37 protein-coding genes (1 of these 37 running past the window's edge) are annotated in these 57,671 nt (G+C 43.8%); 17 read left to right on the top strand and 20 right to left on the bottom strand.

The features are described 5' to 3' along the window. Nucleotides 1–153: 153 nt before the first annotated feature. Complete coding sequence (locus DWX33_RS15915) at nt 154–1,812, top strand: AMP-binding protein (RefSeq protein ID WP_005855687.1); 1,659 nt, start codon at nt 154–156, stop codon at nt 1,810–1,812. A gap of 50 nt (nt 1,813–1,862) precedes the next feature. Here the strand turns inward: DWX33_RS15915 and DWX33_RS15920 are convergent, their stop codons facing one another. Further along, the gene (locus DWX33_RS15920; RefSeq protein WP_005855686.1) at nt 1,863–2,372 is read right to left on the bottom strand and encodes an RNA polymerase sigma factor; all 510 of its coding nucleotides are present in this window, start codon (nt 2,370–2,372) and stop codon (nt 1,863–1,865) included. Nucleotides 2,373–2,637: 265 nt separating this feature from the next. Here DWX33_RS15920 and DWX33_RS15925 point away from each other — a divergent pair, with 265 nt between their 5' ends. Further along, nucleotides 2,638–4,017 (top strand): nodulation protein NfeD, encoded by a 1,380-nt coding sequence (locus DWX33_RS15925; protein WP_122380660.1) that lies wholly within the window; start codon nt 2,638–2,640, stop codon nt 4,015–4,017. Between the two features lie 6 nt (nt 4,018–4,023). Here the strand turns inward: DWX33_RS15925 and DWX33_RS15930 are convergent, their stop codons facing one another. After that, nucleotides 4,024–4,659, bottom strand: coding sequence for a helix-turn-helix domain-containing protein (locus DWX33_RS15930; RefSeq protein WP_005865390.1), 636 nt, complete (start codon nt 4,657–4,659; stop codon nt 4,024–4,026). 70 nt (nt 4,660–4,729) lie between these two features. Here DWX33_RS15930 and DWX33_RS15935 point away from each other — a divergent pair, with 70 nt between their 5' ends. Both DWX33_RS15935 and kdsB read left to right on the top strand, forming a co-directional pair. After that, nucleotides 4,730–7,000, top strand: coding sequence for a cation:proton antiporter (locus DWX33_RS15935; RefSeq protein WP_122380661.1), 2,271 nt, complete (start codon nt 4,730–4,732; stop codon nt 6,998–7,000). Between the two features lie 17 nt (nt 7,001–7,017). Continuing rightward, nucleotides 7,018–7,770: a 3-deoxy-manno-octulosonate cytidylyltransferase gene (gene kdsB, locus DWX33_RS15940; protein ID WP_005865386.1), complete on the top strand. Its 753-nt coding sequence runs from the start codon at nt 7,018–7,020 to the stop codon at nt 7,768–7,770. Between the two features lie 16 nt (nt 7,771–7,786). On the opposite strand, the gene DWX33_RS15945 is transcribed toward kdsB, so the two are convergent. The 3 genes from DWX33_RS15945 to DWX33_RS15955 form a co-directional block, all read right to left on the bottom strand. Then, nucleotides 7,787–9,511: a DUF6057 family protein gene (locus DWX33_RS15945; protein WP_122380662.1), complete on the bottom strand. Its 1,725-nt coding sequence runs from the start codon at nt 9,509–9,511 to the stop codon at nt 7,787–7,789. 249 nt (nt 9,512–9,760) lie between these two features. Then, entirely contained in the window at nt 9,761–11,662 is a 1,902-nt protein-coding gene (yidC, locus tag DWX33_RS15950) for a membrane protein insertase YidC (RefSeq protein WP_122380663.1), read from the bottom strand. A gap of 10 nt (nt 11,663–11,672) precedes the next feature. Continuing rightward, complete coding sequence (locus tag DWX33_RS15955; RefSeq protein ID WP_005865380.1) at nt 11,673–13,280, bottom strand: CTP synthase; 1,608 nt, start codon at nt 13,278–13,280, stop codon at nt 11,673–11,675. Between the two features lie 417 nt (nt 13,281–13,697). Between DWX33_RS15955 and DWX33_RS15960 the strand changes: the two genes are divergently transcribed. The 9 genes from DWX33_RS15960 (at nt 13,698) to galE (ending at nt 21,896) form a co-directional block, all read left to right on the top strand. Then, on the top strand, nt 13,698–15,242 hold the full coding sequence (locus DWX33_RS15960; RefSeq protein ID WP_121962406.1) for a DUF3078 domain-containing protein: 1,545 nt from the start codon (nt 13,698–13,700) through the stop codon (nt 15,240–15,242). 101 nt (nt 15,243–15,343) lie between these two features. Beyond that, complete coding sequence (locus DWX33_RS15965) at nt 15,344–15,760, top strand: SoxR reducing system RseC family protein (protein WP_008780945.1); 417 nt, start codon at nt 15,344–15,346, stop codon at nt 15,758–15,760. A 9-nt stretch (nt 15,761–15,769) separates the two neighbouring features. Beyond that, nucleotides 15,770–16,702, top strand: coding sequence for a Fe-S cluster domain-containing protein (locus tag DWX33_RS15970; protein ID WP_122379115.1), 933 nt, complete (start codon nt 15,770–15,772; stop codon nt 16,700–16,702). A gap of 11 nt (nt 16,703–16,713) precedes the next feature. Continuing rightward, nucleotides 16,714–18,045 (top strand): electron transport complex subunit RsxC, encoded by a 1,332-nt coding sequence (rsxC, locus tag DWX33_RS15975; protein WP_005865372.1) that lies wholly within the window; start codon nt 16,714–16,716, stop codon nt 18,043–18,045. 12 nt (nt 18,046–18,057) lie between these two features. Continuing rightward, nucleotides 18,058–19,026: an RnfABCDGE type electron transport complex subunit D gene (locus DWX33_RS15980; protein WP_005855664.1), complete on the top strand. Its 969-nt coding sequence runs from the start codon at nt 18,058–18,060 to the stop codon at nt 19,024–19,026. 2 nt (nt 19,027–19,028) lie between these two features. Further along, nucleotides 19,029–19,643: an RnfABCDGE type electron transport complex subunit G gene (locus tag DWX33_RS15985; protein ID WP_122380664.1), complete on the top strand. Its 615-nt coding sequence runs from the start codon at nt 19,029–19,031 to the stop codon at nt 19,641–19,643. A 17-nt stretch (nt 19,644–19,660) separates the two neighbouring features. Further along, nucleotides 19,661–20,245, top strand: a complete 585-nt coding sequence (locus DWX33_RS15990; RefSeq protein WP_008771709.1) for an RnfABCDGE type electron transport complex subunit E — start codon at nt 19,661–19,663, stop codon at nt 20,243–20,245. A gap of 12 nt (nt 20,246–20,257) precedes the next feature. Continuing rightward, entirely contained in the window at nt 20,258–20,830 is a 573-nt protein-coding gene (gene rsxA / locus DWX33_RS15995) for an electron transport complex subunit RsxA (RefSeq protein WP_005855659.1), read from the top strand. 25 nt (nt 20,831–20,855) lie between these two features. Beyond that, nucleotides 20,856–21,896 carry a UDP-glucose 4-epimerase GalE gene (galE, locus tag DWX33_RS16000; RefSeq protein ID WP_005855657.1) on the top strand — a complete coding sequence of 347 codons (1,041 nt, stop codon included), beginning with the start codon at nt 20,856–20,858 and terminating at the stop codon, nt 21,894–21,896. Nucleotides 21,897–21,966: 70 nt separating this feature from the next. On the opposite strand, the gene DWX33_RS16005 is transcribed toward galE, so the two are convergent. The 8 genes from DWX33_RS16005 to DWX33_RS16040 all read right to left on the bottom strand — a co-directional run bounded on the left by DWX33_RS16005 (nt 21,967) and on the right by DWX33_RS16040 (nt 35,144). After that, entirely contained in the window at nt 21,967–24,348 is a 2,382-nt protein-coding gene (locus DWX33_RS16005) for a hybrid sensor histidine kinase/response regulator (protein ID WP_122380665.1), read from the bottom strand. A 38-nt stretch (nt 24,349–24,386) separates the two neighbouring features. Beyond that, the gene (locus DWX33_RS16010; protein ID WP_057329219.1) at nt 24,387–25,019 is read right to left on the bottom strand and encodes an HAD family phosphatase; all 633 of its coding nucleotides are present in this window, start codon (nt 25,017–25,019) and stop codon (nt 24,387–24,389) included. Nucleotides 25,020–25,141: 122 nt separating this feature from the next. After that, nucleotides 25,142–26,389, bottom strand: a complete 1,248-nt coding sequence (locus DWX33_RS16015) for a DUF1015 domain-containing protein (protein ID WP_122380666.1) — start codon at nt 26,387–26,389, stop codon at nt 25,142–25,144. 72 nt (nt 26,390–26,461) lie between these two features. Further along, nucleotides 26,462–27,385, bottom strand: coding sequence for an NAD(P)-dependent oxidoreductase (locus DWX33_RS16020; RefSeq protein WP_005855649.1), 924 nt, complete (start codon nt 27,383–27,385; stop codon nt 26,462–26,464). 17 nt (nt 27,386–27,402) lie between these two features. Next, a complete protein-coding gene (gene serC / locus DWX33_RS16025) occupies nt 27,403–28,470 on the bottom strand; it encodes a 3-phosphoserine/phosphohydroxythreonine transaminase (RefSeq protein ID WP_005855647.1) in 1,068 nt (355 codons plus the stop codon). Nucleotides 28,471–28,602: 132 nt separating this feature from the next. Next, complete coding sequence (locus DWX33_RS16030) at nt 28,603–29,874, bottom strand: replication-associated recombination protein A (RefSeq protein ID WP_005865358.1); 1,272 nt, start codon at nt 29,872–29,874, stop codon at nt 28,603–28,605. A 481-nt stretch (nt 29,875–30,355) separates the two neighbouring features. Beyond that, entirely contained in the window at nt 30,356–31,924 is a 1,569-nt protein-coding gene (locus tag DWX33_RS16035; protein WP_008771706.1) for a SusD/RagB family nutrient-binding outer membrane lipoprotein, read from the bottom strand. Between the two features lie 22 nt (nt 31,925–31,946). Continuing rightward, the gene (locus DWX33_RS16040) at nt 31,947–35,144 is read right to left on the bottom strand and encodes a SusC/RagA family TonB-linked outer membrane protein (protein WP_122380667.1); all 3,198 of its coding nucleotides are present in this window, start codon (nt 35,142–35,144) and stop codon (nt 31,947–31,949) included. Nucleotides 35,145–35,836: 692 nt separating this feature from the next. Between DWX33_RS16040 and DWX33_RS16050 the strand changes: the two genes are divergently transcribed. Beyond that, nucleotides 35,837–39,001, top strand: coding sequence for a SusC/RagA family TonB-linked outer membrane protein (locus tag DWX33_RS16050; RefSeq protein WP_036610801.1), 3,165 nt, complete (start codon nt 35,837–35,839; stop codon nt 38,999–39,001). Nucleotides 39,002–39,031: 30 nt separating this feature from the next. After that, complete coding sequence (locus tag DWX33_RS16055; RefSeq protein WP_036610799.1) at nt 39,032–40,495, top strand: SusD/RagB family nutrient-binding outer membrane lipoprotein; 1,464 nt, start codon at nt 39,032–39,034, stop codon at nt 40,493–40,495. Between the two features lie 69 nt (nt 40,496–40,564). Here DWX33_RS16055 and DWX33_RS16060 read toward each other — a convergent pair whose 3' ends face one another. The 4 genes from DWX33_RS16060 to DWX33_RS16075 form a co-directional block, all read right to left on the bottom strand. Further along, nucleotides 40,565–41,743, bottom strand: a complete 1,179-nt coding sequence (locus tag DWX33_RS16060) for a site-specific integrase (protein WP_122380668.1) — start codon at nt 41,741–41,743, stop codon at nt 40,565–40,567. Between the two features lie 188 nt (nt 41,744–41,931). After that, entirely contained in the window at nt 41,932–42,432 is a 501-nt protein-coding gene (locus DWX33_RS16065; protein ID WP_008771702.1) for a lipid-binding protein, read from the bottom strand. A gap of 43 nt (nt 42,433–42,475) precedes the next feature. Beyond that, on the bottom strand, nt 42,476–43,948 hold the full coding sequence (locus DWX33_RS16070; protein ID WP_122380669.1) for a SusD/RagB family nutrient-binding outer membrane lipoprotein: 1,473 nt from the start codon (nt 43,946–43,948) through the stop codon (nt 42,476–42,478). A 27-nt stretch (nt 43,949–43,975) separates the two neighbouring features. Continuing rightward, on the bottom strand, nt 43,976–47,149 hold the full coding sequence (locus DWX33_RS16075) for a SusC/RagA family TonB-linked outer membrane protein (protein WP_008778503.1): 3,174 nt from the start codon (nt 47,147–47,149) through the stop codon (nt 43,976–43,978). Nucleotides 47,150–47,548: 399 nt separating this feature from the next. Here DWX33_RS16075 and DWX33_RS16080 point away from each other — a divergent pair, with 399 nt between their 5' ends. Beyond that, on the top strand, nt 47,549–50,491 hold the full coding sequence (locus DWX33_RS16080; RefSeq protein ID WP_122380670.1) for a SusC/RagA family TonB-linked outer membrane protein: 2,943 nt from the start codon (nt 47,549–47,551) through the stop codon (nt 50,489–50,491). A gap of 13 nt (nt 50,492–50,504) precedes the next feature. Further along, entirely contained in the window at nt 50,505–52,049 is a 1,545-nt protein-coding gene (locus tag DWX33_RS16085; RefSeq protein ID WP_005865336.1) for a SusD/RagB family nutrient-binding outer membrane lipoprotein, read from the top strand. A gap of 95 nt (nt 52,050–52,144) precedes the next feature. Here DWX33_RS16085 and DWX33_RS16090 read toward each other — a convergent pair whose 3' ends face one another. The 3 genes from DWX33_RS16090 to DWX33_RS16100 all read right to left on the bottom strand — a co-directional run. Then, nucleotides 52,145–53,617 carry an ATP-binding cassette domain-containing protein gene (locus DWX33_RS16090; RefSeq protein WP_122144500.1) on the bottom strand — a complete coding sequence of 491 codons (1,473 nt, stop codon included), beginning with the start codon at nt 53,615–53,617 and terminating at the stop codon, nt 52,145–52,147. Nucleotides 53,618–53,753: 136 nt separating this feature from the next. After that, entirely contained in the window at nt 53,754–55,241 is a 1,488-nt protein-coding gene (locus tag DWX33_RS16095) for a SusD/RagB family nutrient-binding outer membrane lipoprotein (RefSeq protein ID WP_057327194.1), read from the bottom strand. A gap of 25 nt (nt 55,242–55,266) precedes the next feature. After that, nucleotides 55,267–57,671 carry the 3' portion of a SusC/RagA family TonB-linked outer membrane protein gene (locus tag DWX33_RS16100; RefSeq protein ID WP_005865330.1) on the bottom strand. It continues 841 nt past the right edge of the window, so 2,405 of the gene's 3,246 nt are visible here — the last part of the coding sequence; the start codon falls outside the window, past its right edge; its stop codon occupies nt 55,267–55,269.

Here is a 57,671-nt window from a genome sequence, read left to right on the forward strand (position 1 = left end):
ACTATTTCCTAACGTGAACTTGATTTATAGAGGAAAGGTAAAGAATATTTCAGTTTCCGGCAGACTGAAACTCATAATTTACAGAAAAGGCACTATCTTTGGCTTTTGACAACTTTCCACCCTGTCATATGGTTATTTGATAAATAAATTAGTATGGAGAATCGTTTTTTAGGACTCATAGAGAATAGCATCAAGGAGCATTGGGATCTCCCGGCGTTCTCCGATTATAATGGACATACCTTCCATTATAAAGATGTAGCTCGTCGAATCGAGAAATTTCATATTATCCTAGAGCATGCCGGCATTAAAAAGGGGGATAAGGTGGCTTTAGTTGGACGGAACTCCTCCAACTGGGCGATCTGTTTCTTCGGGATCTTGGCTTATGGAGCCGTAGCCGTGCCTATCCTACATGAATTCAAACCGGATAATATACATCATATCGTAAATCATTCCGAGGCAAAGGCAGTCCTTGCCGCTTCCAGCAACTGGGAGAATATGAATGAACGCATGATGCCCGACGTGAAACTGTTCATGATGCTGGATAACTTCTCGATCATTCACAGTAAAAGCAAAGAAGTCCGGGTAGTAAGAGACCGGATCAATGAATATTTCGGTAAAAAGTACCCTCGTTCATTCACGTCGAACGATGTTCGGTATCACGTGGAAAAGCCGGAAGAATTAGCGGTACTTAATTATACTTCCGGAACCACCAGTTTCTCGAAAGGGGTTATGATCCCCTATCGGAGCTTATGGAGTAATACGCAATTCGCTTACGACAATTTACCGTTCATCCATCCGGGAGATAATATCGTATGTATGCTTCCGATGGCCCATATGTACGGATTGGCATTCGAGGTATTGAATTCCGTGAATAAAGGCTGCCATGTACACTTCCTCACACGTACCCCCAGCCCGAAAATCATAGCGGAAGCTTTTACGACAATCAAGCCGGCGCTGATCCTAGCCGTACCTCTGATTATCGAGAAAATCATCAAAAACAAGGTATTCCCCGAACTGGAGAAGCCTTTGATTAAATTGCTCTTGAAAGTCCCCTATATAGACCAGAAAGTGCTGGATACCATTTCCGCCAAGTTAACGGCGTCTTTCGGAGGGAACTTCGGGGAGATCGTTATCGGAGGAGCCGCTATCAATAAAGAAGTGGAGACGTTCCTTCATTCCATCCATTTCCGATATACCGTAGGCTACGGGATGACCGAATGTGGCCCGCTAGTCTCCTATGCGCAATGGGATGAGTTTAAGCCCGGTTCCGTAGGACGTATCGTCGACCGTATGGAAGTCCGCATCGATTCAGAGGACCCGGAAAACAAGGTGGGAGAAATATTGGTGAAGGGTATGAACGTGATGCTCGGTTATTACAAGAATCCGGAGGCTACAAAAGCCGTTATGATGCCTGACGGATGGATGCGTACCGGCGATCTGGGAACCCTCGATAAAGATGGATTTTTATATATCCGCGGCCGTAGTAAAACCATGATTCTAGGCCCCAGCGGACAAAATATCTATCCGGAAGAGATCGAGGATCGCTTGAATAATATGCTATATGTAGCAGAATCGCTCATCATCTCCCAAGGAGGTAAACTAGTCGCCCTCATCTATCCCGATTGGGAGCAAGTAGATAAGGCAGGTATACAACATTCCGAAATCGAGAAGTTGATGCAGACCAACATTGACCAAGTAAACGAGGAGATGCCGAATTACAGTAAAATCACCTGTTTCAAGCTGTATCAAGAAGAATTCGAGAAAACACCCAAAAGAAGTATCAAGAGATATTTATACCAACCGGCCGAATAAAAAGAAAGCCGTCTTTTGTTAAAGACGGCTTCTTTTATATAAAGTAAATTTTATCCTTGACGAAAATCTTTTAAAACTTTTTGTAATTCTTGTCGAGCGAAAAATATACGGCTCTTAACCGTCCCCAGAGGAACATCCAGTTTATCAGCGATCTCATTGTATTTATAGCCACTCAAAAACATAGAGAATGGAACCTTCAACTCATTGTTCAAACCGTTGATCGCTTTCGTGATCTCTTGAATTTGATAAGCGCCATCCGGAGAGTCAAAACCTGAATCGTTCACGACATCCAAGTTATATAAGTCGACACCTTGATCTACGACAGTTTGCGTGCGAACGATCTTGTGATAATTGTTAATGAAAATGTTACGCATCACAGTCAAGACCCAGCCCTTAAAATTGATATTGTCTACAAATTTTTCTTGATTGTCTAAAACCTTCAGCGTTGTGTCCTGCATCAGATCTTGGGCATCATCCCTATTCGCTGTAAGCATAAGCGCAAAATTCATCATGTTTTCTTGCATGCTCAATAATTTTTTCTGAAATTGCAACGCATTCATATTGTTACTAGTTAAATAAAGTTTAATACTGTATAAGTATTATCCCTCAAACATTGAAGGATGCAACAAATATATAAATTAAAAATGGAGATATACAGTTCTTTGATAAATATTAATATTAAAAATCGTAACTTAATATTTTTGTTGTAAATCTTACTGAAAATGAGTATTATTTACAAGTTGCACAAGTTACAAAAATCAACATTTACAACAAGCCAGTTACAATTTTCAACCAAATATTAAAAACGAATATAATACAAACAAGATGAAACGTTTATTAACAATATTAACAGCTATAGTATTAATACTTGCAATCTCTCTTCAATCGGAGGCTAAAGAGAAGTCCTTAATATATACGATTGATATAAAAAAAGAGATCGATAACACCACGTGGATTTATCTCCATAACGGATTATCAGAGGCCAAGCAATTGAGCGCCGATGCCATCTTATTGCATATGAACACATACGGCGGATTACTGGAATCTGCCGATTCTATGCGAACGGCTATTTTATATAGTCCCATACCGGTATATGTATTTATCGATAATAACGCAGCTTCAGCAGGTGCTTTAATTTCCATAGCATGCAAGAAAATCTATATGCGGAAAGGGGCGAATATAGGAGCGGCAACGGTTGTCAATCAAACGGGTGCGGCTCTACCTGATAAATATCAATCTTATATGCGTTCCATGATCCGTTCGACGGCTGAGGCGCAAGGGAAAGATACGCTTATACAAAACGGCGACACGATCTATAAATGGAAAAGAGATCCTTTAATCGCCGAAGCGATGGTCGATGACAGAGTGATCGTCCCCAACCTCATCGATAGTGGTAAAGTATTGACACTTACCTCTCAAGAAGCACTCAAATGGGGTTATTGCGATGGCATCGCCGAGAGTCCGGATCAAGTAATCACAGAATATATCAGATGTAAGGACTATGAGATTAAAAGTTATGAACCCTCATGGTTCGATAATGTAAAAGGTTTCTTTATGAGTCCGGTAATACAGGGCTTATTAATCATTATTATCATCGGTGGTATTTATTTCGAGATGCAAACCCCGGGGCTTGGTTTTCCATCCGCTGCCGCGATAGTAGCGGCTATCCTTTACTTCGCTCCTCTCTACATGGACGGGTTGGCTGAAAACTGGGAAATCCTGTTATTCATTCTCGGCGTTATATTAATAATGTTGGAGATATTCGTGATCCCGGGCTTTGGCATAGCGGGGATAAGTGGAATTATTCTCGTGGTCGGCGGACTTACAATGAGCTTACTGAACAATACTGTTTTTGATTTTCAAAACGTATCTGGAATGGATACGGGCAGAGCCGCTTTAACGGTTCTATTAGGTCTGGGTATCGGATTCACGCTAGTGATATGGTTATCCAACAAAATAGGACATAAAGGACCGCTAAAGAAAATGGCATTAAACGCTGATTTGGAAAAAGCGGTATCCAGCCCCAATTTGACACAACTGATCGGAAAAGAGGGCACGGCCGCTACCGTTTTACGTCCTTCGGGTAAGGTATCTATCGAGGGAGAGTTGTATGACGGCGTATCGGAGTCTGGCTTCATCGAGAAAGGGACTCCTATCAAAGTCGTCAGATTCGAGAGCGCGCAAGTCTATGTAATCAACCTATAAACGAGTCTATGCGATCCGTTTATAGGCAATACATTTATCGATCACGACATATTCCATCGCTCCCATAGCCATCAAATCACTTAGGATGTTACGGGCCGCATAATAATTGATATGGGCGATATGGCAAAACTGCTTTATGCTGATATACGGATGCTCGTCGAGCCAAGAAAACAGGATCTCGACGGGCTTACTTATTTTCAGCAATGTACCTTCTTTGGTTTTCTGCTTCTTCCATGCTTGCATGAGGACTTCGTTCGCTAATATATTCTCGTCCGCAACCCGGATATAGGCCTTGTATTTATCGTCTTTATCCGGTGCCGTATGCGGTTTCTCATCGCTTGGGGCGATATAGACCTCCAATACGGTCTTCCCGTTGACATCCCAGCGCTTAGCTGTAAACGGCACCTCGGGATGCGTATACATTTTAGAAGCAGCCTCGATCATATAATATTCCTCCTCACTTCTCACACCGGAAATAGCGCCGTTATCCTTCACTCCAATCAGCAGACGCCCGCCATCTGTATTCGCGAACGCACTCAACGTCCGGGCGATCTTCTTGCTGTCGCTCACCTCAAACTTAAAATCAAGTTGTTGATGTTCCCCTTGCTCTATAAGCGCTTCAATCGGATGTTTCTTCTTCATTTTGGCTTCTGTTTTGAGACACAAAATTAAAATAAATACCTAACTTTGGCAATCGAAAAAACAATAAACGATGTCTCAGATACCTGCGCTAATATCAGATCTTGCGGTCATACTCATATCCGCCGGGTTGGTTACCCTGTTATTCAAAAAGTTAAAGCAACCGGTCGTATTGGGGTATATCGTAGCCGGAATACTCGCCGGACCTTCCATCGAGCAAATACCGACAGTTACAGATGTGGAAAGTATCCGTATCTGGGCTGATATAGGCGTTATCTTCCTGTTATTCGCTTTGGGGCTCGATTTCAGTTTCAAGAAGTTGATGAAGGTGGGAGGAACCGCCGTCATTGGAGCCATAACCGTTGTTATAGGTATGATGACAGCGGGATATATCACGGGCTTATCACTGGGTTGGGGACATATGAACAGTCTTTTCCTCGGAGGTATGTTATCGATGTCTTCCACGACAATTATCTTCAAGGCATTCGACGACATGGGATTGCGTAACCAACGATTCGCCGGTGTCGTATTCGGTATCTTGGTGGTAGAGGATCTATTCGCCGTATTATTAATGGTATTACTTTCTACCGTAGCGGTAAGTAAACACGTGGAAGGCATGGAGATGCTGGATAGCGTAGTCAAATTAGGCATTTTCCTTTTATTCTGTTTCGTCGTCGGGATCTATTTGATCCCCTCTTTTCTGAAAAAGGCAAAAAGCTTCCTAAATGAGGAGACTCTGTTGATCGTGAGCATCGGGCTATGCCTTGGTATGGTTATGATCGCCACAAAAGCCGGATTCTCATCGGCTCTCGGAGCTTTTGTCATGGGTTCGATTTTGGCCGAGACCATTGACGCTGAACGGATCGAGCATTTGGTAAAACCCGTAAAAGACTTATTTGGAGCGATTTTCTTCGTGTCTGTAGGCATGTTAATCGATCCTCAGATGCTCTGGGAGTATAAAATCCCGATTTTCATTATCACGCTCGTAGTCATGGCCGGACAGATTTGTTTCGCCAGCTTCGGAGTATTACTGTCCGGACAACCGATAAAAATAGCCATCCAGTCTGGTTTCTCGTTAGCGCAGATCGGAGAATTCGCCTTCATCATCGCAGGTTTGGGACTATCATTAAACGTGACGGATCAATATCTGTATCCGATCGTTGTCGCCGTATCCGTGATCACGACATTCTTCACACCTTATATGATCCGGCTAGCGGAACCTGCCTACAAATGGGCGAAGCGGATCATACCGGAGAATTGGAAACAGTTCTTGGAGCGATATTCATCCGGTTCCAATACGATCCGTCAAAAAAGCGCATGGAATAAGTTACTAAAAGCCTTGATCCGCATCGTCGGTACTTATACCGCCGTCTGCCTAGTACTTATCTTTTTATGGCTACAAATCGTGACTCCGTTCATCTGCAAACATTTGCCCGGCATCCAAGGAAATCTAATCTCCTTGATCTTAATCCTAGCTCTGATCTCCCCGATGTTGCGGGCGATCATGATGAAAAAGAATCATTCCGTGGAGTTCCAGCAATTATGGAACGATAATAAATATAACCGGGGTCCCCTAGTCTCACTCGTGATCCTCAGAATCCTGCTCTGTATCGGTCTCGTCATGCTTCCTGTCGCACGGTTATTGAATGCTGCGCTAGGAATTATGCTAGCGGTCGCTTCCGCCGTTATCGTATTAATGATATTCTCCAAACGGCTAAAGAGGCAGTCGATCCTGATGGAACGGCATTTTTTCAGTAACCTTGTAGCGAGGGAAGTGGAACAAGAGCGAAAAGCCCCGATCAACCAGCGTTTCGCGAACCACTTATTAGAACGAGATCTCCATTTAGCGGATTTCGAGGTGAAGCAGAATTCCCCCAGTATGGGAAAAAGCCTGAAAGAATTAAACTTCAGGCAAAAGTGCAACGTAAATATCGTAACGATTATCCGGGGAGAGAAGCGAATCAACATACCAGGAGGAGACGAGCGGCTCTACCCGTTCGATAAACTGGTAGTAGTTGGCGCCGATGATGATCTGGAGCACTTTAGGAAATATCTGGAGGAACGCTACAAGAAATCATACGCCGAGCAATCGAACACAAGAAAGGAAGAGATGAACATGGAGCAAATCATTATCTCGGAAGGTTCCCGATTGATTGGCCGCTCCATCATAGAGTCCGGTATCCGTGATAAAGCCGCTTGTTTGGTAATCGGTATCGAACGTGGAAGTAGCTCGATCAAGAATCCGCCTCCCAGTACGGTTTTCGAGGAAGGAGATATCGTATGGATCGTAGGCGAACGGGATAAGTTGATCCAGTTAAGCGAAGGAAAAGTAGTAACCAGTTAACAAAACGATATAGAATGATGAAGTTTATAGGAATTATTCCGGCGAGATACGCCTCTACCCGTTTTCCGGGGAAGCCATTAGCGGATATGAACGGAAAGCCCATGATACAACGTGTATATGAGCAAGTAAAGGATGTCTTAGACTCCGTTTGCGTAGCTACCGACGATATCCGGATAGAGAATGCGGTTAAAGCCTTCGGTGGCCAAGTCGTCATGACCTCCGATCAACATCGTAGCGGTACGGATCGTTGCTACGAGGCTTATCAGAAAATAGGCGAAGGGTATGATGTGATTGTCAATATCCAAGGTGACGAGCCTTTTATCCATCCCGAGCAAATCCAGACGATCAAAACCTGCTTCGCCGACGCAAACACGCAAATAGCGACATTGGTAAAGCCTTTCCGTTCGGACGATGATTTCGAGAGTACCCTATTCAATCCCAATTCCCCGAAAGTCGTACTCAACAAAAACAACGAGGCTATGTATTTCAGTCGATCTATTATTCCTTATATCCGGGGCAAGAAATATACGGAATGGTTGCCGAGTCATACCTTTTACAAACATATCGGGTTATATGCCTATCGTGCGCAAGTGCTGAAAGAAATCACCCAATTACCTCAATCCGCTTTAGAACTGGCGGAAAGCCTTGAGCAATTACGCTGGTTGGAAAACGGATATAAAATCAAGGTCGGCATCACAGAGCAAGAAACGATCGGTATAGATACACCGGAGGACATGGAGAAAGCCTTAGCCTTCCTTGCGAACCGCTGATCACTTACACTATTATTCAATGAATATAGTCAGAGTAGTACCAATAGGTGGAGGAATAACGTTCTCGTAATTCCTCCTTTGCTTTTCTACCCGATTTACAATGGATGTAATCTTGGTAATCCTCGATAACATCTTGAGGTATCTGATAACCGTCCACCTCCTCGTCCGAGCTTTTAGATAAGACTTGTACCAAAGCCTCCTCGTACAAACGGGGTACAACCTCAAATTTTCCTTTATAATAAGTATCGAACGTATTCTTAAAACTATTCAAATTCTCGTTCAGTAAATAATAGCACAACAAATAATCCAATGCCTGTTTATTTTCCGGATATTCCGCCACCAAACTTGACAGTACGCCCGGATAATCGGATATGGACATTAGTATGTCGTGCTCTCGCTCCCAATCACTTTTCCTCGGCAAACGTTTCTCCATCGACAAGGTCTCCTCACCCTTCAACTGTTCCTCCTTCGACCTTGCCCATGAGTGATAAAATAACGTCGCGTCCAATAGGTTCAGGTATTTTCTAGCCTCCTCAATATCCCCTCGCCGCATATCAATCTCCACCAGCCGCTTGATCTGCCGTACGCTTCTTTGTTTAGGGCTGAACAAGATTCCTTCGATCGCCCGGTGACGGGCCATATCCATATCTCCCAATTGATAATACACCTCATTACTGAAAAACACGGGAAGTATAGAAGACCTCAAATCGATCGGTAAGAACAAGGCGTCCGCCCCTCGTTGATAATGATCCATCAAATTCTGGGGCAACTCGTTCTTCTTGGAGAAAGCGATATTCCTATAATAACTTACCAAGATATCGGGAGAATCAAATCCGGCAGACAAATCCAAGACTCGCTCCCAATCACCCCTATAGATCGCTTGGTCTACTGCCAGAACCTTTTCCCGCTTCCGGTTCGTACCCGCTATAACAAATGAAAAGAATCCAAATACGACTAAAAAGGTAATAAGCAAGCTATGCCGGTTCAGACGTATCCTACGTATACTTTTAATCTCCAAAGCGAATATCTCTAGAATCAACGCTAAAGCGGGGAAATATACGCTCAAGCCATCCACATGGGAATATTTATAGGCCTCCTCAATGCTCAATCCATAAAAATGACGCATGAACAACGGATATAAATAACTCGATAACAAAAGAGAAAGCCAGAACCACCACCGTTTCCTATTCTTGGCTCCCTCATAGAATATCACCATCAAGGAGAAGACAAACAGCCGGCTACCGACCATGCTATAAATTATGGGAAGAAGTATAAAAGCCACCCAAACGGACGTTCTCTTATTCTTAATCCGGATGTATCCCAAGAAGAGCCATAGCACGAAAATCAACGTAAGCGTAGACGCTATACTATACGACAACCGGCAAATCAATCCCCACTCTAACGCTACCGGAAACAACGCATATATGGAGACCATATTACCATTTCCGAACTTGCGTAAAACCCGCATAGAGTAATACCATAAGAGCAACAACACGCACGTCACGATTAACGGACCTATCACAGTCAAATGGAAGAACTGTATCAAGAAATTCCCCACATAACAGCTCAACCAGGCCGGCTCATCCCAGAACGAGATAAAATAATCGGTGGTATACAAAAAAATCCTCATCTGCTCTTTGAAGAACAAATGGTTTGGGTAAATCCATTGAAAGAAAGCAAAGCATACTACGAAGAATATTCCCGCTATTACCCATTGAAGCGATCGTTCATTTTTTGTCATTGACAAAATCTCTTATTTATAACCTCCCTATTTCCTCAATATAGAAAAAATCAATTTCCTCATCAATCTTTTGAATACAAAACAATGCAAACAAACAAAAAGTTTTGAATAAATACAAATAAACAAATAGAATCATGATCAAGACGTCTTGTTTTTCAAGTAGAGAAGCCAAGATATACAAAAAAAATCCCTTTATCTACCAATAAGCAGATAAAGGGACCTTTTTCAAGGACAACAATTACTATTATCCTATCGTTTTTTCTTAGCCTCTTGTTGTTTACGCAACGTCTCCTGCTGTGCTCGTTGAGCCTCTTCCAGACGTTTCATGAAACCGGATTTCTTCATCGGTTTCCGTTTGTTTGCCTCCAACTTAGCTAACAATTTATCCTCATTGATCGTATAGCGGAAGATCAATGTCTGCACGATTGTGATCAACGTAGAGATGAAATAGTAATACGTCAAACCGGAAGCATACTGGTTGAAGAACACCAAGAACATCAACGGCATCATGTACATCATGGCCTTCATGCCCGGCATCTGTTGCTGCCCGGTATTCGTCATCTCCATATTATACTTGGTATAAAAAATATTCGTGATCGTCATCAACAAACAGAACAAACTGATGTGATTTCCGAAATACGGAGTGATGATCGGAATATATTTATTCCAGCTAAAGATAGCGTCGTAAGTAGACAAGTCGTGCGCCCAAAGGAAACTCTGGTGACGTAACTCGATCGCCGACGGGAAGAACATGAATAAAGCGATTAAGATCGGCATCTGCAACAACATCGGCAAGCAACCGCTCATTGGGCTCGCCCCCGCACGGCTATATAGCTCCATCGTCGCTTTCTGCCGTTCCATAGCCTTATCCTGTCCGGGATACTTAGCGTTGATCTCCTCCACTTGCGGACGCAATACACGCATCTTGGCGGACGACATATAAGACTTATACGTCAACGGGAAAAGGATGATCTTCACGATGATAGTCATCAAAAGAATCAAGATACCATAATTATGGATAAACTTACCCAAGAAGTCGAACAAGGGGATCACGAAATATTGGTTCACCCAGCGGAAGATACCCCAGCCTAGCGGAACCAACTTCTCCAGATCCAGTTGCTGCTCGGCAACGACACCTTTATCGAAGGACTTCAACAAGGCGAACTTATTCGGTCCGAAATAAAAGGACAGGTTCGTGGCCTCCTTACCTTGCAAGTCGAAAGGTACGGAAGCGGTCGTCTTGAATTGTTTCAACACATCCCCCTCCGGAATCGCTTTCGAGTCTAAGGTAGTAGCCTCAAAGCCCTCTTGCGAGATCAATACGGTAGAGAAGAACATATCCTTATAACCGATCCATTTCAAGCGGTTCGGGATCTGCTTGCTGTCACTCTTCGACTCGCTCAGGTGTTCCACGTCGTCCGCCATGAACTTGTAGTTCAAGGTCACGTAGCGATCCTCAAACTTACGTCCTTTTTCCTGTTGGCGGATATCCTGCTCCCACAATAAATCCAAGGCATTCGTGCTCGGTGCCAAGACACCGTTCAATCCCGTACCCAGAATCTGGTATTGCACCATATAATCATCCGGTTTCAAGGTATAGGTAAAATCCAGATGACTACCCTCGCCGGTGTTCAAACGCATGATCACGGAATTCGGGTCATTCCCTTTAACCGGGGTAAAATACAAATCGCTCGTATTCACGACACGGTTCGTAGCCGTGACCAACGTGAAATTAAAATTAGACTCTTTCTCGTCGAACAAAACGAGAGGCTCGTCATTATACGTATCATACTCCTTCAAGCGTGCGTAACAAATACGTCCGCCCTTATTGCTGATACGAAGCTCAACCAAGTCATTTTGCAGGGTCGTGTAATCTTCCGTACCCACCATAGCTTCGCCGAATACGCCGAAGCTCTGCTGCAAACGTTGCGCCCTTACCGAGTCCGGCACGTTCTCCAACGAATCCTCCACTAAAGCACTTTTGTTCTCTTGTTTCTGCAATTCCAGTTGCTGGGCATACTCAATCTTCGCGATTGAATCTTGGTAACGACGTTGCGCCTCCAACTGCTCAGGCGTTGGCCGGTTGAACCAGCTAAACGCAAATAATACGACACCGATCAGCAGAAAACCTATTAATGTGTTTTTATCCATTTATCACCAATTATTTTTTATTTTCGATAGCAGCTTTCACGAAGCTGAGGAAAAGAGGATTCGGATTCACCACGGTACTGTTGTACTCCGGATGATATTGAACGCCCACGAACCATTTCAAGGCGGGGATCTCTACCACCTCTACCAGATTTGTCTCCGGATTCTCACCCGTACACATCATACCGGCGGCCTCATATTGCTTCTTATACTCGTTGTTGAACTCGAAACGATGGCGATGACGCTCTTGGATATGCTCCTTGCCGTATGCCTCCAATACCTTGGAGCCCTCTTTCAGCGTACAGTCGTAAGCACCCAAACGCATGGAACCTCCCATATTGGTAACGTTCTTCTGCTCCTCCATCAAGTCGATCACCTTATGTGCCGTATTCGGCTCCATCTCCGTAGAGTTGGCATCCGCCAAACCTAATACGTCACGGGCAAACTCGATCACCATGCACTGCATACCCAAGCAGATGCCCAAGCAAGGGACATCATGCTCACGAGCGTATTTGATAGCGGCAAACTTGCCCTCGATACCTCTCTGCCCGAATCCGGGGGCGATCAAGATACCATCCATATCCTTCAATTGCTCGGCGGCGTTCTCGTTATTTAATTTCTCCGAATGGAACAAATGCAAATCCAGTTTATGATGATTGTAAATAGCGGCTTGCAACAAAGACTCGTCGATCGACTTATAAGCGTCTTGCAATTCCACGTATTTACCAACCAAACCGATCTTCACCGTATCCGTAGCCGTGCTCTTCAAGGCAAGGAATTCCTTCCAAGGCTTCAACTCCGGAGTCGGGCCGACTTCCATACCGACCTTACGCAAGACCACCTCGTCCATCTTCTGGCGTTGCAATACCAAAGGAACCTCGTAGATCGTCGGTACGTCGATCGACTGGATCACGGAATCCTCGGCCACGTTACAGAACAACGCCACCTTACGTAACAAGTTCGCATTCAGCTCATGCTCCGTACGTAAAACCAACACGTCTGGCTGGATGCCTAACTCCTGCAATTGCTTCACGGAATGTTGCGTAGGCTTCGTCTTATACTCTTTCGCCGCGGCGATATAAGGCACGTAAGTAAGATGTACGCAAAGGCAGTTCTTGCCCAGCTCCCATTTCAACTGGCGAACGCTCTCTATGAAAGGCAGAGACTCGATATCACCCACCGTACCACCGATCTCGGTGATCACGAAGTCAAATTTATACTTGCTACCCAATAATTTCACGTTACGCTTGATCTCATCCGTGATATGAGGTACCACCTGTACCGTCTTACCCAGATAATCCCCCTTACGCTCCTTGTTGATCACGCTTTGATAGATACGTCCGGTAGTGATATTATTCGCACGGGTAGTCTGGACATTCAGGAAACGCTCGTAATGGCCCAAGTCCAAGTCAGCCTCATGTCCATCAACGGTCACGTAACATTCCCCATGCTCATAAGGGTTCAACGTACCCGGGTCGATGTTGATGTAAGGATCAAATTTTTGGATAGTAACCTTGTAACCTCTTGCTTGAAGGAGCTTACCTAAAGAAGCGGAAATAATACCCTTACCTAAGGAAGAGACCACGCCGCCTGTAACGAAAATGTACTTTGTATCTGCCACGATAGTAATATTTTAGTTATCTTTTTAATTGCACACCTGCATTTCGAAACCGCAAAGTTAGCGATTTTCATCGAGACATGCCAAATTTAATGTTTTTATTTCTCGCTGAATATCTCCAGAACTGCCCCGTGCTTCGGCAGGACTCTTCCGATTCCCGACCCGAAGCACGGCACTAAAGACAGTACTTCTCATGGAATTACTTCGGTACTACGCAGGAAGTACTGAAGTACTTTGACCGAAGTATTCCAGTACTTCCTGCGGAGTACTGAGGCAAGTCCGTATAAGCCTCGCTAGACACACCTGCTTTGCCTCAGTGATCGTAACTTTTACCCAGATAAATATCAAATCGTATGTTGTATATCATTCTTTTTAGCTAATTTTGCGACCACTACAACTAATAGATGTAAATAAGGTATTATGATGATGAAGAGGCATGGTGTGTATGCGCTATTATTACTTTCACTAATTGGGAGCTCGGCATACAGCCAAGAGAACCAACTAGTTACCGGAACGATAGTTCAACGTCCCGCACAGCAAGTCGTATCGGATGATACGATTCCTGCGATCAATCTTGGCGAAGAGGAATTAGACAACATCGTAGACATTCGTAAACAATTCGAGAAACAAAACAAGACTTACTCGGCGCCCTTGGCCCCAAGCACGAATTTACTGCGTTTCTTGAAAAAAGACGAACTGGAGATCTCGGACGAGGCGATGTATTGGGCCCGTCTGGTACGAGACGCCTCCACGGCTTTCGATAATACGATGACCTTCCGAGACACCGTGATCGTAAACCCTTTATTCATGCCGATCGTTTTCCGGGGAGATTATCTACCCAAAAACTTGATATTCTATAACTTCGATTCATTGAAGGAGAGGACTCCCTATGATAACTTATACCGGACAGACTCCATCTTCAAAGATCTGGAGCGAAACAAACAGTTCGAGGAGATGGCTTACAAATATGTGCAGAACAATTACCCGACTTATTTCCGCTACTCCGAGAGGGATCTGCCCAATGAGGTGATCAAACCTAAATTCATCAAGAAGAATATTTATGAGGACTTGCCGATCAAGGTGGAGGCTGATGCCAATTTTGAGGACGTAGACGCTCCCGCCCGCTTCATCCCGGAGCGGAGATACTGGATATCGGCCTTCGAGAGCGCCGTCCAATTCTCCCAGAACTACGTTTCGGAGAACTGGTACAAGGGTGGAAGTAGCAACTTGAACCTGTTCACCAAGAACAATTTAAAATACGACTATAAGAAAGATAAGGTACAAGTAACGAACGAACTGGAATTCAAAGCCAGCGTATATACGGCACCGAAGGATACCTTAAGGAACTATAAGATCGGTGACGACGTATTCCGTATACACAGCAACGTCGGCTACCAAGCGTTCAACAAATGGTACTATACGTTCGACGCTGAGTTCAAGACCCAGTTCTTCACCAACTATCAAGAGAACGAGCACATCAAACAGGCCGCGTTCCTTGCCCCGTTCTCTATCAACTTCGGTCTCGGTATGAAATACGAGCTGGAGAAACAATTTACCGACAAGCATAAGAAGGTTAAATTCAGTACCAACTTGGCGCCGATCTCCTATACATATATGTATACGACACAAGAGATCGATTATAGCCGTCACGGTTTCAAGAAAAACGAGGAAACCGGTGAGTTCAATAACAAGCTAAGCCAAATAGGTTCCACGATCCGTGCAGACCTCGCCTTTGATTTCAACCGTAACGTAAGCTGGCAATCCCGTCTTTATTTCTTTACCACTTATGGCGATCATACCATCGGGGAGTTCGAGAATACTTTGGTTCTGGCCATCAGCCGCTTTTTCTCCACACGTATCTATTTTCACCTTAGATACGACGATGGAGTGGAAAAAACAGAGGATAATAAGAGTTATTTCCAGCTTAATGAGTTGTTAAGTTTCGGTTTTAATTACAAATGGTAAGCTAGGATTTAAGATTTCGAATAATAAACTTTGTTAATCGTGACATAGTTTCTAAATTATACTTACTTTTGCCTTGATTTTGCAATGTCGAGATTACAAATATGAGCGAAAGTATAAATCATACAGGATTTGTAGAGAAGATCGATGGCGACACCGTCTTCGTCCGCATTACCCAACAATCCGCATGCTCGGGATGCCACGCACAGTCTATGTGCTCGGCATCCGAGAAAAAGGATAAGATCATTGAGGTACCCGATCGGTCGGGACGGTTTCACGTAAACGAGGAAGTGATAATATGCGGACAAAATTCCATGGGGCTTCAGGCCGTATTGCTGGCATTTGTCATTCCTTTGGTGATAGTCGTGGGGGCCATCGTGATCGGTACGAATCTACAATGGGACGAGACCACGAGCGGGTTAACCGGTTTATCGCTTTTACTGCCTTATTACTGTATACTATACTTAATGCGTGACAAACTAAAAAGACGATTTATATTTACTTTGAAAAAACTTAATTGATAATATATCATGATTTTAATTGCCGTTATTTCATTAGGAGCAATCGGGGCGGTCGGAGCGGTTTTCCTCTACGCTGCTTCCAAGAAATTTGAAGTCTATGAAGATCCTCGCATCGCTCAAGTACAGGAAGTCCTCCCCGGAGCGAACTGTGGAGGTTGCGGTTATCCGGGTTGCGCCGGATTTGCGGGTGCTTGCGTAAAAGCTGACTCATTAGACGGATTGCTCTGCCCCGTTGGTGGTGGCCCGGTCATGGCCAAGGTCGCTACGATACTGGGTAAAGAGGCGGGTACAGCCGAACCCATGGTAGCCGTTGTCCGTTGCAACGGAACTTGTCAGGCCCGCCCACGTACAAACTCTTATGATGGAACGAAAAGTTGCGCCATCGCCTCTACCCTTTACGGAGGCGAGACGAATTGTTCTTTCGGTTGCCTAGGTTATGGCGACTGCGTGAACGCCTGCGCTTTCGACGCCATCCACATCAACCCGGCTACGGGAATCGCCGAGGTAGACGAGGAAAAATGTACTTCCTGTGGTGCTTGTGTGAAGGCTTGCCCGAAGAATATCATCGAGCTAAGAAAGAAAGGACCTAAATCACGCCGGATTTACGTGTCTTGCGTAAATAAGGACAAGGGAGCCGCCGCTCGCAAGGCTTGTGCCAACGCTTGTATCGGCTGTGGCAAATGTGCCAAGGAATGTCCGTTCGAGGCAATCACCGTAACAAATAACGTAGCTTATATCGATTATACGAAGTGTCGGATGTGCCGCAAATGCGTGGCTGTATGTCCGACAGGAGCTATTCATGAGCTGAATTTCCCTCCTCGCAAGGAAGCCGCTCCCGCTCCGAAAGCGGAGACCGTGAAACCGGCGCCGAAGGCAGAGGCTACCGTGAAACCGGAAGCCGCTCCGAAAGCTACAAGTGAAGAAAAAACAAATCTAAATTAAAATCTAATAGTATGCTAAGGACATTTCGAATCGGAGGTATACATCCCCCCGAGAATAAACTGTCTGCCGGTAAGAAAATTACGGCTCTCGCTACGCCTAAACAGGTGATTATCCCCCTCAGCCAGCATATCGGCGCCCCGGCGCAGGCCGTGGTGAAGAAAGGGGATCTGGTAAAGGTGGGTACATTGCTAGCCAAGGCGGGTGGTTTCGTATCAGCGAACATCCACTCTTCCGTATCCGGCAAAGTGAACAAGATAGATAACGCTCTCGACGCTAGCGGATACAAACGTCCCGCTATCTATATAGATGTGGAAGGTGATGAATGGGAAGAGACGATCGACCGCAGCGAGACCTTAGTGAAGGAGTGTGCGCTGTCTTCCAAGGAAATCGTGGATAAGATCGCCGCTTCCGGTATCGTCGGTCTGGGTGGAGCGACTTTCCCTACGCAGGTGAAATTGATGCCGCCTCCCGGAAACAAGGCAGAGATCGTAATCATCAACGCCGTGGAGTGTGAGCCTTATCTTACTTCCGACCATTCGTTGATGCTGGAGAAAGGCGAGCAAATCCTAGTCGGTGTCACGATCCTAATGAAAGCGGTCAACGTGAACAAGGCCGTGATCGGTATCGAGAATAACAAGCCGGACGCTATCGCCCATCTGCAAAAGTTGGCGGTAAATTATAAAGGTATAGAGATCATGCCGCTTAAGGTACAATATCCGCAAGGAGGCGAGAAACAATTGATCGACGCCGTTATTCGCCGTCAGGTAAAAAGTGGTGCGCTTCCTATCTCGGCGGGTGCCGTGGTACAGAACGTAGGAACTGCTTATGCCGTTTACGAGGCGGTACAAAAGAATAAACCGTTGTTCGAGCGTGTGGTGACGATCACGGGTAAGGCGGTAGCTAATCCTTCCAATTTCTTGGTTCGTATGGGAACCCCGATCAGTTGCTTGATCGAGGCCGCAGGTGGCCTGCCCGAGAATACGGGTAAGATTATCGGTGGCGGACCGATGATGGGTAAAGCGTTGATCAGCGCCGAGGTGCCGGTTTGCAAAGGAAGCTCCGGCGTTTTATTACTGACGAAAGAGGAGTCTGTCCGCAAGCCGATCCGGGATTGCATCCGTTGCGCCAAATGCGTAGGTGTCTGCCCGATGGGATTAAACCCTACCCTATTGATGAACGCCACGGAATTCCAGAATTGGGAATTGGCGGAGAAGAACTATATCACCGACTGTATCGAGTGCGGGTCGTGTAGTTATACCTGTCCGGCCAACCGTCCGTTGCTGGATCAGATCCGGTTGGGTAAAGGAAAAGTTATGGGTATTATCCGGTCTAGAAAGTCATAAAACAAGAGCAACATGGAAAATAATTTATACGTATCGCCCTCGCCCCACATCCATGGTGGCGACAGCATAAGCAAAAATATGTATGGTGTACTGATTGCCCTTATCCCGGCTTTCTTGGTATCCCTTTATTTCTTCGGTCTGGGAGCGTTGATCGTTACGGTCGTATCGGTTCTGGCCTGTATGATATTCGAGTATTTGATCCAGCGATTCCTGATGAAAAAGGAACCGACCCTTTGCGATGGCTCCGCTATCCTGACAGGTGTATTGCTGGCCTTCAACCTACCTTCCAACCTTCCGGTCTGGATCATTATTATCGGAGCGTTGGCGGCGATCGGCATCGGCAAGATGTCTTTCGGTGGATTAGGTAATAATATTTTCAATCCGGCGTTAGTCGGACGTGTATTCTTATTGATCTCCTTCCCGGCACAGATGACGACTTGGCCGGTGGTAGATGCCTTGAACGTTTTCCCGATGACTTATACGGATGCCCAGACCGGCGCAACGGTATTGTCGTTGATGAACGAAGGCGTGACCGAGCTTCCGTCTTACGGGAACATGCTTGTAGGAGCTATGGGAGGTAGTCTCGGTGAAGTGAGCGCCGTGGCCTTGATCCTCGGTCTTTTATTCATGCTATGGAAAAAGATCATCACTTGGCAGATCCCGGTATCCATCTTGGCTACCGTATTCGTATTCACGGGCATCATGCACTTGGTGAATCCGGTACAATACGCCAGCCCGTTTGTTCACTTATTATCCGGCGGTTTGTTATTAGGCTCCATCTTTATGGCGACCGACTACGTAACCTCGCCGATGAGCAAGAACGGAATGCTTGTCTACGGCGTGGGAATCGGAATCCTTACCACGGTGATCCGTTTGTTCGGGTCTTACCCGGAAGGTATGTCGTTCGCTATCCTGATCATGAACGCATTTACTCCGCTAATCAACAGCTATATCAAACCTAAACATTTCGGAGGAAAGTAAGCATGGCAAAATTAAAATCAACATTACCCAATATGCTCCTTTCACTAACAGGCATTTGCTTGGTAGCAGGGGCGATCCTAGCCGGAGTGAACCAGTTTACCGCCGGCCCTATAGCGGTAGCTAAAGCGACCGCCTTGGAGGAAGCGATTAAAGCCGTTGCTCCCGAGTTCGACAACAAACCGACTGAGGACATCTATATGGCCGTCTCCTCCGATGGTGATTCCCTCAAGATTTATCCTGCCAAGAAAGGCGGACAAGTCGTTGGCGGAGCCGTAGAGAGTAACACGAAAAAAGGCTTTAGCGGTGAGATACGGGTTATCGTAGGTTTCGATATGGATGGCAAGATCTTGAACTATTCCGTATTGCAACACGCCGAGACTCCGGGCTTGGGAGCCAAGATGCAAGAATGGTTCCGTGCGGACAAGAACAAGCAAAGTGTCTTGGGACGTACGATTCCGGACGGAGGCTTAAAAGTAACAAAAGATGGTGGCGACGTGGACGCTATCACGGCAGCGACCATCTCCAGCCGTGCGTTCCTCGATGCCGTGAACCGTGCGTATAGCGCATTCGCAGGCGTAGACGGATTAACGGGTGCCACTTCAACTGATAACAAATAAAAAGGGAGGACAGAACAATGAGTAATCTAAAAATATTGATGAATGGTATCATCACGGAGAACCCGACATTTGTATTACTGTTAGGTATGTGTCCTACCTTGGGAACGACCTCTTCGGCCATCAACGGCATGAGTATGGGATTGGCTACGATGTTCGTATTGATTTGCTCGAATATCGTGATCTCCGCCTTGAAAAACGTAATCCCCGACTTGGTGCGTATCCCGGGATATATCGTTGTGATCGCGACGTTCGTGACCGTAGTGCAGATGTGCATGGAAGCATTCGTTCCGGCTTTATACGCTAGCTTAGGATTATTTATCCCGTTGATCGTGGTAAACTGTATCGTACTAGGACGTGCCGAGGCTTTCGCCGCGAAGAACGGAATTATCCCGTCGGCCCTTGATGGTATCGGAATGGGACTTGGTTTCACGATGGCTCTTACGCTGCTGGGCGCTTGCCGTGAGTTCTTGGGAACCGGTAAGTTATTCAACGTAACCTTGATGCCCGAGGAATACGGTTCGCTGATCTTCGTATTGGCTCCGGGAGCGTTTATCGCCTTGGGTTATCTGGTAGCAATAGTAAACAAACTGCGTAAAGCATAATAAACGGATCATATGGAATATATATTGATATTTATCGCCGCCGTATTCGTTAATAACGTTGTACTGGCACAGTTCTTGGGAATTTGTCCGTTCTTGGGGGTATCTAAGAAAGTGGAGACTGCCGCAGGCATGGGAGCCGCCGTTACGTTCGTGCTTACGATCGCCACGATTGTTACATTCCTCGTGCAAAAATACATATTGGACGCTTTCGGATTAGGGTTCATGCAGACGATCAGTTTCATCCTGATCATCGCCGCCTTGGTTCAGATGGTGGAAATCATATTGAAGAAGGTCTCTCCCGCCCTTTACCAGGCGTTGGGCGTATTCCTTCCATTGATCACCACGAACTGCTGTATCTTGGGTGTGGCTATCCTTGTAATCCAAAAAGAGTATAATTTATTAGAATCTGTGGTATATGCTATCTCGACCGCTATTGGATTTGCGCTAGCTTTGATTATCTTCGCGGGTATTCGGGAGCAACTAGCCATGACGCATGTTCCGGAAGGCATGAAAGGCACTCCTATCGCCTTGATAACGGCCGGTTTGCTAGCTATGGCTTTTATGGGATTCTCGGGTATCGTATAACAAACTTATCTAAATGAACACTAGAATGAAAAAGAAGATTTTAGTAGCGGGCGGAACCGGTTATATCGGCTCACACACCACAGTAGAATTGCAGAACGCCGGATATGAGGTAGTCATTATCGACGATTTGTCAAACTCGAATATCGAGGTGCTCGATGGTATCGAGAAAATCACGGGCATCCGTCCGGAGTTTATCCAATTGGATCTAAAGGATAAGGAAGGTACTCGCAAGGCATTGGAAGCTCATCCGGGCATCAAAGGCATTATCTTGTTCGCCGCTAGCAAGGCGGTAGGAGAATCCGTACAGCAGCCTTTGAAGTATTATCGCAATAATATTGTCACTTTGGTGAACTTGTTGGAGATGATGCCTGAATTCAATATCGAAGGTATCGTATTCTCTTCCTCTTGTACGGTATACGGACAACCGGACCCGGAGAACTTGCCGGTAACCGAGAATGCCCCGATCAAACCCGCTATGTCTCCTTATGGAAACACGAAGCAGATCAACGAGGAGATTATCCGGGATACGATCCACGCAGGAGCGCCTTTCAAGAGCATCATCTTGCGCTACTTCAACCCGATAGGCGCTCACCCAAGCGCAGAGATCGGCGAGTTGCCGAATGGTGTTCCCCAGAACTTGATCCCGTACTTGACACAGACGGCTATGGGTATCCGCAAGGAACTAAGCGTATTCGGCGATGATTATGATACAGCAGACGGTTCTTGCATCCGTGACTATATCAATGTCGTAGACTTGGCGAAAGCACATGTAATCGCTATGGACCGTATGCTTGAGAATAAGTCTGATGAGCATATCGAGATATTCAACCTAGGTACCGGCAATGGTGTTTCTGTCCTTGAACTGATCAATACCTTCGAGCAGACAACAGGCGTTAAGGTTCCGCACAAGATCGTGGGCCGTCGTGAAGGTGATATCGAGAAGGTATGGGCCAATCCGGAGCACGCGAATAAGGTATTAGGCTGGACCGCCAAGGAGACTTTAGCCGACACCCTGCAATCCGCATGGAACTGGCAGAAACGTTTGAGAGAACGTGGCATCCAGTAAATAACACAAAAAAAGAGGCCGTATCTGATAGCGCTTAGCTAAGGATACGGCCTTTTTTATATCCTTATATCTACAAGTACTTCTCTAAGATCTCAAGAACCTTCCCGAAATCGATCGGCTTAGCGATATGCTCATTCATTCCGGATTCTTTACACAACTTGATGTCTTCCGCAAATGCGTTCGCAGACATGGCTACTATCGGCATGGACTTGATATCCGGACGTTCTAATGCCCGAATATGGCGAGTAGAGTCGTACCCGTTCATGACCGGCATCTGGATATCCATAAATACCAAGTCATAATATCCCGGACTAGAGTTTTTTACCATATTCACCGCGACAAGGCCATTTTCCGCCTCCTCTACCACCGCACCGGTCTCTTCTAGCAACACAGTCGCTATTTCCCTATTCAAGCTATTATCTTCCACCAGCAAGATCCGCTTACCCTCAAAGTTACCGAAAGGATATTGAGGCTTCTCCGTCTCTTCCTCTTTTTTCTCTTGCTTGATAGCGAAACTTTTCATCAAATAAAATAACTTGGATTTCATCAACGGCTTACTTATGAATCCATCGACACCGGCTCGTTGGGCTATTTCCTCAAAATGCGGACAATCATAAGCGGAAAGAATAATGATCGGAATATCCCGGCCAACGACTTTTCGGATACGGGTAGCGGTCTCGATCCCATCCATTCCCGGCATTTTCAGATCAAGGATAACGGCAAAATAGTCATCATTAAGATGATGTGCCCTCTCTACTTTCCCGATAGCCTCCTCACCAGAAATGGCATACTCGCCTTTCATACCGATCTCGTTAATCCTCATACATGCGTTCTCGCAACACACGATATCATCGTCTACCACGAGAACCGGTAAATCCCTTAAATGATCATCCTCAAAACACCCTTGATCCTGCAATTTCAACTGCATCGTAAATGTAAAAACGGAACCTTTGCCATATTCACTCTCCACCTGAATCTCACCATTCATCATATGAGCGATATTACGGCTTATTGCCATGCCTAAGCCGGTTCCTTGTATATTCCGCAGGGTTGCGTCTTCCGCACGTTCAAATGGCTCGAAAACCTTGTGTAAGAAATCCGGCTTTATCCCGATACCATTGTCTATAACCGTAACCTCAAATAAACCATAATTACCATTTTTAATTGGCTTTTCCCGTATCTCAAGTGTTATTTTCCCATAGTCCGGCGTATACTTTATGGCGTTCGACAGCAAATTCAACAATACTTGCTGAATCCGTTGCACATCGCCAATCAGCTTTTCATGTTTGACTTGAAACAAGTGAACCCGGAAATCCTGAAACTTCTGACTGACCGAAGTCTGAACCATAGTAATTACGCTTTGCAATAACTCGCCCATATCGAACTCCTCGTCTGTCAGCAAAATATGTCCGCTCTCTACCTTAGACATATCCAAGACCTCATTGATCAAGTTCAATAACAATTTGGAAGAAACCATAATCTTCTTCAAGCAATCCACTATACGCTCCCGATCGTCGATATGCATACTGGCGATAGTGGTCATACCGATAATGGCATTCATCGGAGTACGTATATCATGGCTCATACGGGATAAGAAATCCGATTTAGCCTGATTTGCCGATTTAGCCACTTGTAGGGCATCTTGAAGTAATTGCCTTTGCCGCTCTTCCTCACGAACCTCCATAATATCGGTCCGGGTCAAAAGAAGTATATTCCTCTCCTTATCGAAAAAGCTAAAACGCATCTTCTTATCCCTAAAAACGCCATTCTCCATCACCTGACAGAACAAGACATACTCACGGGCATTTCGTAAGACAGATAAGACATGATCTAGGGAAAGATTTCGGGTTAACTCATCTCGCTGATCCTCCGGCACATATTTGTGGTGGAACTCGGCTACCTCTTTTTCATAGTCATTACTCGCTATCGGGGGGACCGGCGTCCCACTTTCACGATTGGAAGTATACATGACATAGCTATTCGTGTTTGCCTCTATATAAACGACATAATCATACTCAGTCTGAACGGCAGCCTCTACGATCTGTGCCTTGCGACAATGATTCACATAGCGGCTGAAAAGAATGACACGATCCGGAATTCCACTCTTATCTTTCAAGATACGAATAAAAGCCTCATGCCACTCAAACCCAAACAAATCATTACAGAAACGCATGTCGAACTTCTTATTCGCTACGCCGCTAGCCGCCATTTGCCGCAATGAATTCAAGGATAAGATCTCCTCCCATTTCCCTAAATCCGCAGGATATACATATTCTTGAATGTAAGTCTGGCAAAGTTCCGTATAATCCAAACATTCTCCTTCCCTTTCGGGAGTCATCGAATCTTTGATTATCTCAACCTTTTCATTACCTAATGTGACGATCCAAAGCGTATCGACTAGCTCGTTTACACCACAGAGTAGTTCTTCCAAATTTAAAGTAGTATTTGTCATTTTCAATGATATAGATTTAATTAAGAGGAATAGAGATCCTATGATTTTGAGAGTATTTCATCGAGCCTCCCTCTCCAATCCTCTCCATTCAAAGGCTGATAGGTATGGAACCCTAGTTCCTGCCCCACTACGATATTATTCTTACCATCATCTACAAATAATGTTTCCTCTGGTTTGATTCCTGAATCCAAGATCATGCGATCAAAAATTTCACGATCCGGCTTCGTGACACCGATCTCATAAGAGAGATACAATTTATCGAAATAATCATTTAATGGACGGCCCGCCGGCGTAAACTCTTTTGTCTGTGCCCATTCAAGCTGTATGATCGGATTTGTATTGCTCAATAAATAGACTTGATATTTCTCACGGAGTTTTAATATGTAGTCCAATTTATATTGGGGAACGCCGCCAATGAAGCCAAACCAAGCCCAACAAATATCCTCATAAGAAAGGTCTTTACCCGTATACTTCCGTAAATAGCGACAAAACTCCTCTACTCCGATCTTTCCGGTCTCCAGATCTTGAAAAACCCCTTTTTGTTCGTAAGGATCTATCAATCCATCGGCATCTTTGACCCCAATCTCTATTAAACGACGAACAGGTTCATCCCGGTCCAAATCTATGATAACGCCCCCCAGATCGAATACTATATTTTTTATTTTACCCATTGCGATACTATTTAAGTCCTAAAGATACAATTTATTCCGTATATCTAGGTTACAAGGATAAAAAAGGGTATAATCTTCAACGATTATACCCCAATCCAAAGCTATATTTATGTATATAAGACTTAATCCAATTTATGGATCACCAAACCGGAGCGAAGCTTCGGTTCGAACCACGTCGTCTTCGGCGGCATGATATTACCCGTATCGGCGATATCCATCAATTGCTTCATCGTAACGGGATACAAAGCCAAGGCAACCTTCATCTCACCGCTATCCACACGGCGTTTCAATTCACCCAGGCCACGGATACCTCCCACGAAATCGATTCGCTTGTCCGAACGTAAATCCTTAATGCCTAAAATCTCATCCAGAATCAAGTTCGAAGAGATCGTGACATCCAATACGCCTATCGGGTCATTATCATCGTACGTACCGGGCTTAGCGGTCAAAGAATACCATTTCCCTCCTAAATACAGGGAGAAATTGTGCAAGGCACCCGGTTTGTAAATAGCAGAGCCCTTCTCCTCTACCACGAAGTTTTTCGTTAATCTCTCAACGAATTGTTCCTCGGTCAAGCCGTTCAAGTCTTTTACCACACGGTTGTAATCGATAATGGTCAATTGGTTGGCCGGGAAGCAAACAGCCATGAAATAGTTATACTCCTCGTCTCCCTTATGATCCGGGTTTTGCTTGGCCTTCTCCACTCCTACCAAAGCAGCAGCGGCGGAACGATGATGTCCATCGGCAATATACAACGCAGGCATCTCCCCGAATAACTCCGTGATGCGGGCGATGTCCTTATCCTCATCGATAATCCAGAACGTATGGCCGAAACCGTCTAATTTCGCCACGAAATTATATTCGGGCTCACGAGCCGTATATTTCATAACGATAGCGTCTAACTCTGAGTTGTCGGGATAAGCGAAGAATACCGGCTCGATATTAGCGTTGTTGACACGTACGTGCTTCATGCGATCCTCCTCCTTGTCACGGCGGGTCAGCTCATGTTTCTTGATCGTGCCATTCATATAATCGGGAACATAAGCCCCGACTACCAACCCATATTGAGTCTTGCCATTCATGGTTTGGGCATAAACATAATAGCATTCTTTCTGATCCTGAACCAACCAACCTTTTTCCTGAAAATTATTGAAATTGGCGGCGGCCTTCAGGTAAACAGCCGGATCATGCTCATCCGTCCCTTCTGGGAAATCGATTTCCGGTTTAATGATATGGTAAAGGGATTTCTCGTTTCCTTCCGCTTCCGCACGAGCTTCTTGCGAGTTCAATACGTCATAGGGACGGGAAGCCACCTCCTCTATAAATTCTTTTGGCGGACGAACTCCCTTGAAAGGTTTTATTTTTGCCATGGTAATTAAATCTAATTGGTTTATGTATCAATGTAGAGACGGGGCGTGCCCCGTCTCTACAACCGGATATTCTTATTTATTAACCCGATACTTTTCATTGCCATTCACCAAGAAATCAACGATCTGCTTGGCGGCGGCGATACCAGCGTTGATATTAGCCTCGGCGGTCTGGGCACCCATCTTTTTCGGGGTGCTGAAATAACGACCGGCATATTTCTCGGCCAATTCCGCATGGATAGCGGGCATAATATCTGTCAAGTACTTGAAGTCCGGACGCTCTTCCAACATCTTAGCGAGTCCAGCCTCATCCATCACCTCCTTACGAGCCGTATTCACTACGATAGCTCCCTTCGGCATGGAATTCATCAACTCGAAATTGATAGAACCCTTCGTCTCGGCCGTAGCCGGAATATGCAAAGAGACGATTTGGCAAGCCTTAAACAAATCGGCTGTAGAAGCTACAGCCTTCACACCATCGGCCTCAATCACGGAAGCCGGACAGAACGCATCGTAAGCGTAAACCTCCATACCGAAGCCTTTAGCGATACGAGCCACGTTACGGCCCACGTTTCCATAAGCCAAGATACCCAATTTCTTTCCTTTCAACTCTGTTCCGGAAGTACCGTTATAGAAATTACGAACCCCGTACACCAACATACCGAATACCAATTCGGCGACAGCGTTAGAGTTTTGTCCCGGCGTATTCATCACGCATACCTTATGGGCAGTAGCCGCATCCAAGTCCACGTTATCATACCCCGCACCGGCACGAACCACGATCTTCAGGTTCTTAGCGGCATCCAATACCTCAGCGTCCACCTTATCGCTACGGATAATCACGGCATCGGCATCCTTAACCGCATCCAGCAATTGCGCCTTCTCTGTATATTTCTCCAAAAGAGCCAGTTCCATGCCAGCGCCTTCCACTACCTCCCGGATGCCTTTCACAGCGACAGCGGCGAAAGGTTTCTCTGTAGCAACTAATATCTTTGCCATGTCTGAATCCTCCTTAATTAATGTTGTTTCTCGAACTCTTTCATGCAAGCTACCAAAGCCTCCACGCTGCTCTTCGGCATCGCGTTATAAAGAGAGGCACGGAAACCACCTACAGAACGGTGTCCCTTGATACCTACCATACCAGCGGCAGTAGCATATTTACTGAACTCGTCCTCCAACTCCTTATACTCATCATTCATCACGAAACAAACATTCATGATCGAACGATCTTCCTCCGCTACCGTACCACGGAACAACTTATTGCGATCGATCTCATCGTATAAGATCGCCGCATTCTCAAGATCCTTCTTCTCCATAGCGGCGATACCACCTTGTTCCTTATACCATTTCAAGGTCTGTAAAGCCGCGTAAATAGGCAATACAGGAGGTGTATTGAACATGGAATCCTTTTTAATATGGGTAGCGTAGTTCAACATGGTCGGGATCGGACGGTCTACATGTCCTAAAGCGTCCACACGAACGATAGCCAAAGTCACGCCGGCAGGAGCCAAGTTCTTTTGAGCACCCGCATAGATAATATCATATTTGGAAATATCGATCGGACGAGAGAAAATATCGGAAGACATATCGCAAACCAAACGTTGCTTCACATCCGGATCCTTACGCATCTCTGTTCCGTAAATCGTATTATTAGAAGTAAAATGGAAATAATCCGAGTCATCAGCGATCGCATAACCCTTCGGGATGTAAGTATAGTTCTTGTCTTTGGAAGAAGCGACAACATCTACCTCCCCAAACAACTTAGCTTCCTTGATAGCGTTCGAAGCCCATGTGCCGGTATCCAAATAAGAGGCTTTCTTATTCAACAGATTGTAAGGAACCATACAGAACTGCATGCTGGCGCCACCGCCCATGAATACAACCTCATAGCCTGCCGGAACATCCAGTAATTCCTTGATCAACGCACGTGCCTCGTCGTTTACGGCTACAAACTCCTTACTTCTATGAGAGATCTCAAGAAGTGATAACCCCATACCCGCAAAATTTTCTACCGCAGCGGCTGTATTCTTAATTGTATACTCGCTCAAGATAGAAGGACCTGCATAAAAATTGTGCTTCTTCATACCAATGTCTTTTTAGAATGTTATTATAAATAAAGTAACTATTTTTTCAAAAACAGGCGGCTAATGTAACTATTTTTTCTCATTTGCCGACACTTTTCGAGCATTTTTTAATTTACAATCAGAATATGTCAATTAAAAACGATCTCCCCAAAGGCGCCTCATTTGCTCAATTAGTTTGTGCTCGGCCGGATTTTCCTGTCCTTTCCACAAACGTTCGCCCAAAATTTCCTTCGGAAGATACTCCTGCTTTACAAAATGATTTTCGTAGTCGTGCGCATATTTATATTCCTTGCCATACTCCAATTCAGCCATTAATTTGGTAGGCGCGTTGCGTAGATGAAGCGGTACGGGTAAATTCCCAGTCCGGTTAACAAGTGCCAAAGCGTCGTTGATCGCCATATAGGCCGAATTACTTTTCGGGCTGCAAGCCAGATAAACGGTCGTCTCGGCCAGGATGATCCGGCCCTCCGGCCAGCCGATCTTCTTCAAGGCATCGAAACATGCGTTCGCCAGCAAAAGCGCATTCGGATTCGCCAATCCGATATCCTCAGAAGCGGAGATCACCAACCGCCGTGCGATAAACTCAGGGTCTTCTCCCCCGGCCACCATACGGGCGAGCCAGTAAATGGCGCCATCGGGATCGCTACCCCGGATCGACTTGATAAAAGCGGAGATTATATCGTAGTGCATCTCCCCTCCCTTATCATACGCCGCAGGGTTCTCCTGCAACCTCTCCACTACCTTCTCATCCAGAATCTCAATATCGTCACTCTCCTCGGCAGACACCACCAGTTCCAGAATATTCAGCAACTTCCGGGCATCTCCTCCCGAGTAACGTAACATGGCATCCGTTTCCGTCAGCCTTATGTTTTTATCCTTCAGAACGACATCCTCGGCGATCGCCTTATGCAATAGCGTAAGCAAGTCATTCTTGTCCAGCGATTTCAACACGTACACCTGACAACGGGATAACAAAGGACGGATTACCTCGAACGAGGGATTCTCCGTGGTTGCCCCAATCAGCGTCACCACGCCCGTCTCCACGGCGTTCAGCAATGAGTCTTGCTGCGACTTACTGAATCGGTGTATCTCATCAATAAACAATATCGGCGATACCGTATTGAAGAAGCGGTTGCTCTTGGCCTTCTCTATCACCTCCCGCACGTCTTTCACTCCCGAACTGATCGCGCTTAACGTATAAAAAGGCGCATCCAACTTATTCGCTATGATCTGCGCTAAGGTAGTCTTCCCGACTCCCGGCGGCCCCCACAATATAAAAGAGGGAACCCGTCCCGCATCAATCATCTTCCTCAACACGGCTCCCTGGCCTACCAGGTGCTTCTGTCCGATATAATCATCCAACGTCTTCGGACGTAATCTCTCTGCTAATGGTTGACTCATCATGGAAGCAAAAGTCGGACATTTTATTTACTTTTCAAAGGATAAGTCAAGAAATTTATCGTATAAAAAGAATGTTAAACAACAGGAAATAGTGACATAATGAAAGAATAATCATCACAAATACACTTTTACCCGTATAATATACTAACATTATGACAATGAAAATTTAACATTCCCTTAATTCCCTATCCTTTTTATCCCATACTTTTAGCGATATCTTCTTAACACATTATACCTTCTTTCTTGAAGCATTAAATATCTATCAACTGGTGCATGATCGTCCAACAGTTGGTGCATGATCATGCAACGACTGTTGGACGATCATGCACCAATTGTTAGATGATCTATATTTCCATATAAAACCAATAAGCCTTCCAAGGAAATGGGATAAGGGAAGCTATCAAAACATGTAAGATATATAACAAAAAAAGATGCCCCTCCATAATCGGAGAGGCACCCTATACATTATATTATATATGTTAGATTAGCGAGTTCCGCCAGCCCACCATACAGGCTCTGAATATACGTATTGACCGTCGCCATAAGCGGCTTTTACTTCCGGATTTGATACCACGTCACTATTACCATAAGGCATACGAAGAGGGAATTTTTTCGTATTCGCCAATGTCACGAAATTCTCTCCTAATCCTTTCATTCTACGGATATCATTAAAAGTCTCGGTAGCCTCTCCCGATGCTCCCCACAAAGCCAGATATTTCTGGATCATGGTCTCTTTCAAAGGATTTACAGCAAACAGTGGTTTAACTTGGTTATCGAAATATGTATTGGCCGTCTCCTCTGTCATTTTTTCTGAATTCACGACCATTTTGCTACCCATATAAGTGATAGCAGAAGAGACACTTCTTTCAGCATTTGCGATTCCGGCAGCTACCGCCTCTTTCAACGCTTTCTCGGCGTCAGACGTACGGTTTAAGCGACATAACGCCTCAGCTTGCAAGAATTTCAACTCATGATAACTCATCAACATCGTAGGAGCCGTGTTTGAATATACAAAGGCGGAAACACCATATTTCTGCATATTCTGCTCAGGAGTACCATTCGGGGCCGGAACTAAGTTCTTATCAGCAGAGCCTGTAACCTGTACGCGTTTCTTGTCAGCCGTAGTAGGAGAAAGCATCACTCTTTCCAATCGAGGATCTTTACGCTCAATCAACTTGTCCGTCAAGCTCTGGCTATTGGCAAAACCAGCGCGAGAATCGAAGTAACCAAAGAATGGGTTGATATTATTCGCATCATAGACAGCGTATGCAGCCTCGTCATCCGCAGAAGTAAAAGATTTTGATACATAGTCCAAAACCTTATTCAAGTCAGCTTGCTTATCCGTGGAACGATTGATCAGACGCATCGTATAACGAGCCTTCAAACCATAAGCGAATTTAATCCATTTCTCGGCATCTCCATTATACAAATAATCATACGTACCAACCGGTGAACGATCAGACTGATTCAAATCCTCGATCGCCTTGTCCAAGGAGGCCATTATAGAGACATAAATCTCCTCTTGCTTATCTATTTTAGGATTCATATTCACCGGTGAGCCATTCTCATCCAATAAAGAAGCTTCACTATAAGGTGTATCTCCAAATATATCCGCCAATAGAGCGCCATTGTAAGCTTCCATGACCTCAGCGATACCTCTCGTCACTAAATTTCCCTCATCACGCTTACCTTCTTGACATTGACCGATAATAACACGAGCGTTCTTCAAGCTTGTATAAACATTTCCCCACGTATTCTCAAACGTAGAAGAGGCAGAAGGCTCATTCAAACGAATTTCCGCGTTATATAACTGGTTTTCGATACCCACTTCATATTCCACGTAGGAAGATGAATAGGTATTGAAGTCTCCGCTAACGTTGGAAAATGCAGTAGAAGTAATCAAGTCGGCCAAGATAAATTTGCCATCCACGCTATTTGTATGGCTCGTATCTTGGTTAATCCGATCCATTACATCCTCGGAACATCCAGCCAATGCCAAGGATACGGCCGACATAACAGCCAACCCTTTAAATGATTTTATTATTGTATTCATATATATCTGTCTTCTTTATAAATTAGAAATTTACGTTGACACCAAAACCGTAGCTAGATGTACCCGGTAAGGAGAAACGCTCGAAAGCGCCAGCCATATTGTTATTTCCTTGAGTAGCCTCCGGATCGAAGCCTTTTATCTCAGACCATACAATGATATTACGGGCGAAAACATTCACGTTTACATTCAAGTTATCTTTCTTATATACAGGATATGACAATGAAAGTTCACGCAATTTCAAGAACGAGTTGTCATAGACATAGGCTTCGTCAATGCCCCTCACGCTTTTGAAATACTCCTCTGCATCTGATCCTTTCACTCCACCCGTATAGGGAACATAGATAGGTTTACCATCCGCATCTACGCCCTTCTGTTCAACAGCAGCATAGTCAAAATGATATTTATCACTCTTACGAACCTCTCCAGATAACTTACTTGTACCGTAGAAGTTCGTCTCACCAGCCGTACCACTATACATTTGTCCACCTTGCTTCCAGTCAAATACAGCAGCCAAACGGAATTTATACAACTCGATATTCGTATTGAAACCCAAACGGAAATCAGGAGAAACCTTACCGATTACTTGGGTCTCACCAGCCTCTGGTATACCTTTTTCGTTTACTACAATTCGTCCTTCGCCATCACGTTTGTAACCAACACCATAGATTACCGGGAATTTATCGCCGATACCTGCACGTACTTGAGGAGTCACGAAACCACCCAACATAATGCTCTCTACGCCCGGAGCCAACTCGTCTACATAATTGTCGATCTTTGAGAAGTTAAAAGCGAAGTCCAGCTTGAAATTCTTCGCATCAACCGGAGAGATACCTAATGTAATCTCATGTACGTTTGAGTGCATCTTTCCACCATTCATCATCATACTGGAAGCACCTGTGGAGCCAGCCAAAGGCACCTCGAAGATTTGGTCTTTCACGTTCTGACGAGAATACGTATAATTCAATGAAACTAAACCATTCAAGAAAGTCAAGTCAGCACCAAGCTCATAAGACTTCGTGTTCTGAGGCTTCAAGTTCGGATCATAAACCACGAAATAAGGAATATACGCCATATTTCCATTAATCGGATACATAATAGGTGTTCCCTGGAAGAAACCACCACCATAACCTGGCGTATAATAATAAGACGGCACATATTCTCCTGCCATACCTACCTCTGCGTAAGAGCCACGGATCTTACCAAATGTCAAGATATCATTCTTCAAGGCTTCCACTTCCGTGAATACCCATCCAAGGGATACGGAAGGATAAAAGAACGAACGGTTATCTCTCGGCATAGAAGACACGATATCATTACGTCCCGTAACATTCAAATAAAGCATATTCTTCCAAGCCAAAGATAAGCTAGCGAAGTTACCTACCGTACGTTTTCTCTTATACTCATGAGAGCTGTTAAATACAGAAGCGTTGTTCAAATGGTTCCAGCCCGGGAAGTTGAAGCTATATCCCACGGCTTGAGTATTACTTATTCGCTTATCTACAAGCTCATTACCCAACAAAGCATCGAATACGAAGTCCTCATTGATATTCCAGTTATACGTAAACGTCAACAATGAGTTCATCTCATTTACCGTAAAACCGTATTCGCTAGCATAACCATTCGTATAACCAGTTGTACCGTAGCCGTAAATATCAGAGTAATTGGTCGTATAAGCGTCATCACCAATTTGGTATTTCACATCCAATTTATGATTGTCCGTACCAAATTTAGTAGAATACTTCAAGAACGCATTCCCGAAGAAACGTTGAGATCTCTCCGTAAAGCTATTATTGTCGCACGCCCAGTTTCCATCATCGATCCAGTTCTCACGGAACGTATTCTGAGTATAAGGATCACCTTCGATATGGGAAGGTATGCCCGCCATAGTATAACTGATAGGAGCCGTATAAACCGTAGCGGTAACACCGTCATTAGCGGTTCCTTGCTTCTTGATCTTTGATGTCACGAAGTTTCCGTTAAAACCAGTCGTCCAGTTATCATGCAATTGCGCCTCACCCGACAGCTTCACGTTATAACGATCCATTCCCGTAGAACGAACGATACCATCAGAAGTCGTATTACCCAAAGAAAATGAATAGTTTCCTTTATCGAAAGATTGAGCTACATTTACAGAGTTACTCCAAGTAACGCCAGTCTGGAAGAAATCTTTCGCATTATTATAAGCTTGGGGAGTAGCCCATGGATCCAATCCTGCCGCAGCACGCTGAGGCACATAGTATTGTCCATTATGCAATCCACCTTCCGTATATTCATTTTGTACATTACCGCCATATACAGGATCATTCGCCAAGTCAGAGATAGACGGTCCCCAGCTAAATCCCGAATATGGGTTATAAGCACCTTCATTACCTTGTCCATATTCAGTTTGTAACTCAGGTAATGTAGAAACCTTATCAAACGCAAGATTCGTGTTGAATGAGATCTGAGGTTTTCCTTTACGAGCACCTTTTCCGCTCTTTGTAGTAATAACGATCACACCATTAGAAGCACGCATACCATACAACGCAGAAGCAGCTTGTCCTTTCAAGATGTTGATACTCTCGATATCGTTCGGATCTAAGTCTACGGCACGGTTCGCATAGTCAGCTCCACTAACACTACCATTATTCATCGTATCCGTATTAACATCCGCCGTAGATGCGATCGGCATACCATCGATCACATACAAAGGAGAGTTATCCCCTGTAAATGAACGGGCTCCACGGATCATGATCTTGGAAGATGCGCCTGGCATACCCGATGAGGAAGCGATATCGATACCGGATACTTTACCTTGCAAAGCCCCAGACAAACTAGTGTTAGCACCTTGTGTTAACTCATCCGATTTTACATCTTGCACGGCATAACCTAAAGCTTTCTTTTCCTTTGAGATACCCATAGCCGTAACCACGACCTCATCCAAGTTTTGGGTATCAGACATCAATGTTACATTTACATTGGGAGACACAACTACCTCCTTGGATTTCATACCGATGTATGAAATAACTAATTGCTTACCATCACTAGGAACATCCAAAGTAAAATTACCGTCAAAATCCGTAACTGTTCCCACAGTCGTTCCTTTTACGATAATGGACGCACCGATCACCGGCTCACCATCTTCTCCGACTACCTTACCGGTAACCTTCGAGGTCTGTGCCGAAACTACTCCTACACTCATCGCAAGAAATAGTAGCACAGAAGTCAACTTTTTCTTCATAGACACATTCTTTTTATTTAAACTAAACTAGAAATTCAATTAAGCTTTCGTGGACTATAGTTCATACAGAACTACCAATTTTCAATATTTTATTTAGTGTAGTCATATGAAAAAAAAATTATCATATAAGTTTATATCTATTAAAATTCTGTAATAAATATATTGGATTTGAGAGATATTGTTTATCAGCCATATTGGGAGGATAAGAAAAGCCAGCCGTTTTTCACAAATATCTACATAAAATAAAGTTGTAAATATTTTTAGTAATAAGCTATATGCTATAAAATATCCAGAATAAGTTGATATCAAGTCCAATATCATGCCTATAAAGAGTAAGCTCACTATTTGTTACGATAAAATTAAGATAAAAATAATTTTTTTATTTGTCAAAAAGAAACTATCGGCAGCGATAACTCATTGATTTGTGATACGATCATGTTACCTGAGTCGATTTAGACAGTGGTTATATTGCAAATTGACAGATTTAACAATTAAGAAAACAAAGGAAATATATCACAATAATAATAATTTGTTGTTTTTTTCAGGTATAATTTATAGTTTTGCAACCGTTTTTCATTTAATAGGTATGTCGTAAAACATAAAATGGAGTAGTTCTGTATGAACTTAGTTAATCAACCATTAAAATGCAGAGAAAACATTTTTAAGTATATTGTTAATAAATAAGTGTGTTTATGAAGAAAAAGTTGACTTCTGTGCTACTATTTCTTGCATTGAGTGCAGGTGTGGTTTCAGCACAGACTTCGAAGGTTACCGGTAAGGTAATTGGGGAAGATGGAGAGCCGGTGATCGGAGCCTCCATCATCGTAAAAGGAACCACTGTAGGAACAGTGACTGACTTTGATGGAAACTTTATCTTAGATGTGCCTCACGATGGTAAGCAGTTAGTAATCTCTTACATCGGTATGCAATCTCAAGAGGTTGGAGTATCCTCTAAGGTAAACGTCAGATTGATGTCTGATACGCAAGACTTGGACGAGGTGGTTGTAACCGCCATGGGTATCAAACGAGATCGTAAAGCCCTAGGTTATGCTGCACAAGACTTGAAATCGGATGATTTGAATAAGAGTGGTACGACCTCTTTGGCGAATGCCATCCAAGGTAAATTGACAGGTGTGGATATTCGCCAGTCTTCCGGTGCTCCGGGTGCTTCCGCGCAGATCACGATCCGTGGTGCTCGCTCTTTCGACGGCAACAACCAACCGCTGTATGTGATCGATGGTATGCCTATCAATACAGCCGCGGATTTCGATACGGGTGCCTCTGTGTCTGGAGCCAACTATGCGGATCGTAGTATTGACATCAATCCTGAGGATATTGAGACAATCAATGTATTAAAAGGACAGGCAGCTTCCGCCTTATATGGTATCCGTGCATCTAACGGTGTGATCGTAATCACCACGAAACGCGGATCAAACCAGAAGATGGGTCGTCCTCAAGTGACTGTATCTACGAACTTGAGTGCGCAGCGTGTATCTCGTAAGTTCGAACGTCAAGATGTCTATGCGCAAGGTAACGGCATTAGTGCCTACGACCCTACAGCTTCCATGACTTGGGGTCCGAAAATCACCGACTTAGCTAACGACTCCAAATACGGAGGTAATACAGACAATGCTTATACGAAAGCGGACGGCATACATCAAGGTATGTATTACAATCCGAAACGTGCGGCAGCCGGATTAGATGGATGGACTACTCCTCAGATATACGATAATGTAGGCGACTTCTTGGGAACTGGTTTCACAGAGAATACGAACTTCAATATCTCACAGGCGTTGAACGGCGTGAACTACTCTGTCGGTATTAACAACTCCCATCAAAAGGGTATCATTCCTTCTACAGGTATGGATCGTTGGGGCGCCCGCGGTTTGGTAGACTGGAAGATCAATAACGAATGGAAGTCCGGTTTCTCCGCTAATTATTCCTCAAGTAAGATCACGAGTGCCCCGGGCGCAAACTCTGGTATCATGAACGTGGTTTATTCCGCTCCTTCCGAATACGATTTAAAAGGTATTCCGTTCAATGTTCCGGGTGATCCGAGCAATCAGGTCTTGTTCCGTTCGACTAGTTTCAATAACCCCTATTGGTGGGCAGAGAACGATGAGTATCGTCAGCACACCAACCGTGCTTTCGGTAACGCTTACGTAGAATACGAGCCAAAGTTGGGTTGGGGCGATAATATGTCATTACGTTTCCGCGAACAAGCCGGTTTGGATATCTGGACTTCCGACTATGCTGATATCGCCGAGATCGGTTCCGCAGCCAACACGAAAGGACAGGTTGATAACTATGGGTCTCAACACAATGTGTTCAATAATTTGTTCACGGCCAACTTCGACGGTAAGTTTGGAAACGAGGATGAGTGGGGTGTAAATGTCGTATTAGGTAATGAGGTAAATCACGAGAATATCCGAACATGGAGCTATACCGGTACGAATCTTAATTTCTATGGTCTACCCACAATATCTAACGCAACCTCGCTTTCCGCTTATGAGTACGGCCGTCAAGAGCGCACGGTAGGTTTCTTTGGTAGCGCCTCTGTTTCTTGGAGAGACCAGCTGTATCTGACCGTCACCGGACGTAACGATTATGTATCTACCATGCCTCGTGGTAGCCGCAGCTTTTTCTATCCCTCCGTATCACTGGGTTGGGAATTCACAAAGCTTTCTTTCTTGGAGAACAACAGCGTATTGAACTACGGTAAGTTACGCGGATCTTTTGCTCAAGTAGGTCAAGCCGGACAATATTATAAGACTTATTATACCCAGCCTGGGTACGGTGGTGGTTTCTACCAATATACACCGGTTGCTTATCCGTTGCCTAGCGGTGTGTCTTCCTATGCGCCGTCATCAACGTTCTATGATGAGAACTTGAAGCCTCAGAACACGGCCAACTGGGAGGTCGGTACAGATTTGCAATTCTTCGGTGGTCGTATCAAGGCTGAATATACCTATAGCTTGCAGAACGTGACGGATCAGATCTTTGCCGTTCCAGTTGATGCTACTACGGGTTATAGCCAGATGTTGACTAACGCTGGTAAAATGCAAACAAAATCACATGAGTTGTCTTTGAACTTTGCGATCTTGCAAGCTAAGGATTATGACTTGAATCTAGGTATCAACTTCACTCGTATCAGCAATAAGGTCATCGAATTGGCTCCGGGTGTCGAGTCTATCATGTTGGGTGGATTCGTTGAGCCGCAAATACGTGCACAAGCCGGTTGTAATTACCCGAATATCTACGGTAATGCGTTTAAGCGCGATGAAGCCGGTAATCTATTATTGCTGGACGGTCTGCCTCAGGTAAGCGGCGCTATGCAAGACTTGGGTAACTGCGCCCCTGACTTCACCACTGGTTTCACTTTAGGAGGCCGTTACAAACGAGTATCTATCTCTACGACATGGAGTTGGCAGCAGGGTGGTAAGATGTACCACGGTACGAACTTAACGATGAACTATTTCGGTGCGACAAAAGAGTCTTTACCTTACCACGAGGGGACAATGGTTGCCGAGGGTATCGACGAGGCTACCGGCGAGAAGAACACGGTAGAGGTTAGCAAGCAAGACTATTGGATGTCTTATAACGACGTGACCGAGGCTGGTATCTATAGCACCTCGTTCTTGAAACTGCGCGACTTGACCTTGACGTATCAGTTGCCGAAATTTTGCGGCGTAGACCTGTCTGTTTACGGTTTCGCCCGTAACATCCTATTGTGGGCAGAGCTTCCTAACTTTGATCCGGAGTCTTCACAGGGTAATAATAACATGAGTGGTTACTTCGAGCGATTCTCCGTGCCTAATACATCGAGCTTCGGTGGAGGATTAACAGTTACATTCTAAACATTAAAAATTAATCAGTAATAAAGAGTTATGAAGAAAAACATATATATCGCACTGGCAGTGGCGATGATGGGATTTACCGCTTGCTCTGAGGATACGTTCGATTATATCAATAAGGACACCTATCATCCAGCTCCAGAGGTAGTACCTGCCTATTTGCAATTGAGCGAAGCTATCATGAACACCGGCTTCAGTACGGTATCCGGAGATTTGGCATTCTATCTTTCCTCATTGAACGAGCAAAATATCGGAGTAGGTAACAATCAGCTGATGAAAGCTGAGTTACGTAATTCCATTGAGTGGGCAAACTCCTCTACATTTAATAACGTATGGTCTAGCACGTATGGAAATCTACTGAACATCCAACAGATGATAGACAAAGTAGAGAATGGCGTGACTGGCAACGAGGGACACTATGACGTACTAGGTATCGCACAGGTATTGAAAGTAATGGAATTCGGTATTTTAACCGATATGTTCGGCGATATTCCTTATAGCGAGGCCTTGAAAGGGCAAGAATGCCTGCAACCGAAGCTGGATGCACAAAAGGACATATACGCTGACTTGTTGGTTACGTTGGATAAGGCTATCGGTAATTTAGAGACAGCCGTAAGCGAAAAGTTGAACAATGTAAAAGACCAGGACTTGGTGTTTGGCGGTGACATGAATCAATGGTTGGCTAGCGCATATGGTTTGAAAGCACGTTACTTGATTCACCAAACTGCGGTAGATAAGAGCGTATTAGCCTCTGCTGCCTCTGCCGCCCAGAAGGCAATCGATCTAGGTTTCACGGGCATGAAGATCAAAGAATTCAATGGTGTGACTTGTGACAATCCTTGGAGCGCTTTCATCTGGAGCCGTAGTTATATCGCTTCTTCTGCTAGAGTAGCAAAAATGATGGAGGCAACTGGCGATCCTCGCTTAAATGCTTATACCGCTAACGGTCAGGCTACGTTGGTTGAGCCGGGTGATGCGGAAGCCGCTAAGGTGATGGATGGTAGCTTAGGTTATCCAACTTGGTACGACTTGGGTTCACAACCAATCCACTTATTGAGCCAATCTGAGATCTATTTCATTCTTGCCGAAGCCCAATTGCGTCAAGGCCAAGATGCTACGGAGGCTTTCCAAGCAGCTGTTACTTCTGCAGTGACAGATATTTTGACAATTATAGGAGAAGATGCTAGTGGTGCTGGTGATTTCGCAGCTTCTCTAGGCAAGCCGACATTGAAACTTCTTTTCGAGCAGAAATATTTGGCTCAGTGCGTGGATGAGCAGGTAGAGACTTACAATGACATCCGTCGTTGCGAGGCTATGGGTGAGCGTCACATTACTTTGACTAATCCGTATAATACGCAGGGCGGTATGAACCGTGTGCCTAAACGTTTACCATACGGTAACGACAGCGTATTGAACAACCCGACAATCGCCGAGGCGTACGGTGACGGTTTCTACGTTTACGACCAACCTGTTTGGTGGGCGGGTGGATCTCGTTAAAAAAAGTAATACCAAAAAAGGGGAAGAATATCTTAATGATATTTTTCTCCTTTCTTATAAATCCACATTCTAGCCGAACTTCAATCGTGTCTCAATCTTCTCAAGATCACGGACAATTGTCATATCCATGATATTACTATATATCTCGGTAGTACGAACACTTTTATGCCCTAACAACTTTTGTACCGTAGTTATATTCGCTCCATTATATAATAATAAGGTAGCATTCGTATGCCGAGCCACGTGAAAAGAGACCTTCTTATCAATACTTGCCAATTGGCTGATTCGGCGTAATTGCTTATTCACGTTTGAATTAGAGGATAAGGGAACACCAAACAGGGTTCTCGGCGCATTCTTATATCGCTCATAGATAGGTAAAGATTTACCCTCGAACAAGAGGAATAGCGGCAAACGGACACTTACGTCTGTCTTCACCGATGAATAAACCAGCCAAACCTTATCATCAATAATCAAAAAATTCTCTTTCGTTATACTTACTATGTCAGAGAAACGTAATCCCGTGTAGCAACTAAATAAAAACATATCCAGACACCGGCGCAATGTACGCTGCCCATCCAGCTTTAAGTTTTCCAAACGACCTAACTCCTCAGGCGTTAAATGAGTACGCTTACTCTCTTGATATTTAATCTTATATTTCCGAAATGGATATTTGTGCAACTCGAACAACTCCTTATTAATCGCCAAGTTGATATATCGTTTCAAATGCTTCATATGTTTAGCGATCGTATTTCGATGATACTCCTGCTTCAATAAGAAATATTCAAAATCGCATAAGAAATTGAAATTAATATCCTTAAACAGAACGTCCTTTTTATATAAGGATAGAACATGCAAAGTGGACAAATGGTTTTTTAATGTCGATTCTTTTAAATTACTATGTAAAATCTCCTCACGCATGAAAACAAGAAAAGAGGAAGACGTAGATATCGAAGAGGTCTCCTCACGCAGATCCTTCAACGAAAAACCGTTATTCGCTTGTCTCTTCTCCAGCTCATCTCTCTCCAACTCCATAACATAGTTCTGAAGATACAGGTTTAACGCATCCATATTCGGATGATTCTTTATGGAACGTCTCTTGTTGTCCCATTGACAAGGTTTCACATAAACCTTCGTTGAAAAATACCTCTTTTGCCTATTCAAATAGGCCTCTACTTGAATCAAAGCTTTTCCTTCCGCATTCAATTGCTTTTTTCGATTAAACACTAAGTTGTAAATTACTTTTTCCATGATACATTTATATATTATCTGATTGTAAACACGAAGGAACAATAATAAGTTCTTTGTAGCACAATCTACAAACTAAAAGTTTGTTATCACGGATTACCAACTAATAAAAAACCATATATCAAAGTAAATAAAAAGGGCCTGCCAAATACATGGCAGGCCTCTCCTACTTTTCAAGATATTAAATCATATCAATAATCTTCACCTTCCCAACCTGTTTTACGGAATCCTTTAACCGTCATCGACTTTCCATTTTGAGTCAAGGTAAATTCAATGGCATCCACTTTTGTATTGGCTTGAGTAGTATAACCATCCACAATTACTTTACCAGAGATATTGAAGGTTACAGTAGAATTTATACCATCATCCGCATGGAGCAGATTAGCGATACCATCCCCATCAAAAGATTTAGAAGCTACATCGCAATGAATCTTGCCACGTACTCCCCAGTCGTTTGTGGCAACACTCATTTTTATCCACATCTTATCCGTGGCATCATCAGTCGTATTGTAAGTATTGCAGGTCACACCTTCCGCCAAGACACCACCATCCTCACCTGTAACATTAACTACCCATTCGCCACATAAAGGATAAATGGCCGTGTATTCTATCTCGTAATCACCATAGGTCTCACAAGAAGAAAAGGTGACCAACGCCAATAAGATAACCAGTAATTTATTTATCTGTTTCATATTCAAAAAGCTTTTCTGATTAATATACATTTATAACACCCATTTATTTATGCCACCATTGTTTTTCCGCTAACGGAACTACCGCCGGAGTATTAGGGTTATAGTCTGAAGATGACTTCGGATACAATAAACGACGAGGATATTCACCCGGAGCCAACGCAGAACCAATGCAAGGAGTCAACTGCCCCCAAATATATCCTTCCTCATCCACATGCTTTGTCCCTAAAACAGGAATACCGGTACGATTGATATCAAACCATGCGTCCCATGCTTGACAACGAGTGGAAGCGATCCACTTCTGGGTCAAAATAGAGGTAAGCATTGAATTTTGGTCCGTACTATCGAAAGCATAAGGAGCACCTTCCGAAATAAACTCGGCAGCAGAATATCCCCAACGTTCAAACGCATAGTTCACACCTTGTTCATAAGCCACTTTCGCTTTAGCCACATCATTCAAACGAGCGTAAGCTTCCGCTTGCAGGAACGCTACCTCAGCAGCAGACATAAAATAAACAGGATCCGTAGGACCTAGCTTAGCCACAGAGATCATACGAGTTGTTACCGCTACCGAGTTTGGGCGGTCACCATACTTCAAAGCTGTTGTCTCGCCGGAGCCATCCGTATTAGGTGAATAAAAATCATTTAAACGAGGATCCTCATATTTTTTCAAATAATCGCAAACCGTAGCGCACGCACGAATATTTACAGTTGAATTCAATTTACGACGGTCATTCTCATACAATGGATTTGATTTATTTTCCAAATCTTGAAAACAGGCCATCTTAGCGTCTACACTCAGCAAATCTCCTTCGTCGAGCAATGCCTTGATAGCAGCTTTATTCGTATCGAAATCACGCATCAACAATTTTAGCTTTAAACTCTTCGCAAATTGAATCCACTTATTCACGTCACCAGCGAACACCAAGTCTTGTTTTGTAACCGAAGGCAAACCACCTGCGGTAGCCTCCGCCTTTTTAGCGATAATCTCATCCAACATCGCTAATAATCCCGGATAAACCACAGTCTTACTGTCATCATACTTTGGTGTAGTATTCTCATTTCCAAGGATAGCTTCTGTAAAAGGAATAGAGCCATAAGAGTCCACTAGGATATGATACATAAAGGCAGTCATAGTCTTACCCATTACCCAATAATTCCATTCTTGAGCCGATTCAGAGCTTTTGATAACCAAATCCAAGTCAGGCAGTGCTATTGAATAAGGTATAGACCACAAACGAGAATCGGATGCGTTAGTTATCGTATAGTTAACCAATGTATTATACTGGTTGGATGTATGTCCCTGCGTACATTGCTGAGACCACATGCTACCATATAATTCGTAAGTACCACCTACAATACTTGCTACTCCTGCGATACCAGAAGGAAGCAAAGTAGAAGAAGAGGCTTCCGTTGGATATTCCGGATTCTGGTTAATATCCAAATAATCGGAACAAGCTGTAGTCGCCATCAACAAGCAGCTAACCAGTCCTGTATATATTAAATTGTTTCTTTTCATACTATCTTTACTTTTTAAAGTTACTTATTATAATACGACTTTAATACCACCACCAAACGTACGGTTTGTCGGAGCCGCACCAAATTCACCAATTTCAGACAAGATGTCATTACCATAATTCGTACCTTCCGGATCTACGTAGTTGTTCTTTTTCGGGGTCCACATAAATAAATTACGTCCGATCAAACTAACTTGAACCATAGAGAATGGGGTTTGTTTCAACCATGCTTTCGGCAAAGAGTAAGAAAGTGTAATCTCTCTTAATTTCAAGTAATCTTTAGGTAAAATCCAATTTCTATACTGAGCGTAGTTGGAGGCGTTATTATAGTAGGTATTAACAGCGCTAGAAGCACCTCCCCAATGTACGATAGGTATATCATTCTCTACGTATTGACCATTTACGACTTTCACGGAATTAGGAACCACAAATGGTTCACGATTATTAAACACCGTATAAGTAGAGTTTCCGGCAAATGTAAGCAATTGAGAGGTATATGAATAGAACTCACCGCCATTACGCCAATCTAATACCGCTGATAAAGTAATCCCTTTCCATGTGAAATGCGTATTAAAGCCCATCAAGAAATTAGGAGTAGACGTTCCTACGATCTCTTTCTTGCTAGCATCAATTGTCGGCATACCGTTATTATCAACGATCACCTTACCATCATCGGTCGTGGCCAAAGCCGGAACCTTGAAAACGCCCAAAGGCTGACCTACTTCCGCAACGAAATCCACTTGATAGGAACTTGTCAATTTATACTCAGTTACATCATCCCATAACTCTTTCACCTCACTCCAGTTCTTACTGAAAGTAAAACCTAATCCCCACTCGAAATCTTTCGTACGAACAGGAATGCCATTCACTGCCAACTCGACACCTTGATTCGCAATCTTACCTACGTTGCGGGTCATAGACGTATAGCGAGACTCCGGAGCCAGGCTAGCAGATATTATCTGATCTTTCGTACTCTTATTATAATAAGCAGCATCAATATCCAAGCGATTGTTAAACAGATGCGTTGTTAAACCGAACTCCCATTCTGTCGTGATCTCCGGACGAAGATCCATACTCGGCAAACGATTATACTCTGTCAAGCCTAATGTATTATTAATAGGTAAATATAAATCTCCAAAACCTAAACTGATTTGAGTCGGTGTAAAATAACTGCTAGTACGGTAAATCGGGGCATCGTTACCAGTCTGTCCCCAAGCTGCACGAACCTTCAAGAAATTCAGATAATCAGATTTCAAATCCTCAAACATATCCGTGATGATCAATGAAGTATTCACGCCACCATAGAAAAAGCTATTATTTCCTTGAGGTAAAGTAGATGACCAGTCGTTACGAATAGAAGCATTCACAAACCAGAAATTCTTGTAACCAAACTCACCTTGAGCGAACAAACCAACCAAACGGCGTCTATCAGAGTAAGTCGTAGTCATGGGCTTATCAACACCATTCGCTAGGTTAAACCATCCCGGTTGCTCCAAACCATACAGATAAGATTTCAAATAAGAACTCGTTTGTTGATTCAAGTTCCATCCAATCATACCATTCAAAGCGATATCCTCACCGATTTTATAATCCGCGTTTAAGAAAGCGGTCGCATCAATTTGCTCCACCTTGTCACGACGTTCCGTATAAGTACCGGGCTGCTGCTTCTTACCACCTAATTCACTCCAAGACCCTGAAGCGAAAGTCACTTTTTCATTCCATCTCTTTTGAGTAGCGTTCGTAAAGTCACCACCTAAACGTCCAACCGCCTTCAAACCTTTCATAATCTCAAAAGCAAGCTCGATCTTACCATAGACACGGTCGTCTTGATATTTATTACGATTATGATCTAACACCCAATATGGATTCTCCGCATAAGCAGTATAGAAGTTATCCGTATTAAAATAAGGATTCGTATAATCTTTCATTGAGCTAATATCTACATCCACGGCATGTTGCAAAATCTCAGAAAACATCGTTGCACCATCATCTCCTTGGCCAGCAGCAGCTTGTGTGATATCTTTACGGACATAGTTCAAGTTTAATTCCGCAGAAAAACGTTTATATTTCATATTACCTCTTAACGAGATTGTATTACGAGCATATGAATCAGCGTCACCCGGTAATACACCGTCAGACTTCACATTACCATAGGAGGCAACAAAACCAAGTTTATCATTACCCATACGAATCGAGACGTTATTATTCGTCTCAAAACCAGTTTCATAAAAATCACGAAGATTGTTCTTTACATACGAGAAAGGCTTAGAAAGCGGAGTTAATAAACCTTCTGAGCCGTCTGAGTAAGGTCCCCAGATATGATCACGACCATCCAAAACCGGTCCCCAAGAACCATTCTCCATAGGTCCGAAAGATCCCCATCCTTGTCCGAAACGATCTTGTGTTTGAGGAACACGCAATACGCTAGATCCCATAAATGAGCCATCGTACGTAACAGAAAGCTTCTCAGCCCCAGCCCGTTTTGTTGTCACCATGATAACACCATTAGCAGCCCGGCTACCATAAAGGGCAGTAGCGGAAGCACCCTTCAAGACTGTTACAGACTCAACATCCTCTGGGTTAATGTCATTAGCTTGGTTACCAAAATCCACTGAGTTAGAGAAAGAATCCTCACCTTGGAAATCATTCATAATAGGCACACCATCCACCACATACAAAGGTTGATTAGCACTGAAAGAACTGATACCACGCACGATTACTTTCTGAGAAGAGCCTGTAGCACCACCGCTAGTAATATTCAAACCCGCAACCTTACCAGTCAAGCCTGACATCACTGATCCAGACTTAGCGGCATTCAAATCTTCACTCTTCACAGTAGAGGCTGCATAGCCCAACGCCTTTTCCTGCTTTTTCATACCAATCGCAGTAACGACAACCTCCTCAAGATTCTGGGTACCAGACTGAAGGACTACCCTCAACACATCTTGTACCGGAACCTCACGAGCAATCATGCCCACATAAGAAATTACCAGAGTCTTCGCGGAACTTGGTACATCCAAACTGAACGCACCATCAAAATCCGTTACTGTTCCTGTAGTAGTACCTTTGACTATTACAGACGCACCAATAATCGGTTCACTGTCTTCGGCGGAAATAACAGTTCCTGTTACTTTCCTCGTCTGAGCTGTGGCCAATCCAATGCCTAAAACTAGGCAAAGTAAAAGATAAGTCAACTTTTTCATAGACACACTCTTTTTTTGTTTTACTTACATATTATTAATTCGCAATAGATTTTTAGCAACATGAAAATTAAGGTTCGGATAAATGCAAATATAACAATAATTTTATTATAACAAGTAAACAATTAAAAAATTTCAATAAAATAACAAGAAAAGATAAACGGGTAGAAAATTTGGAGACTTTTTTAGCCCCTAATTTAAATATTATAATATATACACAAGAGATTACGGCTTACATCAAGTATAAAGAATTACATATTTAACACTTTGAGAGATAAAAATATACATAAAATAACAGCGAACGATTCCTGCGTACATCATGATTTTCAGATTATAACAAGGTTCCGCGAAAACTAAGTAATAATAAAAAATAATCTATTATTCATAGGTTCCGCGAAGACTCTGGTATTCTCTTATGTGGGAATGGTGGCGAAAGAAGTTCCTATCGAGCCTGTAATGAAAGTGGAGCTACAATCAGGGGCACAGAACCTAAGTGAAGTCGTTATTACAGCCATGGGTATCTCCAAAGAGAAAAAAGCTTTAGGTTATGCGGTACAAGATGTAAAATCTGATGAGTTAACGCAAGCGGCAAACTCCAGCCTATCGGGAGCCTTACAAGGAAAAGTCTCCGGATTAGAGATTAAACCATCTAGCGGTATGCCCGGTGCTTCTTCTCAGATAACGATTCGTGGAGCCCGTTCATTTACAGGGGATAACTCTCCTCTATATGTTGTAGATGGCATGCCTATTTCTTCTGCCGCAGACATGAGTACTTACGATAGCGTTAGCGGAGCAGATTATGCGAACCGAGCAGTCGATATCGATCCTAACGATATCGAGAGCATTAACATCCTGAAAGGACAAGCAGCTTCCGCCTTGTATGGTATCCGTGCCTCTAATGGTGTAATCGTTATTACAACAAAAAGTGGTAAAGGGGCAAAAAAAGGGAAACCACAAGTATCGTTTTCTTCTAACTTGAGTTTTGACAAGATTTCCAGAAAACCTCATCTTCAGAATATATACGCTCAAGGTAGTAACGGTAAATTCAATCCTAACGCTTCAACTAGCTGGGGACCTAAAATCTCAGAATTACCCAATGATCCTACCTACGGAGGAAATACAGATAATACATACACCAAGCAATCGGGCAAACATGAAGGTATGTATTACGTTCCTCAACGTGCCAATGCAGGAATGGATCCATGGACTACTCCACAAATTTATGATAATATAGGAGAGTTCTTTGATTTAGGTACGACTTGGAACAATTCATTAAATGTCGCACAAGCATTGGATAGAGGCTCTTATTCCTTTTCTTTGGGTAGTACTACCCAAGATGGTATAGTCCCTACTACAGGTATGGATCGTTACAATGTAAAATTAACAGCGGAATCCCGATTGGAAGAGCATTGGACTACCGGTTTTTCCGGAAACTTCGTGAATTCAAAAATCCAAAAATCTACCGGAGCTAATGACGGTATCGTGGCGACCGTATATCCCGCACCCGCTCATTATGATTTAGCAGGTATACCATCCCATTATGCCAATAATTTATACCAACAAAATACGTATCGCGGTACAGGAGGATTCGACGCTGCCTATTGGTCTGTCAACAACAATGAATTTACAGAAAAGACCAATCGTTTCTTTGGTAACGCATATGTAAACTTCGGTACAAAATTCAATACCGAAAATCATAAGTTAGATGTAAAATATCAAATGGGTGCAGATGCTTATACTACCCATTATCAAGATATTTGGGGATATGGACATGCGAACGGAAAAGGACAGATAGAAAACTCGGGATGGACAACAACGACGTTCAACTCTCTATTAACCGCGACTTACGCATGGAAGATCTCCGAAGCTTGGGACTTTGATGCCTTACTGGGTAATGAGATCGTACAAGACAATAATAAATATTACTGGCAATATGGTGGTACATATAATTTCCCGGGATGGAATCACATCAATAACACCGTAACTAAAGATAATGAAGAAAAACAGAGCAGCCAACGTACAGTAGGTTTCTTTGGCAGTCTTTCTGCTTCGTATAAGAATATGTTATATTTAAATGTTACGGGCCGTAATGACTATGTATCTACAATGCCGGCAGGCAACCGCTCATTTTTCTACCCTTCCGTATCGGTAGGCTGGATATTGACAGAATTAGAACCTTTAAAGAACGAAATCGTAAATTACGCGAAAATCCGTGCTTCGTACGCTGAGGTTGGACAAGCCGGGAAATACTATCAGAACTACTATACGACTCCTTCTTTTGGTGGAGGATTTTATAGCGGGACACCTTTGATGTATCCTATCGATAGTCAAAATGCTTTCACAGAATATGGGATCGTGTATGACCCCAATTTGAAACCTCAAAATACTCGTTCTTATGAACTAGGAGCGGATATTAGTTTCTTCAACAATTTGGTATCGATTAATTACACTTACTCTCGCCAAAATGTAAAAGATCAAATTTTCGAAGTACCATTAGCATCATCCACGGGATCAAGCAGTTTTATGACAAATGGAGGAAAGATTCACACGAACGCTCATGAGTTAACGGTGAATATCAATCCAATCCGTTTGAAGAATGTAGATTGGAATATCGGGATCAACTGGAGTAAGATCGATAATTATGTAGATGAATTGGCTCCCGGAGTAGAAAGTATCTTCTTAGGCGGATTTACGACTCCTCAAGTACGTGCGGGTATTGGTGATAAATTCCCAGTAATATACGGAGTCTCTTACGCAAGAGACGATAACGGTAACTTGATTGTCGACGAGGATGGAGTTCCCATGGCTGGTAAAGATGATGTAATCGGTAAAGTCTCTCCGGATTTTATCCTTGGTTTCAATACAAATTTACGTTTGTGGAAATTCAACATTAGCGCTGTATTCGACTGGAAGCAAGGAGGACAGATTTATTGTGGAACAAATGGTCTTCTTGACATGTATGGTGTAAGTAAAAACACTGAAAATCGAGAAGGATCATTCATTGTTGAAGGAGTTAAGGAAGACGGCTCCAAAAACACGACACCTATATCCGGAGCGAACGAGATGCAACATTATTATGAGACGATCAATAATATCAACGAATCTTCCGTATATAATAGCTCGTTTATTAAGTTAAGAGAATTAGCTGTTAGTTATCCTGTATTCCAGAAAAAATGGTTAGAAGTCAACTTGAATGTTTTCGCAAGAAATATCTTGGTTTGGTCCGAACTTGCTAACATAGACCCGGAATCCACTCAAGGAAACACGAATATGGCTGGTTCTTTTGAACGTTTCTCATTACCAACAACTTCTAGTTACGGTTTTGGTCTAAATGTTAAATTCTAAAATGATTACTCATATGAATAAATATAAGTTAACGCATGGATTATTGGCTCTGGCATTGCTGGCAGTTCCTATGATTTCTTGTACAGATAGCGTAATGGACGATATTAATGTAGACAAAAATCACGCACAGGATGTACAAGCCAAATTTATTGTAACAGACTTGATCACTTCTACCGCATTCAGCACCGTAGGAGGCGATTTCTCTACTTATGCATCTGTATATATTGAGCAAGAAGCAGGTATTCATAATCAGTTATTCAATGCCGAGACTCGAAATGGAGAACCATCTTCAACAAATACTTATAACAATGTATGGTCTTCTACCTATACCAACCTAAAGAACGCTAAAACAGTAATAGCTAAGTGTTCCGGAGAAGGAGAAGAAGCAGGTAACCAAATCACGCTAGGAATCGGACAGTTTTTCGCCGCCTATAACCTAGCGGTACTTACCGATTTATTTGGAGATGTGCCTTGGACAGAAGCTTGCGATATGAATATTAGCATGCAGCCTAAAATAGACTCTCAAGAATCTATTTACAGTGACATCTTTAAATTAATAGATGACGCTATCAGTAATTTCGATGGTACAGATGCCATGGGAGCGGTAGGAACAAATGATCTGGCTTATGGGGGCAACGGAGGTAAATGGAAAAAAGCGGCTTACGCCTTAAAAGCCCGATTAACAATGCATCTCTTAAATAGAGCATCGGACAAGACCGCTTCATTGAACACTGTCCTAGATTGCATATCTAAATCGTTTGAATCTTCAAGCGAAGAGTTAAAATTTAATTTCTATGATGGTGTCACCAATATCAATCCTCTATTTGGGTTCTGCTTTACTCGTGATGCTCTAGCCGCTAGCCAAAGTATAGTGGAAAAGTTTGTAGAACGTAACGATCCGAGGGGAACACGTGCCTTTATGGACCCGGACTGGGTACAACGTGAAGATCCTTCAGAGGTTAACGCCGCACCAAACGGGAAGCCTGAACAAGTGCAATTCACATACGACACTTCCATATTTTATGGCTCTTCTTTAGCTCCGACAATGATGCTAAGTTATCATGAATTATTATTCCTGAAAGCAGAAGCTCTTTGTCGATTGAATAAAAAAGACGAGGCTGAACCAATACTAAAAGAGGCGATACAAGTAGCATTTAATAACATGAATCGTTCTATCCAAGCAACGATCAATTGCCCGGATTTATTAAATTATGGAGGGGCTACAGCAAAAGCCGATCTAACAGAAGAGGTTGCCGCTGAATATTTTGATAAGAACGTAAAACCGTTATTCGAGGCTAACCCGCTGAAAGAAACCATGATCCAGAAATATCTTGCTTTCTTTGGCGCATCAGGTGAGGCTGTCGAGGCTTATAACGATTATCGTAGATTAAAAGCGGCGGGTGAAGACTTTATCACATTAAAAAATAAAGGTAAATTCCCATTACGCTTCATTTATGGCTCTGGTGACGCAACAGCAAATAACAATATCAAGGAAGCTGTTGGCGATGGCCAATATGTATACAGCGAACCGGTCTGGTGGGCGGGTGGTAGCCGTTAAATGACCTTATAAATTCATAGTTATGATTTTTTCAATTCATACTTATCTTTTGAAAAATCATAACTATGTTTTTTTCAAGTCCTTATAAGGATAATTTACGCATGCTTCACTAGCTCGAACCGCTTGTCTACGCAAGCAGGTAATTCATGCGGGTAATGGGTTACGTAAATCAAGGTTTTTCCCGGGCGATCGCAGAATTGCTCGATAATAGCAGCCGCCTTTTTCTTATTGCTCACATCCAGACCGTGGAGAGGCTCATCTAATATAATTAAATCGGGATCTTTCACGAAAGCTCTCGCTAATAAAGCCAAACGTTGTTCTCCCGATGATAAGGTCAAGAATAAACGGTCTTTCAAATGTTCGATGCCAAAAACTTTCATCCACTCCAAGGCTACCGTTTCTTGCTCCGCATTACACTTACGAAACAAGCCGATCGAATCGAAAAAGCCGGAACCGACAATATTCAAGGTAGGGACATTCTCTTTATAATATAAGTGCATCTCCGGCGATACATATCCGATACGCTTCTTGATATCCCAAATACTTTCCCCGGAACCTCTCTTTCTATCAAACAAATACAACGTATTCGCATACGACTGGGGATTATCCGCGTAAACCAAACTCAGCAAGGTAGATTTACCAGCGCCATTCGGACCGAATAACGCCCACTTCTCCCCATTCTTGATTTCCCAATCCAAATCTTTCAAGATCGTACGGCTACCATAGCGTATTTTCACATGTTCCATGCGTAAAGTCACCTCATGTAAAGAGGCTATCTTGTTCATATCCACAGGCAAACGAACCTTTCCAACTTCCTCGCATGCATGAATGCCTTCCGTTGGAAAAAGACGGGCGATTAATTCCGTATCCGACATAAACTCCTCTCGAGTCAGCGGAGGCAAGCAAGTACAATCATGGATAGGCAATACATGCGTGATCATTGCCGGTATGTCATTGGGGTTAGATAATAACAAGACAACTTGAACACCATTCAATTTTGTCATTTGCCCCAGCATCTCTACCAATAAATCCCGGGAAGGAGCGTCTAAGCCGATAAAAGGATTATCCAAGATCAAGACACGAGGACGGCTAAGCAACGTCCTGACAATCAAGAATTTTCGTAATTCACCACTTGATAAGAAGATCAACCGCTTAGGCAATAAATCCTCTATACCGAAAAGAGTCAATATCTTCGCTAAATTATCAGAGCCGGCATATTCCTTCAACAATTCCTCGACAGTAGGCATCTCCTCCGTCTCTGTCGAATGCCAACGCTGTTGGTAATAAGAATTCCGGCAATCCGCCAACGAATAAATATCCTTAAACGCTATACTCTTGATAAAGTCACTTACCTTACCATCCCCGGAGAACACGACCTCACCTTCCTTAAAAGCGAATTTACGCTGCATAATATCCGCTATCAAGGTTTTACCAGCGCCATTCGGACCGACCACAGCCCATTGCTGCCCTTCATCAATTCTCCAATTCACGGGTGCCGTAAACCGCAATTCCGGCAAACGAGTAACGATATTCTTAATATCGACCACCATCATTCCTTCTTTTTCCATCTTTTTTCTAAATAAGCCAGACAAAGGTACATAGTTTATTTAAAAATGACAGCATAATGACAAAAAAAGGGGCCACTCATCACGAGCAGCCCCTCTATAGTATACAGGCACTTGGTATGTCTATGTTAACTAGTAGTTAATGAACGCCTGTACGTGTATCCCACCACATTTGTTTACCCCACAAATTATCCACGACTTCCGCATCGAACGGAGCGCAATTCGCATTGTTCAAATTACGTTCCTTATCAGGATACGGAGAGCGGAACGGGGGTACGTTATGATTAGAATAGTTTGCCGGACGGCCCGGAGCCGGATACAAGTTGTCTGGCACGCCTGTACGGCGATACAATGACCAACCTTCCATTCCTTGCTTGAACATGGCAACCCATTCCTCATAATAAATCTGTTTCTTATCATTCGTGAACTTACCCGCGTTCGCAAGGTAATCCGCTATATCTTCGGCAGATACGCTATTCTCTTCCATGGAATAGGTAACAGCCTTATTGTATGCGTCCTCTGCGGAGATTCCGGTATTCCATCCCAACATAGATGCCTCAGCGACACAGAACCAAGGCTCAGCGACACGCATATAAGGAGAAAAACCAGCCAAGTCCGTGAAGAAACGTGCTCCCCAAATGGAATATTTAGAAGCTACCGCATTCGCTTTCGCCCCGATCGTATAACCTACATACTTAGGTTCACCGGCCTCCACACTTTCTTTTGTGGGTTGGAAATAAGATGAGCGACGAGGGTCCTCACGTGTATTCATATGATCCACTATCACGTCTGCGGCACAATACTCCGTCTTACGTGTACGATAACCGTCTGCCATCGGTTCGTAATAGTTGGGGTCTGTTCCGATCCACCAGAAGAAAGCATTATCATCGTTGCTTTCCATGATCGGATACTTAGTGGGATTACCCATGACTTCCTCTACGGTCTCCTTAGCCAATGCCGGGGAAACCTCTGAGATACGCATCGCTAAACGAAGACGCATAGAATTACAATATCTCTGCCACTTCTCGATATCACCACCGAATAACAAGTCTCCCTCGCCTAAATCATCACTACCACCATCGGCAAAGCCATCCGCAGCTTCCTTCAACGTAGCCAATAAGCCCGGATAAATATCCTCTTGCTTATCATATTTCGGCTGCAAGACCCCATCTGTCATCTTAGCGGCATCCGTATAAGGGACATCCCGCCAACGATCCGTGGCTACCTGCATCAAATGAACCTGCATAACCTTCGATACGTTCAGCATATTAGGAGTCTCATTAAACGTGGCACGCTTCTCGATATCTTTTAGGTTATTCAATATACGATACAAATACTCCCAGTTCGTATCCTGTACACCCGTACGGAAATTATAGCGGGACTCGTCGATATAAGTCATCTTCGAAGCATATCCGCAAAAAGTCATCGGCTCATCCATCGCGAACCACCGATCATACAGACGATAGGATGTGTAATATAAAGAATACGCCAGAAGATTCGTCGTAGGCACATCCGTAGGGCTATCCGGGTCTGTATTGACCTCCTCAAACGAATCGGTACACGAGCTACCGAATACAGTAGCGCCGACCATCATAGCCATCATGAAATTCTTGATATATCTTTTCATATTAAATTCCTCAGATTAATGTTGATTAAAATGTTACACCTAATTTAAGACCAAAGCTACGAGAAGGAGGATAAGAGTTGGACTCAAAACCTACACCAGAGTTAAATCCTCTGCTTGTAGCCGTAGTCTCGGGGTCATCGCCACCGGTACTTGTAGACTCCGGATCAATATGAGCGATATTTGACTTATGCACCCAAAGCAACGCCAAGTTCGTACCAACCAATGATACATGAGCGGCCTTGATACATTTAGTCTTCTCTAGAATTGATTTCGGGAAATTATACGTCAGGTGAGCCTCACGCAATTTCAAGTAAGAACCATCGAATACCGACATCTCACAAATCGTATAATAATTATAGAAGAAGTCCTCCGCGTTGACAGCGACATCATTAATCTTACCATCAGCGGTCTTGAAGACCTTGTCCGTCATATAATTCTGGCCAAGTACGACGCCATTCTCACGCAAATCGCCTTCTGCCGTGTGTTTCAAGATACCCGTCTGAGAACCGAATGCTTGTGTAACAGAATATACGTCACCGCCCAAACGGAAATCCAATAAGAAACCGAAGCTCCAATCCTTATAAGAGAACTCATTGCTGAAACCAGCCAACCACTTCGGCGTAACATCACCGATCTCTTTTCCAGCCTCGTAGACAGGAATACCATCCTCTACCAAGATCGAGCCATCCTCATTATATACGTAACCAGTACCTACCAAAGTACCCCAGCTTTTACCGACCATCGCATAGTTCTTCACGCTCCAGCTACTACCGATTTGGTAAGCGTCCAAAGACTGTCCGGTAACGGGATCTGTATAAAGCTCATCGATTCGACTCTTATCCTTCGCCCAGTTCAACGTAGCCGTCCAGTTGAATCCCTTCGGATTCTTGATGATATCACCGGATACCTGCAACTCGACACCCTTGTTGCTGATCTTTCCAGCGTTGATATACATAGAGGTATAACCGGTAGAGGTAGCCACGTTCGCATTCATGATCTGGTCGCTCGTCACCTTATTATAATATGCGGCATCAATATGCAAACGATTGTTGAACAAATTAGCCTCAACACCAACTTCCCAAGTCTTTACGCTCTCCGGACGAAGATTTGTAGGAGGAAGGATTGTCGGATTATAGAACAATGTAGTACCATTGAACGAAGAACTGATCAATGAATAATAAGCGTTCGAACGATACGGGTCCGTTGCGGAACCGATCTTTGCCCAACCACCACGCAATTTCAAGAAATTCAAATAATCGCCATTTTGCAATCCGGGGAATGTCTCGGTCAAGATCCAGCTACCACTGAAAGAAGGATAGAAGAAAGCGTCCTTGATCGTAGAGTCCCAGTCATTACGGACACTTACCTCGGCATAAGCCATATTCTTGTAGCCGATAGAGGCATTAGCGTATACAGAGTTTGAACGACGTTTCTCATGGTCGTTCAAGGTGTACGGGGTTCCATGAGCGTTCGCTACGGTAAACAATCCCTCTGCGGTCAATTCGTCCGCACCTGTCCCCATGATAGCTGTTTGATAATCACGATAGTTGGCTCCAGCCAAACCATTCAAGGCCCAATCACCGAAGTTCTTGTTCACGTAGGCGATAAAGTCCGCGTTAAACTCAGTCATCGAACGGTCGAAGCTACGGAAATATCCATTCGGATAGTCGATATTCCATAAAATACGAGAGAACTGATTAGAATCGTAATGATCCAAGCCCATACGACCTTCAAACTTTAACCAATCGGTCGGTTTGATATACAAAGAGGTCTTGCCATAGAAACGATTACGATCATAACTATTGGTATTCTTATTCAATGTCCAATATGGATTCGCATGGAAAGACTGTATCCAGTTATAATGCGTATATTTTCCATACTCATCCACTTGATCCCAATTATTCTTCAAATCTTTCAAATCAACTTGACGACCAAACCACTGCATGATAGACTGCAAAGCATTCGTACTGTTATATCCCGTACCCGGCAAGTTTGCGCTTTTCGTGCGAATATAATTCGCGGACAAGTCGAAATCAATATACTTATTAAACGTCATTTTCGTGTTCACCGCCATAGCATAGCGCTTCTGATCAGTGTTCGGGGTCGTACCGCCTTGATCACGGAAAGATAAAGACGCGCGTGTAGACGTTTTATCCGTAGAGGCAGACAAAGCCACCGTATGATTCATAGAATAACCCGTTTGGAAGAAATTCTTGATATTGTCCGGGCTGGAAACCCAAGGAGTAGCCTGACGCACGCCATCGATCACCGGGCTATTGTATTGCGGCAAATTCAATCCGATATCCAAGCGAGGTCCCCAAGACTCATCTGCGTTATCGTTGATACCACTACCCATACCATCTACATAATTGTAACCATTCTCCAAGGCAAAAGCTTGATAATCGCCAGAATATCCCCCCGCTTGCGCTT

The sequence above is a fragment of the Parabacteroides sp. AF19-14 genome (assembly GCF_003635485.1).
Taxonomy (GTDB): Bacteria; Bacteroidota; Bacteroidia; order Bacteroidales; family Tannerellaceae; genus Parabacteroides; species Parabacteroides distasonis.

Bases quoted from the DNA above. Each gene is read 5' to 3' on its own strand.
- DWX33_RS15915 (WP_005855687.1), top strand. From the start codon at position 154: ATGGAGAATCGTTTTTTAGGACTCATAGAGAATAGCATCAAGGAGCAT.
- DWX33_RS15920 (WP_005855686.1), bottom strand. From the start codon at position 2,372: ATGAATGCGTTGCAATTTCAGAAAAAATTATTGAGCATGCAAGAAAAC.
- DWX33_RS15925 (WP_122380660.1), top strand. From the start codon at position 2,638: ATGAAACGTTTATTAACAATATTAACAGCTATAGTATTAATACTTGCA.
- DWX33_RS15930 (WP_005865390.1), bottom strand. From the start codon at position 4,659: ATGAAGAAGAAACATCCGATTGAAGCGCTTATAGAGCAAGGGGAACAT.
- DWX33_RS15935 (WP_122380661.1), top strand. From the start codon at position 4,730: ATGTCTCAGATACCTGCGCTAATATCAGATCTTGCGGTCATACTCATA.
- kdsB (WP_005865386.1), top strand. From the start codon at position 7,018: ATGAAGTTTATAGGAATTATTCCGGCGAGATACGCCTCTACCCGTTTT.
- DWX33_RS15945 (WP_122380662.1), bottom strand. From the start codon at position 9,511: ATGACAAAAAATGAACGATCGCTTCAATGGGTAATAGCGGGAATATTC.
- yidC (WP_122380663.1), bottom strand. From the start codon at position 11,662: ATGGATAAAAACACATTAATAGGTTTTCTGCTGATCGGTGTCGTATTA.
- DWX33_RS15960 (WP_121962406.1), top strand. From the start codon at position 13,698: ATGATGATGAAGAGGCATGGTGTGTATGCGCTATTATTACTTTCACTA.
- DWX33_RS15965 (WP_008780945.1), top strand. From the start codon at position 15,344: ATGAGCGAAAGTATAAATCATACAGGATTTGTAGAGAAGATCGATGGC.
- DWX33_RS15970 (WP_122379115.1), top strand. From the start codon at position 15,770: ATGATTTTAATTGCCGTTATTTCATTAGGAGCAATCGGGGCGGTCGGA.
- rsxC (WP_005865372.1), top strand. From the start codon at position 16,714: ATGCTAAGGACATTTCGAATCGGAGGTATACATCCCCCCGAGAATAAA.
- DWX33_RS15980 (WP_005855664.1), top strand. From the start codon at position 18,058: ATGGAAAATAATTTATACGTATCGCCCTCGCCCCACATCCATGGTGGC.
- DWX33_RS15985 (WP_122380664.1), top strand. From the start codon at position 19,029: ATGGCAAAATTAAAATCAACATTACCCAATATGCTCCTTTCACTAACA.
- DWX33_RS15990 (WP_008771709.1), top strand. From the start codon at position 19,661: ATGAGTAATCTAAAAATATTGATGAATGGTATCATCACGGAGAACCCG.
- rsxA (WP_005855659.1), top strand. From the start codon at position 20,258: ATGGAATATATATTGATATTTATCGCCGCCGTATTCGTTAATAACGTT.
- galE (WP_005855657.1), top strand. From the start codon at position 20,856: ATGAAAAAGAAGATTTTAGTAGCGGGCGGAACCGGTTATATCGGCTCA.
- DWX33_RS16005 (WP_122380665.1), bottom strand. From the start codon at position 24,348: ATGACAAATACTACTTTAAATTTGGAAGAACTACTCTGTGGTGTAAAC.
- DWX33_RS16010 (WP_057329219.1), bottom strand. From the start codon at position 25,019: ATGGGTAAAATAAAAAATATAGTATTCGATCTGGGGGGCGTTATCATA.
- DWX33_RS16015 (WP_122380666.1), bottom strand. From the start codon at position 26,389: ATGGCAAAAATAAAACCTTTCAAGGGAGTTCGTCCGCCAAAAGAATTT.
- DWX33_RS16020 (WP_005855649.1), bottom strand. From the start codon at position 27,385: ATGGCAAAGATATTAGTTGCTACAGAGAAACCTTTCGCCGCTGTCGCT.
- serC (WP_005855647.1), bottom strand. From the start codon at position 28,470: ATGAAGAAGCACAATTTTTATGCAGGTCCTTCTATCTTGAGCGAGTAT.
- DWX33_RS16030 (WP_005865358.1), bottom strand. From the start codon at position 29,874: ATGATGAGTCAACCATTAGCAGAGAGATTACGTCCGAAGACGTTGGAT.
- DWX33_RS16035 (WP_008771706.1), bottom strand. From the start codon at position 31,924: ATGAATACAATAATAAAATCATTTAAAGGGTTGGCTGTTATGTCGGCC.
- DWX33_RS16040 (WP_122380667.1), bottom strand. From the start codon at position 35,144: ATGAAGAAAAAGTTGACTTCTGTGCTACTATTTCTTGCGATGAGTGTA.
- DWX33_RS16050 (WP_036610801.1), top strand. From the start codon at position 35,837: ATGAAGAAAAAGTTGACTTCTGTGCTACTATTTCTTGCATTGAGTGCA.
- DWX33_RS16055 (WP_036610799.1), top strand. From the start codon at position 39,032: ATGAAGAAAAACATATATATCGCACTGGCAGTGGCGATGATGGGATTT.
- DWX33_RS16060 (WP_122380668.1), bottom strand. From the start codon at position 41,743: ATGGAAAAAGTAATTTACAACTTAGTGTTTAATCGAAAAAAGCAATTG.
- DWX33_RS16065 (WP_008771702.1), bottom strand. From the start codon at position 42,432: ATGAAACAGATAAATAAATTACTGGTTATCTTATTGGCGTTGGTCACC.
- DWX33_RS16070 (WP_122380669.1), bottom strand. From the start codon at position 43,948: ATGAAAAGAAACAATTTAATATATACAGGACTGGTTAGCTGCTTGTTG.
- DWX33_RS16075 (WP_008778503.1), bottom strand. From the start codon at position 47,149: ATGAAAAAGTTGACTTATCTTTTACTTTGCCTAGTTTTAGGCATTGGA.
- DWX33_RS16085 (WP_005865336.1), top strand. From the start codon at position 50,505: ATGAATAAATATAAGTTAACGCATGGATTATTGGCTCTGGCATTGCTG.
- DWX33_RS16090 (WP_122144500.1), bottom strand. From the start codon at position 53,617: ATGGAAAAAGAAGGAATGATGGTGGTCGATATTAAGAATATCGTTACT.
- DWX33_RS16095 (WP_057327194.1), bottom strand. From the start codon at position 55,241: ATGAAAAGATATATCAAGAATTTCATGATGGCTATGATGGTCGGCGCT.